This window comes from Streptomyces marokkonensis (genome assembly GCF_039539045.1).
Classification (GTDB): Bacteria; Actinomycetota; Actinomycetes; order Streptomycetales; family Streptomycetaceae; genus Streptomyces; species Streptomyces marokkonensis.
The window spans coordinates 1-53,668 of sequence record NZ_BAABCQ010000033.1; the positions used below are offsets into that span (position 1 = coordinate 1).

Genomic DNA, 53,668 nt, shown 5'->3' on the forward strand with positions numbered 1-53,668 from the left:
CGCGAGACGCAACGTATCGTACCGAGAGGAGAAGGTCATGACCCGAGGTGGAGCCGGAAACATGCTGGGCGTCGGCGGCACCCGCCGGACACTCAGCCGCAACGCCCTGCGCGGCGCCGACCGGAACGGCCGGACCGGCGGCGGACCGAGCCCGCAGACCCAGAAGCGGGAACTGCTGCGAAAGCTCCAGGCACGACAGCAGGAGCAGGACCGGCAGGACCGACCGGACCGGCGGGGAACGGGCATCGCCGGCGAGGCGTCATGAAAGCACCGTGTCAGGGGCGGGCCCGGCTCGTAACCGAGCCGGCCCCTGGTCGTGATCAGCAGGACCGCTGCCACGACGACGGAGCTGACCAGGAAGGTGTGGGCGGCGGACATGACCGGTGCATCGCCGCCGACGACCGTCGCGGTCACGATGAGCACCGCGGGCACCGCGGCGATCACCGCGACGTACCACCGCCAGTCGACGCGCCAGCTCGCCCGGTGTGCGGGGGCGACGTGCGACTCCGGAGCGGATCCGGTGCCGGTCTGTGCGTGCGTGCTCACCGCGATGTCCTTTCGGGGTGGCTGAACCGATGTGCCGAACCGATGGACTGAACCCACGTGTTCAGCACACCAGTCGCGCCCCCGGGAAACATTGCCGCGCACGCCCCGACCCGGAGTACAGCAGGCTGTACTCCGCAGACCGGTCCTGGTCAGCGCAGGTCAGCGGGGCTGCGCCCGCGCGTTCTCCAGGTAGTGCAGGACGGCTGCCACGCGCCGGTCGACCTGGTCGGCCGGCGACAGGTCGAGCTTGGCGAAGATGCTGCGGATGTGCTTGTGGACCGCGCCGTCGGTGACGACGAGGCGTCCGGCGATCGCGTTGTTGCCCAGGCCCTCGGCCATCAGGGCGAGCACCTCGCGCTCACGGCGGCTGAGACGCTCCAGGCGGGTGTCCTGGTGGGTGCGGGTGAACAACTGGGCGACGACCTCGGGGTCGATGGCGGTGCCCCCGGCCGCGACCCTGCGCAGCGCGAGCATGAACTCCTCGACCCGCCCGACGCGTTCCTTGAGCAGATAGCCGATGCCGCCCACCCCGCCGGTGAGCAGGTCGGTGGCGAAGGACTGCTCGACGTACGCGGACAGCACCAGGACGGCCAACGCGGGGCGGCGGCGCCGGGCCTCGACGGCCGCGCGGACGCCCTCGTCGGTGTGGGTGGGCGGCATGCGTACGTCCAGGATGGCCACGTCGGGCTCGTGCTCGTCGATGGCGTCGAGCACCGACTCGCCGGTGTCCGCGGTGGCCACCACGTCCAGGCCCTCCGCGCGCAGCAGCAGGGCGAGCCCCTCGCGCAGCAACGGGTCGTCCTCGGCGATCACGATCCGCAGGGCGCGGCTCGCGCCGCCGGTCGTGCCACGGTCCATTTCATGTTCCACGGGGGAGGTCCACTTCCAGGGTCGTCGGTCCGCCGGGCGGGCTGGTCAGGCGCAGGGTGCCGTCATGGGCCGCGACACGCCGCCGGATCCCGGTAAGCCCCGAACCCCCGCCCTCGTCCGCACCACCCCGGCCGTCGTCCTCGACCACCAGCCGCAACCGCCCACCACGCCCCCGCACCCACACCGAAACCCGCCCCGCACCACTGTGCCTCGCGACGTTCGTCAACGCCTCCGCCACCACGAAATACGCCGTCGCCTCCACCGACGCCGCACACCGCTCGGGCACGTCCGCCTCCACCCGGCACGGCACCCCGCAGTCCGCCGCCAGCCCCGACAACGCCCCCGCAAGCCCACGATCCGCCAGCACCGGCGGCAGAATCCCCCGCGCCACCGCACGCAACTCCCCCAACGCCTCCTCCGCCGCCGACTGCGCCCGCTCCAGCAACGCGTCCGCACCCACCGGATCACGCACCGCCATCCGCCGCGCCGCACCCAGCAACACCGTCACCGACACCAACCGGTTCTGCGCACCGTCGTGCAACGACCGCTCGATCCGCCGCAACTCCGTCGCGTGCGCGTCCAACGCCGCCGCCCGCGTCGCCGTCAACTCCGCCACCCGCAACGACAGATCCGTACCCGGCCCCGCCACCAGCAACCGCCGCCCCGGGCCCGCCTGCAACCCCGCCATACCCGGCCCCAACCCCAGGACGATCGCGATCCAGCCCACGCCCAGCAGCACCACCGCGACGGCGTCCGGCCAGGACTGCGCGGTACCGATGCCCACGGATGTGGCCGTCGGCTCCCCGGGCCCGAGCTGCCACCACAGGGGGAAGGTGATGTCGCGGACGGCGAAGAGCGGGAGCAGGAGACCGAGCAGCCCCAGCAGAAGACCGAGGGTGGCGTGCCGGGCCAGCCAGCGCAGCTCACGCCGGGTGGTCCCGTCGGCCAGGGCGACCCGCAGCCGGGTGGGCGGCGGGTCGGGGGCGACGATCTCGGGCCCCCAGTGGCCGAGCCGCTTCCGTTCCGTCGCGGCGAGGGCGTGCAGCGCCCGCAGCGCGGCCGGGGCCATGAGCAGGCCGACGCCGACCAGGCAGGCCAGGGCGATGAGGGTGAACGCGCAGAGGAGGAACAGGGCGAGGACCGCCGTGCCGAGACCACCGGTGAGCTGCCGTACCGCCGCGAGAGCGGCGGAGAGGGTGGCGGACACGGTGGCGGAGACAGAGGGGGTGCCGGAGACGGTCGGGGTGACTGAGGCTGCTGCGGTGCCTGAGTCGGCTGAGTCGGCTGAGTCGGCTGAGGAGAATGGGCCGGCGGAGAGAGACGCGGTGGCTGAGGCCGCCGGGACAGGGGGGAGAGAGGTGGAGGTGGTGTCCCCACGTCCGTGGAGCCGGTCGTCGGCCGTGCTGTCCCGCGGTGTCGCCATCCGTACCGTGCCTCCTCAGTCAACGACCTTACTGGGTAGGAGGATTGGCCTCCGACGAGGGCCAGGAATCGCCCCATTCCGCGTCTCGGGCGGCCTTGTACAGGTCGCCGTGGCGCTTGGTGACCGTCCGGCGGCGAAGCTGCTCGTGCGGGCTGGACGGCGAGGTCTCGCACAGGTCGAGCAGGACCTGTCCCTTGCGGATCTGCGGACGCCGGACCACCCGGGAGGGGGCCGGGGCGACCGGCAGCCGAGTGGCGGCGACGTAGCTGAACTTCTCGTCCTCGTAGGCGAGGGAGCCACCCTTGACCTGGCGGTGCAGGGAGGAACGGCTGACCCGCGCGGCGAAGTGGCACCAGTCCTTGCCGGGCACGATGGGGCAGGCGGCGCTGTGCGGGCAGGGGGCGGCGACCTGGAACCCGGCGGCGATCAGCCGGTCGCGGGCCTCGATGACGCGGGCGTAACCGTCGGGGGTGCCAGCCTCCACGATCACGACGGCCCGTGCGGCGGTGGCGGCGGCGTCGACGAGCGCGGCGCGGTCGGGGCCGGTCAGCTCGTTGAGGACGTAGGAAACGGTGACGAGATCAGTGCTCTCGATGGTGAGCGCCGCTCCGATACGAGAGCGCTGCCAGCGTACGTCGCGCAGGGCGGGGTGGGCGGCGGCGATCTCCCGGCCGAGGGCGAGCGCGGGCTCGGCCCAGTCGAGCACGGTCACCGGACGCGCGCCGTCCCAGGTGGCACCCGCGGCCCAGGTCGCCGCGCCGGTCCCGCCGCCGACGTCGACATGGCTCCCGGGCACCCACCCGGGCACGGCGTCCGCGAAAGCCGCCAGCGCCGACCGGACCGCGGCGAAGGTCGCCGGCATGCGGTACGCGGCGTAGGCGACGACGTCGGCGCGGTCGCGCAGGATCGGGGCGTCGGTCGGGGTGGCCCCGCGGTAGTTGGCGATCAGCCGTTCCACGGCCCGGGCGGCCTGCCGGGGCGGCAGCCCCTCGACCAGGTCGGCGAGGGCGGCACGCAGGGCGTCGGCGGGGTTGGCGGGGTCGTTCACCCGGTGATTCTACGGGTCGGGCCGGGTGGGCCGGCGGGGTGAGGGGTGGGGTACGGGGTGGGGTGCCTCGGGCGCCCCGGCTCAGTTGTCCCGCACCGCCCGTACCGCCCGCGCCACCCGCGTCCCCAGCGCCGCGCGGGGCCCGCTGTCCGAGGCACGGCGACGGGGATGGACCCTGTTGGCGAGGAGGACCGCGAAGGTGTCCGTCGCCCGGTCGAGGACCAGCATCGTGCCCGTGAAGCCGGTGTGCCCGGCCGCTCCGCGCCCCGCCAGCTCGCCCATGAACCACGGCTGGTCGAGGGCGAACCCGAGCCCCGGCTCGGTCAGGAGCAGTTCCACGAAGTCGGGGCCGAGGATGCGCGCGGGCCCGTACGAGCCGCCCGCGAGCAGCGTCCGGCAGAAGACGGCGAGGTCCCGGCCCGTGGAGAACAGCCCCGCGTGACCGGCCACCCCGCCCAGCGCCCACGCGTTCTCGTCGTGCACGACACCCCGCAGCATTCCCCGGTCCGCCTTGGCCCACGGCCGCCGCTGGTCCTCCGTCGCCGCCGCGCCCGGGCACGGTCCGAAGTGTGTCGCCGTCATGCCCAGCGGCCGGGTGATCCCGTCGTGGACGAGGACGTCGAGACCGCGGCCGGTGACGCGTTCCAGGACGTGCTGGAGGAGCAGCATGTTCAGGTCCGAGTAGCAGTACGTGCCGGGCACCCCCACCGGGGGCTCCCCGCGCAGCCGGCGCAGCCGGTCCTCGTCGTCGGCACAGTCGTACAGCGGGAGTTCGGGCCGCAGCCCGGAAGTGTGGGTGAGCAGCTGCCGTACGGTGACGCGGTGTGCGGCGGCCGCCCGGAAGTCCGGCAGGTAGGCGCCGACCTCGGCGTCGATACCGAGGGTGCCCCGTTCGATCTGCTGCACGGCGGCGACCGCCGTGAACACCTTGGTGAGGGACGCCAGGTCGAAGGGCGTGCCGACGGTCGTCTCAACCCGGCTACGGGCGGGCAGTTCCACGCCCGCGTCGGTGCGCGGGTCGTAGGACGCGTAGCGCACGGCCCAGCCCGCCGCCTCCTCGACGGCGAGCACGGGTCCGCGGCCGACGGCCACGACGGCGCCCGCCGCCCAGGGACGCTCGCCGGTGGTGAGGTCGTGCACCTCCTCGACGACACGGCGGAGCTGTTCGGGGTCGAGCCCGGCCCGTTCCGGCGTGTCGCTGCGCAGTCTCGGGGTGCTCAGCTCTCTTCCCCCTCCCCGGCCGCACGTCCTGCCGTACGTCCTGCCGTACGTCCTGTGGCAGGACGGCACATCCCCACCAGGAAGGCGAGGGCGATCAGCGCCGCCACCAGCTGGACGACGGCCATCGGCAGGGCGGTGTCCTCCCCCGCGATCCCGACGAGCGGGGAGGCGATGGCGCCGATGAGGAAGGAGGACGTGCCGAGCAGCGCGGACGCGGAGCCCGCGGACTTCTTGACCCGCATCAGGGCGAGCGCCTGGGTGTTGGGCATGCTGATGCCCATCGCGGACATCAGCACGAACAGCGCGACAGCGACCGGCACGAGGCCGACCTCGCCGAACACGCCCAGGGTCATCAGCAGCAGGGCCGTCGCGGCGGCGATGACGATCAGCAGGCCGAGGCCCAGCACCCGGTCCAGCCGGACCCGTCCGACCAGGATCTTGCCGTTGATCTGTCCGACGACGATCAGACCGATCGAGTTGAGGCCGAACAGCAGGCTGAACATCTGCGGGGAGGCGCCGTAGATCTCCTGGATGACGAACGGGGACGCCGAGACGTAGGCGAACAGCGCGGCGAAGGTGAAGCCGCCCGCGAGCATGTACCCGGTGAAGGCGCGGTCGGCGAGCAGGCCGCGCATCGCGCGGACGGTGTCGCCGACGCCACCGGCGTGCCGTTCTGCGGCCGGCAGCGTCTCGGGCAGTTTGACCCAGACGGTCACGCCCAGCACCACCCCGACCACGGTGAGCACGACGAACACGCCCCGCCAGTCCGTGATGCGCAGTACCTGCCCGCCGATGAGTGGCGCGACGACCGGGGCGACGCCGGAGATCAGCATGAGGGTGGAGAAGAAGCGGGCCATGGCCATGCCGTCGTAGAGGTCACGGACGACGGCCCGGGCGATGACTATCGCGGCAGCGCCCGCGAGTCCCTGAGCCAGCCGGAAGGCGATGAGGAGTTCGACGGTGGGGGCGATCGCGCACAGGACGGTGGCGACGACGTAGGCGGCGAGGCCGGCCAGGAGCGGGCGGCGGCGGCCCCACTTGTCGCTCATCGGCCCTACGACGAGCTGGCCGAGTGCCATACCGGCCAGGCATGCGGTGAGCGTGAGCTGGACGGTCGCTGCGGGCGCGCCCAGGGACCGGGTGACCTCCGGGAGTGCGGGGAGGTACATGTCCAGTGCGAGCGGCGGCGTGGCGGTCAGGCTGCCGAGGATGAGGGTGACGAGCAGGCCGGTGCGGCGGGTGGCGCGCAGCGAGCGTGCGGCCGGTCCCGTTTCCGGTCCGGCCGCGCGGGGCGTGTGCGGTTGTGGGGTGGTCGGTGGCGCGGTGTTCGGTTGTGTGGTGATCGGTTGTGTAGTGGTCGGTTGCGGCGTGCGCCGTATGGACGGCCCGCGCTCGGGCATGTGCCCCTCCCTGTTCGACAGATCCGGCACCTATGCTCTCAGCTCGTACGGACTTGAACGAACAGACTCGAACGAACCTAAGCGAGGGTGGGACACGGTGTCAGCGGTGAGCGGGCAGAAGGTGCGCTGGGGAATTCTGGCGACCGGCGGTATGGCGGCGAGGTTCACGGCGGATCTGGTCGACCTGCCGGACGCGGAGGTCGTGGCGGTGGCCTCGCGGACCGAGGCGTCGGCGAAGGAGTTCGCGGAGCGGTTCGGGATACCGCGGGCGTACGGCGACTGGGAGACCCTGGCGCGGGACGAGGACGTCGACGTGGTGTACGTCGCGACTCCGCACTCGGCGCACCGGACGGCCGCCGGCCTGTGCCTGGAGGCGGGGCGGAACGTGCTGTGCGAGAAGCCGTTCACGCTGAACGCGCGCGAGGCGGAGGAACTGGTCGCGCTCGCCCGCCGGAGCGGCAGCTTCCTGATGGAAGCGATGTGGATGTACTGCAACCCGATGGTGCGGCGGCTGAAGACACTGGTCGACGACGGCGCGATCGGCGAGGTCCGCAGTCTGCAGGCGGACTTCGGCCTGGCGGGGCCCTTCCCTCCCGCGCACCGGCTGCGGGACCCGGCGCAGGGCGGCGGCGCGCTGCTCGACCTGGGCGTGTACCCGGTGTCGTTCGCCCAGCTGCTGCTCGGTGAGCCGTCGGACGTCGCGGCGCGAGCAGTGCTCTCGGAGGAGGGCGTCGATCTCCAGACAGGTGCACTGCTCTCCTACGAGAGCGGCGCTCTCGCTTCGGTGCACTGCTCCATCACCGGCGGGACGCCCAACTCCGCCTCGATCACGGGCTCCCAGGGCCGTATCGACGTTCCGGACGGCTTCTTCTTCCCGGACCGCTTCGTACTGCACCGGGACGGCCAGGAGCCGGAGGAGTTCCGCGCCGACCCGGCCGACGGGCACCGGGACAGCCTCCAGCACGAGGCCAGGGAGGTGATGCGCGCCCTGCGCGCCGGTGAGACCGAGTCGCCGCTGGTCCCGCTCGACGGCACCCTGGCCGTGATGCGGACACTGGACGCGATCCGGGACCGCGTCGGCGTCCGGTACCCGGGAGAGACGGGCGCGCACCCGGAAGAGACGGGAGCGCCGGTCGTCACACCGGCTTGATCCCTGCTCCCCCACCCCCACCTCACCCCCACCTGCGCCCGTGGCGCACGCGCGGGTCGCCGGTGGAGGACCACGAGATCCTCGACACCGGCGACCTGCGCATCACACGTACGCTGCCGCCTCATGAGCAACGCGAAAGCAGCCGGCGAGGAACCCACCGGCAAGGAACAGACCGGTAAGGAACAGACCGGCGGGGACGCGAGCAGCGCGCGGCGCGTCGCCGTCGTCACGGGCGCCGGTTCCGGCATCGGCCGGGCGGTGGCCGTCGAACTGCTGGCAGCGGGCTGGTCGGTGGCTCTCGCCGGCCGACGCCCCGAGACGCTGGAGCAGACGGCGGCCCTGGCACCCGCGGGCAGCGCGACGGCACTCACCGTCCGCGCCGACGTGTCACGACCGGGGGACGTGGAAGCCCTGTTCGCCGCCGTATGCGACCACTTCGGACGACTGGACCTGCTGTTCAACAACGCCGGGACGTTCGGCCCGGGAGGCGTGCCGGTCGAGGAACTGTCCTACGAGGCGTGGCGGCACGTGGTGGACACCAACCTCAACGGTGCGTTCCTGTGCGCACAGGCGGCGTACCGGCAGATGAAGGAGCAGGACCCGCAGGGCGGCCGGATCATCAACAACGGCTCGATCTCGGCGCACACGCCGCGCCCCCACTCGGTGGCCTACACGGCGACGAAGCACGCGCTGACGGGCCTGACGAAGTCACTCTCGCTGGACGGCCGGCCCCACAACATCGCGGTCGGCCAGATCGACATCGGCAACGCGGCCACCGACATGACGGCCGGCATGCAGACCGGTGCGCTCCAGGCCAACGGGGAGACGGCGACCGAGCCGGTGATGGACGTCGCCGACGTGGCGCGCACGGTGCGGCACATGGCGGAGCTGCCACCCGAGGCGAACGTGCAGTTCGCGACGGTCATGGCGACGGCGATGCCGTACGTGGGTCGGGGCTGAGGGCACCACACCGATTCACACAACCGGAATTCTCCGGTCCACTGTGTTGCGGCCGGTGACGGACGTATGCTCAACGCTCCTTCACAGGAGCTTCACACTTGGAGCGTCGGCCTTCGTTGGCTCCGCAGGCCATTCCGAGGGGGAGGCGGCAGCCGTTCCACCACACCGGGTGGGGGTGGATCCCGCGTGAGACCGCGGAATACGCACCGGTGGGCGGAACGGCTGCCGCGTGAACCACCGCCTGTCTCAGCGTCCCAGGATGCGGTCGACGGCCGCCATCTGCTCACCGCTGAGCGGCCCCCGCGCCAGCGCGCCCGCGTTCTCCTCGGCCTGCGCGACGGAACGGAACCCGGGGATCGGCACGGTGCGCGGGCTACGCGCCCACAGCCAGGCCAGGGCGCCCTGTGCGGGCGTACGGCCGTCCGCGGTGAGGACGTCCCGGAGCGCCTCGACCCGCGCCAGCCACCGCGGGTCCGCACCGGTCCCGTCCCCGAACCCCGACAGCCAGGCGGGCGGCCTGTTGCGGATGTCCCCGGCCTCGAGAACCCGTCGGCCCGTGTGCCCGCCGCCGAGCAGCCCCATGGCGAGTGGGCTGCGGTTGACGCTCGCCAGCCCCGCGGCCTCGCACAGGGCGATCATCCCGGGCGCGTCCTGGAGCACGTTGGCCCGGTGCTGCACGGCCGCACAGTGCTCGCCGGACGCGAACACGGCGGCGCGCTCGGGATCGTCCGTACTCCAGGCGTAGGCACGCACGAGTCCCTCCCGTACGAATTCCTCGCAGACGTCGCGCAGTTCCGCCGCGCGCACTGGATCGGCGTCGGCGAGGTGCAGTTGGTAGAGGTCGACGTGGTCGGTGCCCAGGCGCTCCAGCGACGCGGTGAGCGCCTTGCGGGCGTACGCCGGTGAGTCGTCGGCGCCGGTGAGGGTACGGGTGTCCGCGTCGAAGACGTTGCCCCACTTGGTGGCGATGACCACGTCGTCCCGCCGCCGGCCGAGGGCGCGGCCCAGCAGGCGTTCGCTGTGGCCGGTGCCGTAGACGTCGGCGGTGTCGAAGAAGGTGACTCCGAGGTCGAGGGCGCGCCGGATCGCCCGTACGGACTCCTCGTCGTCGACTCGGCCCCAGCCGAGCGGCTGCCCGTCGGCGTCCTGCCACTCCCCGCCGATCGCCCAGCAGCCGAACCCGAGCGCGCTGACCTCGATGCCGCTGCGGCCGAGGGTTCTGGTGGTCCCGTTCGTTTCCATGCCGGAGACACTAGGAATTGAAGCGCACACGAAGGCAAGGGCTGAAACGACGGACCAGAACGGACCGGGACCAGCACGGACCAGGACCGGCGCGGAGCCCGGGGTGCCACCTCGAAGGGTGACCCGGGGTGTGACCCGGGGGCTACGCCTGCCCGGTCTCGAACCGCGCGATCCGCCCGTCCTCGCCCACCGTGAAGCTCCACCGCGTACGCATCTCGCCCCAGGTGTCGTTGCTGTAGCGGGCGATGAGGGCGCGACCGCCGTTCGACTCGTTGTCGACCTCCATGTGGCCGTGGGAGGAGAAGATCTCCTGGTCGATCCACTGGGCGAGGTTCCGGTCGTCCCCGTCGTCGGCCATGGTGGCGTCCGGCGCGAGCAGCGCGAGGAAGGCCTCGCGGTCGTGGGCGTTGACAGCGGCGACGAAGGCGCGGACGGCCGGGTCGCTGAGTCGCGTGGTCTGAATGGTCATGCCGGCCAGCGTCACACCGCCCCCGGACCTCCGCCACCCGGCCCGCCAGGCGCACGCCACCCGAACGGCGCCCGCGGCGGGCCCGCGCGACGCGGGCGGGCGACGGTGGGAAGGTGAGCCGCCGCTGTCTGCGAGGGAGTCGACGTGAACTGTTATGACCGGCGTGATCTGGGGCTGCTGCTGCTCCGACTGGGTACCGGCGGCGTCCTGGCCGCACACGGCGCGCAGAAGCTGCTCGGCTGGTTCGGCGGCGGCGGGATCGAGGGCACCGGCCAGGCCATGGAGGCCATGGGCTACGCGCCGGGCCGGGCCAGTGCCACCGCGGCGGGCCTCGCGGAGGCCGGCGGCGGGGCGCTGCTGGCGCTGGGCCTTGCCACCCCGGCCGCGGGTGCGGCGGCGGCCGGGGCGATGGCGGGCGCCGCGGCGGTGCACGCGCCCAACGGCTTCTTCGCCCAGGCCGGCGGCTACGAGTACGCGGCGTCGCTCGGTCTGACGGCCGTCGGCCTCGCGGTCACGGGCCCGGGCCGCCTTTCCCTGGACCACGCGCTCGGCCACACCGTCAACCGGAACTGGATGGTCCCGGTGGCGTTCGCGGTGACGGCCGCGGCCACGACGGTGATCGTGGGGGCGCGCAACAAGCGGGTACGGAAGGCGGCGGAGGGCGAGCAGGAACCGCTGTTCGACTGACGCGACGATCAGGTACCGCGTCCCCGGCCGACCGTGGCAGGCTGCCGCGCATGAACGACGACCATCACGCAAGCGCACCCGCCGACCTCTGGGCCACCGTCGACGCCCTGTGGAAGTGGCTGGAGGCGGACCAGCCCGTAGGCGGCAGGGAGGGCCTCCTGCTGCGCATGCTGAAGCTGTCCGAGGAGGTCGGCGAGGTCTCCGAGGCGGTGATCGGCGCGACCGGCCAGAACCCGCGCAAGGGCGTCACCCACACGTGGGACGACGTCGAGGCGGAGTTGTGCGACGTGGTGATCACGGCACTGGTGGTCCTGCGGACGCTGACCCCGGAGACGCGGGAGGTGTTCGAGCGGCATCTGGAGCGGGTGGCGAGGCGATCACTGGGCACGCCGGACGCCGATGCGTGACAACGTGATGACGTGACGGGGCCCGGGAGTCGTATCCAGCTCCCGGGCCCCTGGGGATGCCACCCAATTGCGCACGCCGGCGGCGTTTAAGAGGACGGATCAGTCATCATGCCGTCGTGTTCTTCCTTTGAACTACCGCACCAGGTGAGAGGTGCAGGCGAGAGTCGAACTCGCATCCGACGGCGTTCGTCCGTCCCCGGTCGATCCGGCGATCGGCGGCAATGCTGAAGCTGGAGCGAGAGTCTGAGATTGACGGCCCGGGTGATCGTCACCCGCGCCGCTTCAGGCTGAACTTCAGTTTCAACTTGCGCTCGTCGCGCGAACCGGTCCTCAATTCCGGCCCGCGCTGCCGCGCACCCCCGCGCTCGCACGCGGGGGCATTCGTGGAGGCTACCCGTGTCCGGGCGGCCTGTGCTTCAGCCGAACAGGTAGCCGAACACCGCGTCGCCGACCCGCTGGTCGGTGACCTCGGCACCGTTGGCCTCCTCGCGGGCGAACTTCACGGCCTGCTGGAGCTTCTCGACCCGCTCCAGGAGTTCGTTCACCCGCCGCGCCGGAAGCGCTCCGGAGAACTTCACGGTCGTCCAGTACCCGATGGGCACGTCCTCGTAGTACACCTCGACCTGCGCCGGGTGCTTGTCGGTCGCCTCGGCCTTGACGTGGTTGCGCGGGACCTTCTTCGTCCGGATGGTGCGGACCGGGTCGGTCTTCCACCAGTCCGTGGACGGGTCCTGGGACCAGGACTCGGCGGCGTCGAGCGTGGGAAGCTTCTTGACGAAGGTGTGCAGGTCGGTGAGCTGCTTCTCCAGGAAGAGCAGGTAGCTGACCGGTACGTCCGCGACGACCGTCCGCCCGTCGACCGTGACGTCCGCGCGGGCCGCGCAGTTCGCCCAGTCCTTCGTCGCCGTCACGTCGAACAACCGCGTCAGCGACGCCGCCATCTCACGCAGCACGTCCTCGCCCTGCACCTGCACCCGCGTGGACTCGGGCGGCAACTGCTCGCCCTCCTCGTCCTTCGGCTGGTACGTACGCGAGATCCCGGCCAGCAGCGCCGGCTTCTGCACCTTCTGGTGCGCCGCGGTGATGTCCTGGAGCGACTTGCTCTTGACGCCCTTTTCGACAGCGATGATCTGGTTCAGCTTCGCCATGTCGGTCCCCCTTCGAACGGACATGAACGTATCCCGGCTCCTCGGGGGCGCGCACGTGCTTTTCGGGGTTGGCCGGCACTCGTGTGGCACGGCGGCCGGGACCGCCGTGCCACACGACGTGCGTGCTCGGGGCCCGGGTCAGCCCGCGCTGCAGGAGACCGTGGGCCAGGTCCAGTTGCCGTTGGCCTGGATGGTGGCGCCCCAGTTGTCGCCGCCGCCGTTCGACTTGGCGGTCAGCGTCTGCGCGCTGGGGTAACTGGCGTTGACGTTCCAGGTGGACAGGACCTTCGCCGGGGACGGCACGTTCATCGTCACCGTCCAGTCACTCGACCCGCTGACCGCGACGTCGAGGTTGTACCGGTCGCCCCACCGCTGCCCGGCGGAAAGCGTGGCGGTGCAGCCACCGCCCCCGCCACCCCCACCGCCACCGCCGCCGCCCCCGCCGCCGTCGGGGGCGACCGCTCGGCCGGTCTGCGGGGAGATCATGCCGGAGCACAGGCCCTTGCTCTCCAGGGTCCGCGCGATGCGCGGAATGGCCGCGAGCGTGTTGGCGGGCCAGTCGTGCATGAGGATGACCTGGCCGTCTCCCAGCCGGGAGGCGGCCTGCACGATCGCGTCCGTACTGGCGTTGTTCCAGTCCTGCGAGTCGACGTCCCAGATCACCTCGGTCAGCCCGTACTTGGCCTCGACCGCCCGCAACGTCGCGTCGGTCTCGCCGTACGGCGGGCGGAACAGCTTCGGCGTACCGCCGCCCGCGCTCGCGATGGCCTGCTGGGTCCGGGAGATCTCCGAGTCCATCTGCGACTGGCTCAGCCGGGTCATGTGCGGGTGGGTGTAGCTGTGGTTGGCGACCCACATGCCCGCGTCGACCTGTGCCCGGACCAGGGACGGGTTCTGGGCCGCGTACTGGCCCTGGTTGAACATCGTGGCCCGCAGCCCGTTCTGCCGGAGCGCGTCGAGCAGGGCCCGGGTGTTGCCGGAGGGGCCGTCGTCGAAGGTGAGTCCGACGTATCCGTTGCAGGCGGCTGCCTGGGCCGGACCGGCGTCGGCGGCGACGGTGCCCGCGGCTGCCAGCGTGGCGACGGCCACCCCGGTGACCAGGGAACGCAGGCGCTGACGGCGTGTAATGCGCATACGAGTGAGTCCTCCCCTCTGCTCGTGTCCGGGGTCAGCCCGCGCTGCAGGAGACCGAGGGCCAGGTCCAGTTGCCGTTGGCCTGGATGGTGGCACCCCAGTTGTTGCCACTGCCGTTCGACTTGGCGGTCAGCGTCTGCGCGCTGGGATAACTCGCGTTGACGTTCCAGGTCGACAGGACCTTCGCCGGGGACGGCACGTTCATCGTCACCGTCCAGTCACTCGACCCGCTGACCGCGACGTCGAGGTTGTACCGGTCGCCCCACCGCTGCCCGGCGGAGAGCGTGGCGGTGCACCCGCCGCCCCCGCCGTTGTCGCCACCGCCGCCACCGCCGCCACCGCCGCCACCCGTACCGCCGACGGTGATGTTCGAGCTGCCGCTGCTCTGGTAGCCCTCGGTGGCCATGATCATGTAGTAGCTGAAGTTGCCCATCGGCATCCCGGCCCGCGCCCACGCGTCGAAGTGGTTGCCGGTGGTGATGGTGCCCCCGGTCCGCCTGGACTGCCGCACGCTCCAGTACTGGTCGAAGGTACGGGTGCCTTCCACGGAGGGCGCGTTGTGGCGGGTCGTCTTGTAGATGTCGTAGGTGCCGCCGTCGGAGGTCACGGTGCCCTTGTACTCGCCCGTGGGCCGGTAGGTTCCCCAGTTGTCGACGATGTAGTACTCGACGAGCGGGTTCGACGTCCACCCGTAGAGGGTCAGGTACGCGTTGCCGGACGGGTTGAAGGTGCCCGAGTACTGCACGGTCCTGCGTCCGCCGTTGCTCCAGCCCTTGCCGGCGACGAAGTTGCCGGTGTTGCGCCACGAGGTGCTGTACTGACCGCCGGAGCCCATGTCCATGGAGACGGTGCCCTGGCTGTCGGTCCAGAACGAGTAGTAGTAGCCGTTGTTGGTGCCCTCCTGGTTGGTCGTGACGACCGTGCCGGCGTGGGCGGTACCCGGCAGCATCATCGCGGCCAGTGCGGCCAGCGCGAAGGCCCACGCGCTCCTGACGAGCAGCGTGACGGGGCCGCTTCTGCGACGCCCGGGTTGGACGAGCACGTTCATGGGGGGTGCTTCCTCTCCGTGAGGGTCGTGAGGGGTCGTTGAGGGTGCGACAACGGCGCCAGTGTTGGCCTGCACTCGTCAAGCGTCAACACTTTCGGTGGAAGTTTCGAAACCTTCGGCATCCCGCCGAGGCTCACTCGTCGAACGTAAGAGCTGTTCAGTCCGGCCGTACGGACCGAAGTGACCACGCAAGACGATTCCGTCCTCGACCGTGATCAGAAATCGCCATGCGACCTGTCGAAACTTTCGACACCTACCGGCCCTCTGGACAACGACGAGCCGGACCCAACATCCTCGGGAAGGCAGAGCGCCAGAGAGCCGCACACCGTTTCCCGCACCGGAAGGTGTCGCCCGTGAAGTTCAGCTACGCGATGCTCCCCGACTACCCACTGACCGAGTCCCTGAAGTCCATCCAGCTCGCCGACGAGCTGGGCTTCCACGCCTGTTACGCCGCCGACGAGACCTGGCACAAGGACCTGTGGCTCCTCTTCGCGGCGGCCGCCGGCCGCACGAGCCGCATCCGTCTCGGTCCGAGCGTCTCCCCGGTCACGCTGCGCGAGCCGACCCTGATCGCACAGGCCCTCGCCACGCTCGACGAACTTTCCGACGGCCGCGCCGAAGGCGTCCTGTCCAGCGGCAACTTCGGCCTCCTCGCCCAGTACCGCATCGACTGGGCCTGCACCAGGCCACTGTCACGGGTCAAGGAAGCCCTGCACGTGATGCGCACCTTCCTCGACGAGGGCGCGATCACGCACGACGGCGAGTTCTTCTCCTACGACGGCCTGTTCACGTTCGCCCGCCCCGTGCAGGAACGGCTGCCGCTGAAGCTCGGCGCGATGCGCGGGCCCAAGTCCTTCGAGGCCGCCGGCGAGTTGTCCGACGGCTGCCACCACGCCCTGAGTTACACCCGCGAGGCCTACGACTACGCCGTACACCACATCCGGGCGGGCGCGGAGCGCGCCGGCAAGGACTGGCGGTCCCTGGACATCGGAGCCTGGGTGGTCTTCGCGACCGGCCCCGACTCGGCGGCGGCCAAGGAGGCGGCCCGCAGCATGGTCGGCATCTACGCCTCCTCGATGCCCGAGGAACAACTGCTCCGCAACGGCGTGGACCCGGCAGAGCTGAAGCCGGTCATCGACGCGATCGGCGCCGGCGACCTGGCCCGCGGCATCGAGCTGACGACCCCGGAGATCGCCGAGCGCCTCTCCGTCGCGGGCACCCCCGAGGAGTGCCTGGCGAAGATCGAGCGGGACATCGCTCCCAGCGGTGTGAACCACATGATCTGCGCGATCACCGACCGCGCCCTGGTGAAGACGTTCACGGGTCGCGACCTCCCGGAGGCGGCGGACGTGGACACGCAGCTGCGGCTCATCGCCGAGCGGGTGATGCCGGCGCTCGGGTGAGGGGCGGAGAAGGGCTGTCGTCCCAGATCGTCCGCAGGCGCAGGAAGGGTTCCGCGAAGTCGTCCCGCCCCCAGCATCTCCTCGGCGTCCTCCCAGGTGGTGGCGTACGCGTCGGAGTCCGCGTCATCCAGGTCCCCGATCGCCCGTGACGTGAAGAGTCGGTGGGCGACAGGTCCAGGCTCCAGGCTCCGGGAGTTCATGACGCTGAAGATGCGGTGGGCGCCGACGAGGTCCGGGGGACCACGACCAGGAACGTCCGCTCGGCGAGCCTCCGGGCCGGCGCCGGCCGACTCTCTCCTCCGGCAGCGCGGGCAGACTGCGGTGCAGGGCGGTCGCGTCGCACGGCCTTCTGCGCGTCGGTCCGCAAGCCTTCCGGCTCGAGCGCCGGCAGCGTCTCCACAACGCCCGCGCTCTGCGCCTGCTTCTCGAAGAAGTCGACGTCGCGGCTCCGCAGGGTGAGCCGCGGCCTCGGGGGAAGCCTGCGGATCTCGGCTGCCGGCTCCGTCATGAGGCCGTCGAGATCGCCACGCAGGTCCGTGTCGTCCGTGTTCGAGCCGCGGGTCTTGCGAAGACGATCTCCACCGGGTCACGGATCTGTGCCGGCCGGTGATGTTGGCGGGAGGTGCCGACCCGGGCCGGGCACGATGTCCGCTCCCGGTGCCGCGCGGGGCCGGTGTGCCGGGGGCGCACCGGGCCCGGGCCCCGAATTCCCGGGCCGGACGGCGCCGAGTGAGAGGCGCGGCAGGGTGCGGGAGCCGACCGCCTTCCTCGGGACGGTCCGCGGCGTACCGGGGTTTTGTGTAACAGCAGTGTCCGGAGCGGTGGTGGCGTGGAACGGGTCGTGGGGCGGACGTGTCTTGGTGATCAGAAACGCTCGCTCGTACCGACGGGGTCCGACAGGGACCGGGCGGCCGACACGATCCACAGAGACTGAGGAAGTAACGATGCGCGTTCGCAAGCTCACCTTCGCCGCCCTGGCCGTCGCCGCGGGGCTCTCGCTCACGGCCTGCAACGGCGACGACGGCGCGGCACAGAGCGACGGGGCGTCCTCCTCCGCCGCCTCCTCCTCCACCTCGGACACCGCCTCGGGTTCCGCCGGTTCGGAGCAGGGCTCCGAGCAGGAAGGATCCGAGCAGGGCGGTTCGGAGCAGGGCGGGGGTACGGACGCCGCCGGGGGCGGTACCGACACGGGCGCCGCGGGCGGCAAGTGCCGTACCGACGAACTGGAGATCAGCGCGTCGGACGCCACCATCGGCGGTGACGAGGAAGGCTCGGTCGCGGTCACGTTCAAGAACGGTGGCGGCCGCGACTGTGCCTTGAACGGGTACGCGGGCGTCGACCTGAAGACCAGCGCGGGGGATCTGTCCGCCGAGCGCAGTGACCAGGCGTCCGACCCCATGACGCTCAAGGACGGTGAGTCGGTGTCCTTCGGCATCTTCTACCCGCTCAACGACTCGGGCGGCTCCGGCGTCAGGATCACCGACCTCGTGGTGACCCCGCCGAACGAGACGAAGTCGGTCACCCTCGCGTGGCCGGGCGCCGGCACCCTGCCCGTCACCGACGGCACCGGCTCCCCCGTCACGGTCGGCCCGATGGGCAGCGCGGGCCAGGGCGGGGCGAGCTGACCCGTTGGCCCGGATTTCCGCCGCCGGAAGGGACGGCTTGGCCCATCGAGACGGTGGTGCCGGACCTGATGATCAACGTCTCGGCGACGCTGTGTTCGGACACTAGGATCCCGCCATGGCGGAACCCGTGAGTCCTCAACAGGACAGTGTCAGTGGCATATCCCTTTCGCTGTTGAGACGGCCGTACGCATGCCGGCGACGGCGGCTCCTCATCAGCGCGGGAGCCGCTCTGGGAGTGGTCGCCACAGTGCTCTTCGTCGCTTCCGGTCCCGAGCCCGGTGATCACGCACCGACGGTGGTGTGCTCCGACACGGGCAACACCAGCCTGACCGCCGACGTGGACGCGGACGGGCGCCTGGACGAGTTGCGCGACCCCGACCGCTCGGGAAAGGTCTCCGTCCTCTTCAGCCGGGCCGACGACCGCGTCGAGGTCGGTGTCGGCGAGGCGATCGGCGTATGGCAGAAGGCCCGCGGCCTGGTGACGCCGGACCTGGAGACCCGGGGCACGTTCGGCGACTTCGACGGCGACGGCTACCTCGATCTGGCGTTGTTCCACAGCCAGGACGACATCGGGGACAGTCCCCGCCCCAACCTGCTCGTGCATGAGGTGCGTTACGGACCGCTCGCCCGGGACCTGAGCGGCAGCCGGAGCGGCACCATCCGCGTTCAGAGCCCGCTCTTCGTCGCCGCGGTGCGTGCGACCGACGAGAACCGGGACGGGCGCGCCGAGCTGCACGTCTTCCAGTCCGTCGGAGACGGGGGCTACAAGCATTACGTCGGCCGCCAGAAGGACGGCGGCGTGACCCTGAGCGGGGACGACACCGACTACTACGGCAGTGGCGACTGGGACAAACTCCAGCCGGGGTGGAGCGACTTCGGCTCTTGTGTATACACCACCCCCGAGGGCACGCCATCGGTTCGGAAATCACCTTGGATGTCACGCCCACATCAGTAGTGAGGCGAGAGTGACGGCTGCCCGGGCAGCGCTCGGCGCAGGTGGCGGCAGACGAGTCGGGCTGTACGCCGGGTTCTGTTCCGGTGGGTCCTCGCGGGCCCGCCGGCGACGGCCATCCATCTAGGACCGGCGTTGCCACCGGTCTCGTGCGGTCTACCCGCGAACTCGGGCGGGCAGCCCTCGAACGTCCGCGCAGAGACACCGGGGTGTCTCCTTTTGACCTTGCTCCGGGTGGGGTTTACCTAGCTGCCCAGGTCGCCCTGGGCACTGGTGGTCTCTTACACCACCGTTTCACCCTTACCGGAGACCGAAGCCTCCGGCGGTCTGCTTTCTGTGGCACTGTCCCGCGGGTCACCCCGGGTGGCCGTTAGCCATCACCCTGCCCTGTGGAGCCCGGACGTTCCTCGGGAAGTCCCGCAAGGGACTCCACGCGGCCGCCCGCCCGGCTCGTCTGCCGTGTGGACCATGGTACCGGGCGTGGCGGGGACGTACGGACGGCCTCGGAGGAAGCCGGGCTCGTCGCGCTTGACCCTGTCGCAACGTCAACGTCTTCACTGAGGTCATGCGAATCGGAGAGCTCGCCGACGCTGTCGGCGTCACCACGCGGACCGTGCGGCACTACCACCATCAGGGCCTGCTGCCCGAGCCGGAGCGGCTGGCCAACGGTTATCGGACGTACACCCTGCGGCACGTCGTCGTGCTCGCCCGGATCCGGCGGCTGACCGAGCTGGGGCTCGGGCTGGCGGAGGTGCGGGACGTGCTTGCGGACGAGGCCGGAAAGGATCTGGCCGAGGTACTGGAAGAACTGGACGTGGATCTGGCGCGGCAGGAGGCGGCGATCCGGGAGCGCCGGGCGCGGTTGCGGGCGCTGCTGGAGACGGAGGGCGCGCTGCCGCCCGAGGGGCCGGTGTCGGCGGAGCTGGCCGAGCTGTTCGCCGGTATGGGGGACGTCTCCGGCTCTCCCATGGCCGTACGGGACCGGGAGATGCTGGCGCTGCTGGAGAGCACGGTGGCGCCGGAGGAGCGGGAGGGGCTGCTGGCCGCGCTGCGCGACGGTCTGGGCTCGCCGGAGGCGGTGGCGCGGGCCCACCGTGCCTACGCGCTGCTCGACGAGCTGGCCGACGCCGGCGCCGACGATCCGCGGGTGGCTCGGGCGGCGCGGGTGCTCGCCGGCTGCCTGCCCGAGGGACTGCTGCCCGAGGAGGGCGTCGTACTGGACCCCGGCTCCGGCTCCGGCTCCGGCTCCGGCCCTGGCTCCGGCTCCGGCTCCGGTTTCCTGGGGGCCCTGTACGCCGACTTCGCGCCGGGGCAGGCGGAGGCGATCCGGCAGGCCATGGAAATCGCGTCGAGGGGGCGGCGGTCATGAGGGGCTCGTCCTTCGTCACACTCCCGCACCTCATGGTCCGGCACGAGCTGCGGCTGCTGGCCGGTCTGTGGCTGTGGGCGGCGCGGCGGACCGACGGGGCGACGGCCGGTGGGGCCGTGTTCGGGTACGCGCGGGGGCAGGGCGCGATGATGGCCGGGTTCGGGTTCGTGTGCGTGGTCGAGACGGTGATGCTGTCCTTGCTGCTGCGCGACTGGCCCACCGTGCACCTCGTGGTGCTGGTGCTGGACGTGTACACCATCGTCTTCGTCGCCGGGCTGCACGCCGCTTCCGTGGTCCGCCCGCACGTCCTGGACCCGGATGCCGGCACCCTGCGCGTACGACAGGCCGTGCACGTCGACGTACGGATACCGCTGGAGCGGATCGCCTCCGTGCGGCGCGAGCTGCGGACGACGCACGAGCGGGGGGCGGACGGTGAGCTCGATCTCGTCGTGGGTGCGCAGACCTCCGTCACGATCGAGCTCGCCGAGCCCGTCGCCCACGTCACCTTCCTCGGCCGGCGGCGCGAGGTGCGCGTCGTGCGCTTTCACGCCGACGACGCCGGTGGTCTCGTACGGGCCGTCGAGCGGGCGCGGGACGGGTACGCCGTACCCTGACCAGGAGCCTCCTGGGGTGATGGAGCCCGGGAGCGCGGAGTGAAGGAGTGTCTGTGCTTGTCCTGCTGCCCCCGTCGGAGGGCAAGGCCGCGTCCGGTCGGGGCGCCCCGCTGAAGACCGGGTCGCTGTCCCTGCCGGGGCTCACCCTCGCCCGGGAGACCGTCCTCGGCGAACTGGTCGAGCTGTGCGCCGGTGACGAGGAGAAGGCGCGCGAGGTGCTCGGGCTGAGCGAGGGGCTGCGCGGCGAGGTCGCCAAGAACACGGAGCTGCGGACGGCGGGGGCGCGTCCGGCCGGGGAGATCTACACCGGCGTGCTGTACGACGCCCTGGACCTGGCCTCGCTGGACGCGGCGGCCAGGAAGCGGGCCGCCCGTTCGCTGCTCGTGTTCTCCGGGCTGTGGGGTGCGGTGCGGGTGACCGACCGGATTCCCTCCTACCGGTGCTCGATGGGCGTGAGGCTTCCCGGGCTCGGGGCGTTGGGCGCGTACTGGCGGGCGCCGATGGCCGAGGTGCTGCCCGAGGTGGCCGGGGACCGTCTGGTGCTGGACCTGCGCTCGTCGGCGTACGCGGCGGCGTGGAAGCCGAAGGGTGAGCTCGCCGGGCGGACGGCGACCGTGCGGGTGCTGCACGCGCCGACCCGGAAGGTGGTCAGCCACTTCAACAAGGCGACCAAGGGACGGATCGTACGGAGCCTGTTGGCGTCCGCGAGCGCGCCCGAGGGGCCTGCGGAGCTGGTGGAGGCGCTGCGGGACCTGGGGTACGAGGTGGAGGCCCAGGCGCCCGCGAAGGCGGGGAAGCCGTGGTCGCTGGACGTGCTGGTGGCGGAGGTCCACTGAGCCGCCGACCTTCCGGTCGTTGCGTATGTCGCAACGGTTATTGCACAGGGCGCTTGTCGGCGGCACGATGAGGGCATGACCTCTCCCCTGCCCTCCTCCCCCCACGCCTCGACGCCGTCGGTGCTGGATCTCGCGCCCGTCGTGCCCGTCGTGGTCGTCGACGACCTCGCCGACGCCGTGCCGCTCGCCCGGGCACTCGTCGCCGGCGGGCTGCCCGCGATCGAGGTGACGCTGCGGACGCCGGTCGCCCTCGACGCGATCCGCGCCATCGCCGGTGAGGTGCCGGGCGCGGTGGTCGGCGCGGGCACCGTCATCACGCCGGAGCAGGTCGGGGAGGTCGTGGCGGCCGGGGCGCGGTTCCTGGTCAGCCCGGGGTGGACGGACGGGCTGCTGGCGGCGATGCGGGCGTCCGGGGTGCCGTTCCTGCCGGGGGTGTCGACCACCTCGGAGGTGGTGGCGCTGCTGGAGCACGGGGTGCGGGAGATGAAGTTCTTCCCGGCCGAGGCCGCGGGCGGCACCGCCTACCTCAAGGCACTCGCCGCTCCGCTGCCGCAGGCCCGCTTCTGCCCCACCGGCGGCATCACCCCGGCCTCCGCGCCGGAGTACCTGGCGCTGCCCAACGTCGGCTGCGTCGGGGGCAGCTGGATGCTCCCGAAGGACGCGGTGGCCGGCCGTGACTGGGGGCGCGTGGAGGCGCTGGCCCGGGAGGCGGCTGGGCTCAGCGCAGGTGGGACGTGTCGTTGAACAGCCGGACGCTGGCGCCGCCGTCCGCGTAGTACGCCACCGCCGACAGCGAGGCCGCCGACAGTTCCATGCGGAACAGCGACTCGGGCGGGGCGCCCAGGGCGAGCCGTACGAACGTCTTGATCGGCGTCACGTGGGAGACCAGCAGCACCGTGCGGCCCGCGTACGCCGCGGCCAGCCGGTCGCGGGTGGCGGCGACCCGGGCGCCGGTGGCCGCGAAGCTCTCGCCGCCGCCGGTCGGCTCGGCGTCCGGGGAGGAGAGCCAGGCGTCCATGTCCTCGGGATACCGCTCGCGCACCTCGCCGAAGGTGAGCCCCTCCCAGGCGCCGAAGTCGGTCTCCCGCAGGCCCTCGTCGACCATCACCTCCAGGCCGAGGCGGGCGGCGACGATGCCCGCCGTCTCGCGCGTGCGGGCCAGCGGGGAGGCCACGACCGCCTGGATCGTGCCGCGCCGGGCGAGGCTCTCGGCGACCTTCCCGGCCTGTTCCCGGCCCACGGAGGACAGGGACGGATCGCTGCCGCCGCTTCCGGAGAACCGCTTCTGCGGGGTGAGGGGCGTCTCGCCGTGCCGGAGCAGGACGAAGGTGGCGGGGGCGCCCATGTCGGGGGGTCCCCAGCCGGGTGAGGCCACGGTCTTCGCGGCCCGCACGTCGTCGTCGTCGGCGGCGGCAGCAGGGTGAGGGACGCCGGTGGTCTCGGCGTCCGTCCGGGCCGTCTGAGCGATACGTTCGCCCACGGCGGCGCCGACACCGGCACCGGCACCGGCACCGGCACCGGCACCGGGATCGGCATCCCCCGCCTCCACGGCCCCCGCCGCCGCGCCCGCGTCCAGTTCCGCCGTCGACGTGGACGCGGACCACTGCTCGCCGCGGGCCCCCGCGTCCATCGCCTCGTTGGCCAGACGGTCGGCGTGCTTGTTGCTCGCGCGGGGGATCCACTCGTACGTCACCCGCCCCGGCGGGAAGACGCGTGCCGCCTGGGCCGCCAGCGGCTTCATGTCGGGGTGCTTGATCTTCCAGCGGCCCGACATCTGCTCGACGACGAGCTTGGAGTCCATCCGGACGTGGACGGTCGCGTCCGGGTCCAGCTCCCGCGCCGCGCGCAGACCGGCCAGCAGGCCCCGGTACTCGGCCACGTTGTTCGTGACGACGCCGAGGTACTCGGCGGCCTCGGTCAGGGTCTGCCCGGTCGCCGCGTCCAGGACGACGGCCCCGTAGCCCGCGGGCCCCGGGTTGCCCCGCGACCCGCCGTCGGCCTCGACGACGAACTTCCGCGCCGGGACCGCCGCCGGACCTGTCACCGTGCCCACCCCCTGGCCCGCCTGTCGACCCGACACGGGATCTGCCACCGAAACGGCTCCCCTACAGCCCGGAGTCGGCCGTGCGCACCAGGATGCGGCGGCAGTTCTCGCAGCGTACGACCGTGTCGGGCGCCGCCGAGCGGATCTCGCTCAGCTCGGTGATCGCCAGCTCCTGGCGGCATCCCTGGCAGCCGCGCTGGTACAGCTTGGCCGCACCGACGCCGCCCTGCTGCTCGCGCAGCTTCTCGTAGAGCTTCAGCAGGTCCGCGGGGACCGAGCCCGCGATGACCTCGCGCTCCTTGGTCACCGAGGCCGCCTCGCCGTCCAGCTCCTCGACGGCGGCGTCCCGGCGCGCGGCGGCGTCGTCGGCCTTGCCCTGCACCGCGCCGACCCGCTCGGTCAGCTCGGCGACCCGCTCCTGCGCGGACTCGCGGCGCTCCATCACCTCCAGGACGACGTCCTCGAGGTCGCCCTGCCGCTTGGCAAGGGAAATGATCTCGCTCTGGAGGTTCTCCAGGTCCTTGGGGGAGGTGACGGCGCCGGAGTCCAGGCGCTGCTGGTCGCGGGTGGCGCGCTGGCGCACCTGGTCCACGTCCTGCTCGGCCTTGGTCTGCTCGCGGGCGCAGTCGCTCTCCTCGGTCTGCGCGGCGACGAGCAGGTCGCGCAGCTGCGTGAGGTCCTTGGTCAGCGAGTCGATCTCGGCGTGCTCGGGCAGGGACCTGCGCTTGTGCGCGAGCTGCTGGAGCCGCACGTCCAGGCCCTGGACGTCGAGGAGTCGGATCTGGTCGGCGGGCGCGGCTTTCAGTTGGGGGCTCCCATTGTGTTGGAGGTCGGGGCGGACGCCGCGTGGGCGGTCCAGGGGTCGGTGACCGTCTTGGAGACGTGGACCCTGAGGTCCCAGCCGTGCCGGTCGGAGATCTCGTCGAGCTGGGCCGCGCCCAGCTCGCACCAGGGCCACTCGGTGGCCCAGTGCGCCGCGTCGAGCAGCGCGAGGGGACTGTGGGCGCGATCAGCGGTGAACTCGGACACCGGGTGGTGGCGCAGGTCCGCGGTGAGGAAGGCGTCGACACCGGCTGCCCGGACGTGGCCGAAGAGGCTGTCGCCGGAGCCGCCGCTGACGGCGACCGTGCGGACGGTGGCCTCGGAGTCGCCGGCGACGCGGATGCCCTGCGCGGTGGCGGGCAGCCGCTCGGCGGCACGGGCGGCGAACTCCCGCACGGTCAGCGGGTGCTCCAGCTCGCACACGCGGCCGAGACCGCGGCGCCCCTCGGGGTCGGTCGGGTCCGGCACCAGGGGACGTACGACGCGCAGGTCGAGCGCGCCGGCCAGCGCGTCGGAGACGCCCGGGTCGGCGGTGTCGGCGTTGGTGTGGGCGACGTGCAGGGCGATGTCGTTCTTGATGAGCGTGTGCACCACGCGGCCCTTGAAGGTGGAGGCCGCGACCGTCGTCGTCCCCCGCAGATACAGCGGGTGATGGGTGACGAGCAGGTCGGCGCCCAGCTTCACCGCCTCGTCGACGGTCTCCTGGACCGGGTCGACGGCGAACAGGACCCGCGAGACCTCCTGGTCGGGGTCGCCCACGACGGTGCCGACCGCGTCCCAGGACTCGGCCCGCTCGGCGGGCCACAGGTTCTCCAGCGCGGCGATTACTTCTGACAGACGGGGCACGGATGCAAGGCTACCTGGAGGTTCTGCGCCGCTGTACCCACAGCACGCCCCCCGCGACCGCACCACTCCCGCGCAGCACACACCGCACCCTTCCCTCAGGCGAATCGTTCCTGTGCCACACGTATGTGTGATGCGGACTGTCGCCGGTCCCCCGCCCGTGCGTACGAAACTAGCTTCGTCGCTGGAGGTGACCGAACGATGACGGTCTGTGCAATCGAGCCTTCGGCGGACCCCGGGAACGGCGGCCCCCGGCGGGCGGCCTGCAGCATCACCGCGGAGGGCGCCTACGCCGCGCGCCTCGCCCTGCGCGGAGACTCCTGGTACCCGGAGCGCTGGACCCTGGACGGCCCCGAACCGTACGCGGTGCCGCTGCCCGGCCATCAGCCGGAGGAGCCCGGCACCGACGTGCAGCCGATGAGTGACGGACGGGTCCTGGTCCACCGCGTCGCGGCCGGGCGGCACGTCTTCTCGCTGCTGTATCCGACCGGGCCCGGCACCGGCGAGCTGTCGCTCGGCGCGGTCGAGTGCCCGTCGGACACCACCGCGCTGCGGCTGCTGCCGCCGGTTCCCGGTGGCGAGCGGGCGTACGCCCTCGCGGTCGGCCCGCGTGCGTCGGTGCTGTGGCAGGTCGCGGGCGGCCTCTTCGGTCCTCTGCGGGTCGCCGAGATCCCCGGCCGCTGCTCGGGCGGGGTCTGGCTGGACCGCACGGGCCGGATACTCGCCGTGGACCGGGAGACCGGCGGGCGCACCAAGGCGGTCGTGGTGGATCTGGAGCGGGCCGGCGAGGTGTCGCCGCTGTTGCAGATCGCCGCGGACAGCGACGACCGGATACTGCTGGCCGACCCGGACAGCGGGCTGGTGCTGATCCGCTCCGACGCGCCCTCGCCGGGGCACGAACGACTCGGCTGGGGCGTCCTGGGCAGCACGCTGCCGGTGCGCTTTCCTGAGTGCCTGCGGCTGCCGGACTGCGTCGTCACACCGTTCGCGATCCAGCCGGGCCAGGCGCTCACGCCGGAGCGCTGCGCGGTGGCGCTGCGCCTGGACGGCGCGTTCGGCAGCTGGGTCGGCGTATGGCGGCCCGACGAACGGCAGGTGCGTCACCTTCCGGCCCCCGAGGGATGGCTGCCGGGGGCCGGGCTGTGGACCGCGGACGGGGAGCTGCGCCTGCCGTGCGCCACACCACAGTCGCCGTGCGGTGTGGCGCGGCTGACCGCACGCGCGGCGGGCGACGGGCCGCGGACGGGGGATCTGGGCGGTCCAATGGGCGCGGGGGGCGCCAGGGACCCTGGCAGCCCGGGGGACGCGGGCGGTTCAGGGGGCGCGGGCGGCCCGGGGGGCGCGGGACTCGTGATGGACGCGGAACTCGCGATGGGTGCGAGGGGTGCGAGGGGTGCGGGGGGCGCGATGGATGCCACGCCTGCGCGGGACGCTGAAGGCGCGCGCGATGCGGAGTACACGGCTCCGGACAACCCTGACGGAAGGGGCGAAGCGGGCGCCGAGGCGTCCGCTTCACCCCGCCCCGTACCGCTGCAACAGGCCCCGCTGGCACAGCTTGTAACGAAGTAGTGCCGGTTGGCGTGGTCGCCTGGATTCGGGCCGAGGTGTGCCGGTTACACTCGCCCGGCTGTAGGAAAGATCATGTTGACGGGGTGAATTCCTTCCGATGAACGACGCCAGCACGACCCAGCCGATACAGGCCGCCGGTGCCGACGTTCTCGAGACCGACACCGGCCACGGCCGGCACCGAGGTCCGGTCTCCAGTCAGGACGACGCGGCGACTCCACGGGGCCGCCACCGCAAACCGGCCGAAGAGGCCGACACGGCGGCCTGACGGCACGTCAGAGGCAAAGAGTACGAAGCAGGAACAAGAAGCGAGCAAGCAAGCGGCTCCGGCCCCGTCCGTCACTCCGACGGACGGGGCCGTTGCCGTGGGCCGTCGTCGTCACCCTTACCGGAATCCGTACCGGACGACGGTGTCGGCGAGGACCGGCGCGTCGTCCCGGTCCACGGCGCTCACGGCCACCCGCACCGCGCCACCGGCCACCCGCACCGCGCCACCGGCCGCCGGCACCGCGCCACCGGCCGCCGGCACCGCGCCGCCGGACGTCCACGCCGCGCCGCCGGACGTCGGCTCTTCGGAGCGCCACATGCGCACCCGCAGTGTCTCCCCCGGATACACGACCCCGGCGAACCGCGCGCGGTACTCGCGCACCCTGGTCACGTCACCCTCCAGCAGCGAGTCGACGACCGACTTGAGCGTGCCGCCGTAGGTGCACAGCCCGTGCAGGACGGGCCGTTCGAAGCCGGCGCGCGCGGCGAACTCCGGGTCGGCGTGCAGGGGGTTCCAGTCGCCGGAGAGCCGGTAGAGCAGGGCCTGGTCCTCGCGTACGGATCGCTCGGCCACGTGGTCCGGCGCCGCGGCCGGCGGCGGCACCGTGCGCCCGGACGGTCCCCGCTCACCGCCCCAGCCGCCTTCTCCGCGTACGAAGACCTCGGCCTCGTCGGTCCACAGCGGCCCGCCCTCGTCGGTGACCTCGGTGCGCAGGACGAGGACGGCCGCCGTGCCCTTGTCGTACGCGGCGACGACGCGCGAGGCCGCGCTCGCCCGGCCCCGCACCGGAACGGGCCGGTGCAGTCGCAGGCACTGCCCGCCGTGCAGGACGTGGGCGAGGTCGACGTCCACCCCGGGCACGGACAGCGCGCCGATCACACCGGGCGGACCGCCGCCGGCGACGGTGGCGAAGCTCGGCAGGACGTGCAGCCGGGACTCCAGGGTGTAGCGCAGCTCGCGTGGGTCGGTGGCGGGCAGTCCGGCGCCGATGCCTAGGTGGTAGAGCTGGACGTCCTTGTGGTCCCAGGCGATCTCGCGGACACGGGGTCCGGCGGCGAGCGCCTCGGCTGCGTCGATGGGCATGGCTCTCCCCCGGTACCGGCATCACGGACTGCCTCGTCACGACCGTACGGGACGCCGGTCACCCATGACATTTGTCCTGCCGTTCTCCGGAGAACCGCATCTGCCGCCCGCCCCCGCCGACTCCGTAGCGTCGCCCGTATGCCACCCAAGGCACCGACCACACACCCACACCACACCCCGGGGAGTCGACGGCCATGACCCGCACACAAGCACGGCGAACGGGCACGATCTCGTGCCACCCGAACGCTTGGCGGCCGGCGCGGCGGTCCACGCGACGGTCCGCAACCACCTCTCCGCGGCCATCGGCAAGACCGCCACCCGCAACCGCGCGGAGGCGCTCCGCGAGGCCCGGCACCAGGGCTGGCTCTGAGCCGGACGGAGCGGGCGGAAGCCGGTCCGCGCGGCGTCGTTCCGACGGGGCCGGGGCCCGGATCCCGATGCGCCCGGCGTCCGAGCCGACGTCATCCCCGCGCCCCGCGCTTCGCCCGCTCCCCCGGCGGCAGCCACACCCGCATCAGCACCGCCCCGGCGACCAGCACCACCGCCGCCGTGCGGAAGACCAGCGCGTACCCCTCCGTCAGCGCCACCGGCCCGGCGTCCTCTCCCCCGGCGCGGGCCGCCGCGATCGTCGACATCACGGCGAGTCCCAGCGAACCGCCCATCGTCCGCGAGGTGTTGACCAGCCCGGAGACCAGTCCCGCGTCATCGGACGCCGCTCCGGAGATGGCCAGCGACGCCAGCGGAGTCGCCGCCAGGCCCGCGCCCAGCATCATCAGCACCCCGGGGATCATGATCGCGGTGATGTAGCCCCCGTCCGCGGTCATCGTCGACTGCCAGCCGAAGCCGACCGCGGCCACGAGCGTGCCCAGCACGGCCACGTTCCGGGCCCCGATCACCCGCATGAACCGCGGTGCCGCCTTGGACGCGAGGACGACCGCCAGTGAGCTGGGCACCAGGGCGGAACCGGCCTCCAGCGGTGAGTAGCCCAGTACGTTCTGCGCGTACAGGGTCATGAAGAACCACATCGCGAACATCGACGAGCCGGACACCAGCATCGCCACGTTCGCCGACGCCACCGACCGCAGCCGCAGCAGTCCCAGCGGCATCAGCGGCGCCGCCGTCCGCGCCTCGACGAGGAGGAACAGGGCCAGCAGCGCGAGCCCGGAGAGCAACGGCACCAGCGTGGCGGCCGCCGTCCACCCCTCGGACTCGGTCTGCGAGATGCCGTAGGCCAGGGTGGCCAGGCCGGCGGTGACCAGCAGCGCGCCCGGCAGATCGAGGCGCCGTCGCTCGCCCGCCCGGCCCTCGGTCAGCCACCACGCGGCGCCGGCCAGCACCACCGCGCCCACCGGCACGTTGATCAGCAGCACCCAGCGCCACGACAGCCCGTCCACCAGGACGCCGCCGACCAGGCCGCCCGCGGCGCCGCCTCCCGCGCCCACGGCGGTCCAGGTCGCGATCGCCCGGGCCCGTGCCGGCCCCTCCGGCACCGCCGCGGTCAGGATCGTGAGCGTCGAGGGGGCGAGTACCGCCGCTCCCAGTCCCTGCGCGGCCCGTGCGGCCAGCAACTGCCAGCCCTCCTGGGCGAATCCGCCGCCCAGCGAGGCCAGCGTGAACAGTCCGAGCCCGACCAGGAACATCCGCTTGCGCCCGTACAGGTCCCCGGCCCGGCCGCCCAGCAGCATGAACCCCGCGAAGGCGATGGCGTAGGCGTTGACCACCCACTGCAGCCCCTGCGCGCTCAGTCGGAGGTCGGTCCGCATCGACGGCAGGGCGACGTTGACGACGGACACGTCGAGCACGACCAGGAACTGTCCGGCGCACGCGAGCGCCACGACCAGCCAGGTGGGTGGTGTGCCGCGGGGGGATATTCGGGCGGTGTCGGTACCGGTGGCTTCGAGCATGGGTGTCATGGTCTCAACCCGGGTGCGCCCCTTGCACCGGGATTTGGTTTCCGGTCCGTCCGGTCCGGTCCGGTCCGATCCCGTCCCGGGGCGGCCCCGGGCCCGCGGACGTGGACACTCCCCAAAGAGAAGGTCAAGAATTCGTTAGGGACTCGAAGTAACGGAATAGTTGCCCTGACGTACGAGGTTCAGCCTGCACACATACCGCGTCCGCACCTTCCGCGGCGGGCGGTTCACGCATGGCAACGCACCGCACAGCACCACAACGCACCGCAACGCATTCGCCGCTCACACCGGCCTGGAGGCCTCACTCAATGTCCGACACGACGACCGACGAGCCCGCACGGAAAGCGAGCGGGGCCACCGTCCCGGTGCTCGCCTTCGCGGGCATCGTCGTCGCGGTGATGCAGACGCTGCTCGTCCCGGTCTTCAAGGACCTGCCCCGACTTCTGGACACGGCACCCGGCAACGCCACCTGGGTCATGACCTCCACACTGCTCTCCGGAGCCGTGGCCACGCCGATCATGGGCCGGCTCGGCGACCTCTTCGGCAAGCGCCGCATGCTGATCGCCAGCCTGTCGGTGATGGTGGTGGGCGCGCTGGTCAGCGCGTTCACCGACGCCCTGCTCCCCATGATCGTCGGCCGTACCCTCCAGGGCTTCGCGATGGGCGCGATACCTCTCGGCATCGGCCTGATGCGCGACATGCTGCCCCGCGAGCGGCTCGGCTCGGCGATGGCGCTGATGAGTTCCTCGATCGGCGTCGGCGGCGGCCTGGCGCTGCCCGCCGCGGCCCTGGTCGCGCAGCACACCGACTGGCACGCCCTGTTCTACGGCGCCGCCGGCCTCGGTGTCCTCGCCATCGCCCTGACCCTCGCCGTCGTACCGGAGTCCCCGCTGCGCGCCAAGGGCTCCTTCGACCTGCCGGGGGCGCTGGGTCTGGCCGCCGGCCTGGTCCTCTTCCTCCTGCCGATCACGAAGGGCAGCGACTGGGGCTGGTCCTCGCCCACCACGCTCGGTCTGTTCGCCGCCGCCGTCGTGGTCCTGCTGCTGTGGGGCCTGATGGAGCTGCGCGTCGCGGCCCCACTGGTCGACCTGCGCACCACGGCCCGCCGCGAGGTCCTGCTCACCAACCTCGCCTCGATCATGGTCGGCGTCGCCTTCTACGTCGTCTCCCTGGTCCTGCCGCAGCTCCTCCAGCTGCCCTCCGAGACCGGCTACGGCCTCGGACAGTCGATGGTCGTCGCGGGTCTGTGCGTGGCCCCGCTCGGTCTGACGATGATGTTCACGGCACCGGTGTACGCCCGCCTGTCCGCCCGCTACGGCCCCCGGACGACCCTGCTCCTCGGCCTGCTGATCATCGCGATCGGCTACGGCGGCGGCCTCGGCCTGATGAGCGCCGCCTGGCAGACCGTCGTCACCTCGATGCTGCTCGGCGCCGGCATCGGCCTCGCCTACTCCTCGCTGCCCGCGCTGATCATCGGCGCGGTCCCGGCCTCGGAGACGGGCGCGGCCAACGGCCTCAACACCCTGATGCGGTCCATCGGTACGTCGGTGTCGAGTGCCGTCATCGGCATGGTGCTCGCCAGCACCGCGGACGACGTCGGCGGGGTCGCCGTCCCCACCATGCAGGGCTTCCGTGTCTCCTTCCTGATCGCGACCGGCGCGGTCGCCGTCGGCCTGGCACTGGCCTTCTTCCTCCCCCGCCACCGCCCGCCCACGGCCACCCGGCTGCGCGCGAGCAGCGAGGAGGACGCGAACCTGGCCCGCGCCGAGCGGGCACTGGCCGGCGGGCTCCCGTCCGACGCGGAGCCGGCCGGCTTCCGCGGCCGGGTGCTGACCGCCGACGGCGTCCCCGTCGCCCGCGCCAAGGTCACGCTGATCGACCGGCACGGCCGCCAGGCGGGGGCGACGCTCTCCGCCGGTGACGGGAGCTACGCCCTCGCCGTCCCCGCCGAGGGCCCGTACGTCCTGGCCGCCCGCGCCACGGGCCACGGCCCGCTCGCCCACTCGGCGACCCACACCGGCACGCGCCCGGTCGACCTGGACCTGTCCCTGCCGGGCGAGACGGTCTCCGCCTGACCCACCCGCCCCCTCCGGGCTGCCGCACCCCCGTCGCGGCGCGCGGCCGGGGGTGCGGCAGCATAAGGCGCCGTACGCCCGCCTCACCGAAAGGGACCCTCATGCCCGCGGCACCCACCCCCGACACCCTGGCCGCCTTCGAGGCCGCGAAGGGGTTCATGCCCGCGCACGAGGGCCTCGCCCTGTACGCGGCGGCAGTGGAGGCCGGCGGGCTCGGGCTGCCGTTGCTGGAGGTCGGCACGTACTGCGGGCGCTCCACGGTCCTGCTCGCCGACGCGGCCCGCCGGGCCGGGGTGACCGCGCTCACCGTCGACCACCACCGGGGCAGCGAGGAGCAGCAGCCGGGCTGGGAGTACCACGACCCGGACACCGTCGACCCGGAACTGGACGTGATGGACACCCTGCCCACCTTCCGCCGCACCCTCAACCGGGCCGGCCTGGAGGAGCACGTCGTGGCCCTCGTCGGCCGCTCCCCCCAGGTGGCGGCGGTCTGGAACGGCCCCCTCGGACTCGTCTTCGTCGACGGCGGCCACACCGACGAGCACGCGAACGCCGACTACGAGGGCTGGGCGCCGCACGTGGCCGACGGCGGGCTCCTGGTCATCCACGACGTCTTCCCGGACCCGGCCGACGAGTTCACCGGTCAGGCCCCGTACCGCGTCTACCTCAGGGCTCTCGCGTCCGGGGCGTTCACCGAGGTCTCCGTGACCGACTCGCTGCGCGTGCTGCGGCGAACGGGCGCGGGGATCTGAGGGCTCGGTCTAGAGTCGCTGCGTGTCGTACACAGGCCCGGACTTCGATCCACCCCAGCCCCGCCGTTCCCCGCTGCGCCGCCCGCTGACCGTGGCGATCGCCGCGCTCGTGCCCGGGGCGCTGCTCGGGTGGGGGGTGTACGCGGCGGTCGGCGGCCCGGACGACGGGGGCGGCAGCGGGGGCGGTGCGGACCGCGCGGCCGGTGTGGGTACGTCGTCACCGGCGCCGCCCTCCAGTGGTCCCGCGTCACCCACCGACGACGCCAGGACGCCCACGGACACCTCCAGGCCCACGGACACCTCCCCGTCGGCGACAGCGGCCAAGCCCTCCCCCTCGAACTCGAAGTCCGCGCCCGCCGCGGCGTCCGGCCCCCTCAGGGGCAAGGTCGTCGTCATCGACCCGGGCCACAACCCGGGCAACTTCCAGCACGCCTCCGAGATCAACCGCAAGGTGAACGTCGGCACGCACTGGAAGGAGTGCGACACCACGGGCACGGCCACCAACGCCGGCTGGCCCGAGGCGAAGTTCACCCTCGACGTGGCGCACCGGCTGCGCACGCTCCTGGAGAAGCAGGGCGCCACGGTGCGGCTGACGCAGGACGACGACCGCCCGTACGGGCCCTGCGTGGACGAGCGGGCCCGGATCGGCAACGAGGCGAAGGCGGACGCCGCGATCTCGATCCACGCCGACGGGTCGGGGGCCGGCAACCGCGGCTTCCACGTCATCCTGCCCGGCTCGGTGCGGGACGGCGACGCCGACACCCGCGCCATCGTCGCCCCCTCCGCCGAGCTCGGCCAGCGCATCGCGGGCAACTTCGTCCGCGCCACGGGCAGCGCGCCCTCCAACTACGTCGGTGGCGGCACCGGTCTCGTCACGCGCACGGACCTGGGCGGTCTCAATCTGTCAACGGTTCCCAAGGTGTTCATCGAGTGCGGCAACATGCGTGACAGCAAGGACGCGGCACTGCTGACCAGCGGTGCCTGGCGGCAGAAGGCGGCGCAAGGGATGTCTGAGGGAATCGTGAGTTTCCTGCGCGGGTAGTGGTCAGCGCGCTCATCCCTGCGGACAGCTCCGACGTACGGACGATAGTGTCGTCCGTACGATGAGGGGCCACCCCCGCGCTTCACTCCGGAACCTGACGGCGACATGGTGACAGCGACGCCTCTACCGACGACGAGACGACCTACGAAGGACCTGAAGTGAATATCCGCTCCCTCACTCGAGGCGACGGCGTGGTGATCGGAGCAGCGGTGTTGCTGTTCATCGCGTCGTTCCTCGACATCTACTCGATCGACGGTGCCCCGGACGACGCCGACATTCCCAGCCTGTGGGGCAGTGGGGCGGTCGTGCTCGGTGTCGTACTCGCGGGCATCATCGGTACCGCGCTCGTCATCGTGGCCCGCGCGCTGCCGCAGCCCAAGAAGGTGGCGGGGCTCGAACTCGGCCAGTTCGGCGTCGCGTTCACCGTCTTCGCCGCCTGGTCCGCGCTCGGCAACATCTTCGACCCGGCGGGCGCCTTCGACGGCGAAGGCGCCTTCACCAACGAGATCGGCGCCGGCACGGGCCTGATCCTCGCCCTCGTCGCCACCCTGATCATGGCCGCCGCCGCCGTCGCGACCCCCCTGGTCCCGGCCCTCAAGGGCTCCCTGATCCCGGCCGCCCGTCCGGCGGCGCCGCAGCCCTACGGCGGTCAGCCGCAGGGTGGTTACGGCTACCCGGGCGCGCAGCAGCAGCCGTACGGCGGCCAGCCGGGCCAGCCCGGTCCGGGCCAGCCGGGCCCCGGTCAGCCGGGTCAGTCCTTCGGCGGACCGCAGCCGGGGCAGCCGCAGCCGGGTCAGCCGCAGCCGCAGGCCCCGCAGGCCCCGCAGGCGGCCCAGCCGCAGCAGGCGCAGGCGCAGCCGGCCCCGGCCGGGGACTTCTCGCCGTTCTGGTTCGCCGTGCCGGTGCCGCGTCCGCTGTTCGCGGAGGACGGCTCGCCCACGCCGATCGCCGAACTGGCACCGGGCACCTGGTACCTGGCCGTCGAGCAGCGTGGCGCGAACCTGGTCGCCCAGACGCAGGACGGCCGCCGCGGTGTGCTGCAGGACACCTCGGGCATCCAGCGCGGCTGACCGCACCCGCCCACCCGCTCGGCCGTCCACCCGTTCCACGTCAACGGCCCCTCGCTCACCGGTACTTCCGGGCGAGGGGCCGTCGTCGTACGTAACGGCCGTACGTCCCGGCCGTAGGTTTCGAACCTGGGGCCTTCCGAGAGCAGAACGCGTTCGACGAGGCGTGGGCACGCGGGGTCGCGGACGCTACGGACCGGCCGCGGCCGTCCGCCTGTTCGCCGGCCACCGCGTCCGGCTCAGTGCCCACGAAGGCGGTCGGCGAAGGCGGTCGGCGAAGGCGGTCGGCGATGACCCGGACGGACGGTCAGACGCAGCAGTCCGGGTCCAGTCCCCTCGGCAGGCGGTCGCCGGAGAAGACCTGGCAGGTGGCCTCGTGACCGCCGAGCGCGGCGACGGCGAGGAGCAGGGAGCCGGCCGTCCAGGTGGTCAGCTCCCGCGGCCAGATCGCCTTGTCCTCGAAGACGTAGCCCGTCCAGTACAGGCCGCTGTCCGCGTCCCGCAGGTGCTGGATCGACTGCAGGACGGTCAGGGCGTGGTCGGACTCGCCCACCGCCCACAGGGCGAGCGCGAGTTCGGCCGACTCGCCGCCGGTCACCCACGGGTTGGGGACCACACAGCGTACGCCGAGGTCCGGGACCACGAAGCGGTCCCAGCTCTCCGCGATGCGGGACCTGGCCTCCGTGCCGGTCAGCGCGCCGCCCAGCACCGGGTAGTACCAGTCCATCGAGTAGCGGCCCTTGTCCAGGAAGCGCTCCGGGTGGCGTCGGATGGCGTGCCGCAGCGCGCCCGCCGCCAACTCCCAGCCGGGCTGCGGCTCCTCACGCTCCTCGGCGATGGCGAGCGCGCAGCGCAGTGCGTGGTGGACGGAGGAGCTTCCGGTCAGCAGCGCGTCCGTGGTGCCGGTGCCGTCGTCGTCCCGCCGCCAGCCGATCTGGCCGCCCGGCTGCTGGAGGCGCAGCACGAACTCGACCGCCGCGTGTACGACGGGCCACATCCGGTCCAGGAACATGTCGTCGCCGGTGGAGAGGTGATGGTGCAGGACCCCGACGGCGACGTAGGCGACGAAGTTGGTCTCCCTGCCGCGGTCGGTGACATCGGCGAAGTCCCCGTCGGCGTAGGCCGCGTACCAGGAACCGTCGGGGTTCTGGTGGCGGGCCAGCCACTCGTACGCCCGCTCGGCGGCCTCGTGCTCGCCGGCCGCGTCGAGGGCCATCGCCGCCTCCACGTGGTCCCACGGGTCGAGGTGGTGCCCGCGGAACCACGGGATCGCGCCGTCCTTCCGCTGCTCGGCGAGGATGCCGCGGACGGTGGCGGCGGCCTCGTCGTCGGTGAGGACGCCGGGCAGGATCAGGTGTTCCGTGCGGGGCGTGCGAGGACTCCGGGGCGACGTCACGCGGCGTCCACCGACGGGAGGTGCGGCTTGGTCGCGTACGCCACGAAGCTCTTGCCGATCAGCGGGTTCAGCGCCTGCTCGGCGACCCTCGTCGCCAGTGGCTTCTTCATGATGTCCCAGACCAGTAGCTTGTGGTACGCCCGCACCGGCAGCGCCTTGTCGTTGTCGACGCCGAACGCGCACTTCAGCCACCAGTACGGCGAGTGCAGCGCGTGCGCGTGGTGGCTGCCGTAGGGCCTGAGGCCGGCCTCGCGGATACGGGCGAGGAGCTGGTCGGCCTTGTAGATGCGGATGTGGCCGCCCTCGACCTCGTGGTAGGCGTCGGACAGGGTCCAGCAGACCTTCTCGGGGCCGTAGCGCGGCACGGTGACGGCGATGCGTCCGCCCGGCCTGAGGACGCGGACCATCTCCGCGAGGACGCCCTTGTCGTCGTGGATGTGCTCCATCACCTCGGAGATGATGACGACGTCGAAGGACTCGTCCGGGAAGGGCAGGGCCAGCGCGTCGCCCTCCATCGCGGTGGCGGTGGCTCCGGCCGGGGCCTCACCCGCCTCCTTCATCGCCGCGAACCACTTGGCGACCTCACGGATTTCCTCCGCGTTCTGGTCCAGCGCCACGACCTGGGCGCCGCGCCGGTAGCACTCGAACGCGTGCCGGCCGGCGCCGCAGCCGAGGTCCAGGACGCGGTCGCCCGGGGCGAGCGGGAACCGGGAGAAGTCGACGGTCAGCACGTGGCCCTGCTTTCGGGGTAGACACCGGTGTCACTGGTCGCGCTCGCCGGGGTCGCGAGGACGGCCTTCGGGGTGGTCGCGGAGGGGCCGACGGCCTCGCGGTAGCGGGCGGCCGTGCCTTCGGCGGCCCGCGCCCAGGTGAAGTGCCGCAGCACGCGCTCGCGTCCGGCCGCGCCGAGCCGGGCCCGCAGTTCGCGGTCGCCGAGCAGCCGGTTCAGCCCGGCGGCCAGCGCCCCCGCGTCGCCCGGCGGTACGGCGAGGCAGGTCTCCCCGTCGGGTCCGGCGACCTCCGGAACGGCGCCGCCGGTCGTGGCGAGCAGCGCGGTGCCCGTCGCCATGGCCTCGGCGGCCGGCAGCGAGAACCCCTCGTACAGCGACGGCACGCACGCGACCTCGGCCGAACGTACAAGGTCGACCAGTTCGGCGTCCGAGATGCCCTTGACGAACTCGACGGCGCCTTCGAGGCCGTATCGCTCGATCGCCTGGGCGACGGGCCCCTCGGCGGGCCGCTTGCCGACGACGACGAGGTGGGCCCGCGGGTGCTCCGTGCGCGCCTTGGCCAGCGCCTCGACGAGGAAGACCAGGCCCTTGAGCGGCACGTCCGCGCTGGACGTCGTCACGATCCGGCCCGGTACCCGCGGCACCGACGGGTCGGGCGAGAACAGGTCGGTGTCGGCGCCGATGTGGACGACGTGGACGCGGTCGTCCCGTACGCCGAGGTGGTCGACGATCTCCTGGCGGGAGGTGCCGGAGACGGTGAGTACGGAGGGCAGGCGGCGCGCGACCCGCTTCTGCATGCGGGTGAAGGCGTACCAGCGGCGCACGGAGCAGCGGCGCTTCCAGCCTTCGGCGGCGTCCAGTTCGAGCTGCCGGTCGACGGTGATGGGGTGGTGGATGGTGGTGACGAGGGGCGCGCCCACGTCGCCCAGCAGGCCGTAGCCGAGGGTCTGGTTGTCGTGGACGACGTCGAAGTCGCCGCGGCGGGCACGCAGATGACGGCGGGCGCGCAGCGAGAACGTCAGGGGTTCGGGGAAACCGCCGGTCCACATCGTGCCGACCTCCAGCGCGTCGACCCAGTCGCGGTACTCGCCGCGCTTCGGGGTGCGGAAGGGGTCGGGCTGGCGGTAGAGGTCGAGGCTGGGCAGCTCGGTGAGGGACAACCGGTCCGCCAGGCCCTCGTCGAGCACGGGGTACGGCTGGGCGCCGATGACCTCGACCCGGTGGCCGAGGCGGGCCAGTTCGCGTGAGAGGTGGCGGACGTAGACGCCCTGTCCGCCGCAGAACGGGTTCCCCTTGTAGGTGAGGAGTGCGATGCGGAGCGGCCGCAAGCCGTCGGCGGCTGGCTCCGGACGGGGACCCGTCTGACTGGCCTCGGCGGTCACCCTGGGGCCCCCTTCTCACTGCGCTGTCCCGCGACACTATGCCGGGACGTTAATCTAGAACAAGTTTCAGACTTGATCGTTCAGAGGGTCCGAATCTACCGGCAGGTAGGGGTGCTGTGACGAGTGGATCAGGTGATTCACGCCACGGCGCGACACCCTGCCGGGCACTGTGCCGGACCGGAACGTCGGGGGGAAGGTGACCAAGGTGGACAACCCGGCAGCGAACGCGTCCGGCCGGTCACCCCGCCCCGCCGCCCCGCCCCTCACCGAGCGGCAGCGGGAGCGCCGCCGCCGCATCCTGCACGCGACCGCGCGGCTGGCCTGCCGGGGCGGCTTCGAGGCGGTGCAGATGCGCGAGGTCGCGGAGTCGTCGCAGGTCGCCCTGGGCACGCTGTACCGCTACTTCCCGTCCAAGGTCCATCTGCTGGTGGCGACCATGCACGACCAGCTGGAGCAGTTGCACGGCACCCTGCGCAAGAGCCCGCCGGCCGGTGAGACGGCGGCGGACCGGGTGGCGCAGACCCTGATGCGGGCCTTCGGCGCGCTCCAGCGCGAACCCCGGCTGGCCGAGGCCATGGCCCGTGCCCTGACCTTCGCCGACCGCAGCGTCTCCCCGGAGGTCGACCAGGTCTCCCGCCAGACCACGGCGATCATCCTGGACGCGATGGGCGGCCTGGAGAACCCGACCCCCGAGCAGCTCTCCGCGGTCCGCGTCATCGAGCACACCTGGCTCTCGACCTTGATCACCTGGCTCTCCGGCCGCGCCTCCCTCGCCCAGGTGAGGGTGGACATCGGGACGGTGTGCCGGCTGATCGACCTCACGGACGCCGGGGTACGAGTGCAGACGCCCCGGCCCGGTCCCGTCGGCTCCGGGTAAGGTGGCCGCGTCGTCATCACGCCGTACGGGGGGAAGCCGGTGCAATTCCGGCGCTGACCCGCAACCGTGAGCCGTCCGTGGAGCCCCTTCGAGGTCGTCCGCGGACGGTGAGCCGGACTGCCCCGCACGGACGTGACCGGCTCACGTGCCCGGCACCCGCCGGCGCACGGGCACCGTCGAGGCATACGGGGCCGAGCCGCCGGGGGTGCCCCGTGCTGTCCGGTCCCGCACAGGGAAAGGCACCCGCCGCTCATGAACGTCCGCCGTCGTGGCAGCGCCGCGGCCCTCGCCGTCATAGCCGTGCTCGGCGCCGCCGCCGCGCCCGCGGCCGCCGCCGACCCGTCGCCGTCCGCCTCCGCATCCGCTCCGTCCCAGCCGTCCCAGCCGTCCACGCCGTCCACGCCGTCCACGCTGTTCGGCACCACGGACCCCCAGTACGACGGCGTCTGGCGCCAGTCCCTCGCCCTGCTCGCGCAGGACACGGCGGGCGTGCTCCCCTCGTCGGGGGCCGTGGACTGGCTCACCGGGCAACAGTGCGCCAACGGCGCCTTCGCCCCGTACCGCGCCGACACCGCCAAGGCGTGCGACGCGAAGACCATGGTCGACACCAACAGCACGGCGGCCGCCGTCCAGGCGCTGTGGGCCGTCGGCGGACACGGCGATGCCGTCGAGGACGCCCTCGCCTGGCTGAAGTCCGTGCAGAACAAGGACGGCGGCTGGGGCTACTCCCCCGGCGGTGCCAGCGACGCCAACTCCACCTCCGTCGTCATCGGCGCCCTGACCGCCACGGGCACCGACCCCGAGCGGGTCGAGAAGGACGGCAGGTCCCCGTACGACGCCCTACTCGCGTCCGCCCTGTCCTGCGCCGAGGACGGCGGCGCCTTCGGGTACCCGGACCAGGACGGCAAGCTGCTCGCCAACGCGGACGCGACGGCCGCCGGTGTCCTCGGCGCCCTCGGCAAGGGCCTGGTCACCGAGGCCGGCGAGAAGACCGACACCGCCGCCACCTGTGCCGACGCGGACCAGCCCACCCGCGAGCAGGCCGCCGCGAACGGCGCCGCCCACCTCGCCCGGGCCCTCGCCGAGGACGGTCACCTGAAGTCCGCCCTCGGCGGCTCCGCCGACCAGCCCGACTACGGCAACACCGCCGACGCGGTCGTCGCCCTCGCCGCACAGGGCGGCGTGGAGAAGGCCGCCGAGCCGCTGGCGTGGCTGAAGAAGAACGCCGCGAAGTGGGCCGAGCAGAGCGGCCCGGCCGCCTACGCCCAGCTGATCTTCGCCGCCCACGCCACGGGCACCGACCCGCGCGCCTTCGGCGGCACGGACCTGGTGGAGAAGCTGAACGCGACGGGACCGGCTCCGCGAGGTGTGACGGACACCGCCACCATCAGCGCCCAGGACGCTGAGCAGGACGAGAAGAAGGACGACTCCGGCTTCGGCGTCCGGTGGATCGTCGGCGGCTGCCTCGTCGTCGCCATCGCCGTCGCCGTCGGCCTCGTCCTGCGCGCCCGCACCAAGAAGCAGCAGCCGTGACCCGCCGCGCCGTTCTCCTCGTCCTGGCCGCGTTCCTGCTGATCGGGAGCGCGGGCCAGGCGCAGGCCGCCGGTTACCGCTACTGGTCCTTCTGGGACCGCGACGGCGACGGCTGGGTCTACGCCACCCAGGGACCGTCCCTCGCCCGCCCCTCCGACGGCGACGTCCAGGGCTTCCGCTTCGCGGTGAGCGAGAACTCGGGCGACGCGGCCCAGCCGCGCGGTACGGCGGACTTCGCGACGATCTGCGCGAAGACGCCGGCCGAGGACGGCAGCAAGCGCGTCGCCCTGGTCCTCGACTTCGGCACGGCGTCCGACGCGCCGGCCGGCGAGACTCCGCCGGCCCCGCGCACGGCCTGTGCCCAGGTCTCCTCCGACGCCACGACGGCCGACGCCCTGGCCGCCGTGGCGGACCCGCTCCGCTACGACACCAACGCCCTGCTGTGCGGCATCGCCGGGTACCCGAAGTCGGGGTGCGGCGAGCAGGTTTCGCAGAACGAGGGCTCGCAGAACGAGGGCTCGCAGAACGACACGCAGCAGGACTCGGCGGCCACCGCAGCCCCGGACGAGAAGGACGCGTCGGACGACAACGGCCCGTCGGTCGGCCTCTACGCGGGCATCGCCCTCGTCGCAGCCCTGGCCGGAGCGGCGACCTGGCAGGCAAGGCGGCGCAGGAATGCCACCGACTGACCCTGCGGGTAATCGCGCCACGCCGCCCCGGCCCGCGGGCAATCGCTCCGCCCAGGCCCAGCCTGCGGGCAGTCGTGCCGCTGGGGCGGCACGGGTGGGCGCAGGCGGCACCCTGACAGCGCCGGCAGGCGCACCCACCCCCCGCCACCACCAAGGCCCCGCCCTCCACCCCGGCGCCTGGTGGCTCTGGGCGCTGGCCCTGGGCACCGCCGCCACCCGCACCACCAACCCCCTCCTCCTCGCCCTCCTCGTCGCCGTCTCCGCCTACGTCGTCATCGCCCGCCGCCCCCACGCCCCCTGGTCCCGCTCCTACGGCGCCTTCGTCAAGCTCGCCCTCGCCGTCCTCGTCATCCGCCTCCTCTTCACCGCGGTCCTCGGCTCCCCCATCCCCGGCACCCACACCCTCGTCACCCTCCCCGAGGTCCCCCTCCCCGACTGGGCACAGGGCATCCGCCTGGGCGGCCGGGTCACCGCCGAGGGCCTCGCCTTCGCCCTGTACGACGCGATGAAGCTGGCCACCCTCCTCATCTGCGTCGGCGCCGCGAACGCCCTCGCCAACCCCGCCCGCCTCCTCAAATCCCTCCCCGGCGCCCTGTACGAGATGGGCGTGGCGGTCGTCGTCGCCCTCACCTTCGCCCCGAACCTCATCGCCGACGTCCAGCGCCTGCGCGCCGCCCGCCGTCTGCGCGGACGCCCCGACAGCGGCGTACGGGGCCTGCTCCAGGTCGGACTCCCGGTACTGGAAGGCGCCCTGGAGCGCTCCGTCGCCCTCGCCGCCGCGATGGACGCCCGCGGCTACGGCCGTACCGCCCGGGTCCCCGCCCCCGTCCGCCGCACCACCGCCGCCCTCACCCTCGGCGGCCTGCTCGGCGTCTGCGCGGGGACGTACGGGCTGCTGACCGCGGCGGGCGGCACGTACGGCGTCCCCGTCCTGCTGACCGGCGTCGCCGCCGCGCTCGCGGGACTGTGGCTCGGTGGTCGCCGGTCGGTCCGCACCCGGTACCGCCCGGACCGCTGGGACGCCCGCGCCTGGCTGGTCACCGCCTCCGGCGTGGCGGTGGCGGCGCTGATGTTCCTCGCCGCCGCCCGCGACCCGGCGGCGCTGCACCCGGGCGTGGTCCCGCTGGTCGCCCCCAGCCTCCCCCTGTGGCCGGCGGCGGCCGTACTGATCGGCCTGCTCCCGGCGTTCGTCACCCCCGCTCCCGCCCCTCTCTCCGTACCCACCTCCGCCTCCGCCCCCGTCCCCGCCCCCGTCAAGGAGCCGTCGTGATCCGCTTCGAGGATGTCTCCGTGACGTACGACGGAGCGGCCGGACCCACCGTCCGGGGCATCGACTTCGAGGTCCCCGAGGGCGAACTCGTCCTGCTCGCCGGCCCGTCCGGCGTCGGCAAGTCGACCGTGCTCGGCGCGGTCAGCGGCCTCGTGCCGCACTTCACCGGCGGCACGCTGAGCGGCCGGGTCACGGTGGCCGGCCGCGACACCCGCACCCACAAGCCGCGCGAACTCGCCGACGTCGTCGGCACGGTCGGCCAGGACCCGCTCTCCCACTTCGTGACGGACACCGTCGAGGACGAGCTGGCCTACGGCATGGAGTCCCTCGGTCTGGCACCGGACGTGATGCGCCGCCGCGTCGAGGAGACCCTCGACCTGCTGGGCCTTTCCGACCTGCGGTCCCGCCCCATCGCCACGCTCTCCGGCGGCCAGCAGCAGCGGGTCGCGATCGGCTCGGTCCTCACCCCGCACCCGGACGTCCTGGTCCTGGACGAGCCGACCTCCGCCCTCGACCCGGCCGCCGCGGAGGAGGTCCTCGCCGTCCTCCAGCGCCTGGTCCACGACCTCGGCACGACGGTCCTGATGGCCGAGCACCGCCTCGAACGCGTCATCCAGTACGCCGACCAGGTCGTCCTGCTCCCGTCCCCGGGCACTGCACCGCTCCTCGGCCCCCCGGCGGACGTGATGGCCGTGTCCCCGGTGTACCCGCCGGTGGTGGGCCTGGGCAGGCTGGCGGACTGGTCGCCGCTGCCGCTGACCATCCGCGACGCCCGCCGCCGCGCGGCCCCGCTGCGGGACCGGCTGTCCGACCGGGAGATCCCGGACCACACGCCACCGCCCGCCACGCTCCCGCCCCTCCCCCCGCTCCGGCCCGCGCCCGCGTCCCGATGGCGCCGCCGCGGGAAGTCCCCGCAGGCCCCCTCCGACCCCACCCCGTACGCCGCCGAGGTCCGCTCCCTCGCCGTCCGCCGGGACCGGATCCAGGCGCTGCGCCACATCGACCTGACCGTCTCCCCCGGCGAGACAGTCGCCCTGATGGGCCGCAACGGCGCCGGAAAGTCCACCCTCCTGTCCGCCCTCGTCGGCCTGGTCGAACCGTCCGCCGGTTCGGTCCGCGCCGGCGACGCCGTACCGCACCGCACGGCCCCGCGCGACCTCGTACGCCGGGTCGGCCTGGTCCCGCAGGAGCCGCGCGACCTGCTGTACGCCGACACCGTCGCCGCCGAGTGCGCCGCCGCCGACCGGGACGCGGAGGCGTCCCCCGGCACCTGCCGCGCCCTGCTCACCGAGCTGCTCCCCGGCGTCACCGACGACACCCACCCCCGCGACCTCTCCGAGGGCCAGCGGCTCACCCTCGCCCTGTCCGTCGTCCTGACCGCCCGCCCTCCCCTCCTCCTCCTGGACGAGCCGACGCGCGGCCTGGACTACGCGGCGAAGGCCCGGCTGGCCGGCCTCCTGCGCGGCCTGGCCGCCGAGGGCCACGCGATCGTGCTGGCCACGCACGACGTCGAACTCGCCGCCGAGCTGGCCCACCGGGTCGTGCTGCTGGCGGAGGGCGAGGTGATCGCCGACGGTCCGGCGGCGGACGTGGTGATGGCCTCCCCGTCCTTCGCCCCGCAGGTCGCGAAGGTGCTGGCCCCGCGGAAGTGGCTGACCGTCGCGCAGGTGCGGGAGGCGCTGGCATGACCGGCGGCGCCCCTCCCCAGCGTCAGGCCCGCGCCGTCCGGCTCGGTCCCCGTTCCGTTGCCGCCCTGCTCCTGGTCAGCGCGGTGGGCGTGGCAGGCTTCGGCTGGCCCTTCCTGGCCCCGCCGGACGCCTCGCTGAACGCCCACGCGCAGGACGCGCCGTGGCTGTTCGCGGGCCTGCTGGTGCTGCTGGTGGCCGTGGTGGCGGCGACGATCTCGGAGTCGGGGCTCGGCCCCAAGGCCGTGGCGATGCTCGGTGTCCTGGCGGCGGTGGGCGCGGCGCTGCGTCCCATCGGCGCGGGCACCGCGGGCCTGGAACCGATGTTCTTCCTCATGGTCCTCAGCGGCCGGGTCCTGGGCCCGGGCTTCGGCTTCGTCCTCGGCTCGGTCACGATGTTCGCGTCAGCGCTGCTGACGGGCGGGGTGGGCCCGTGGATGCCGTTCCAGATGCTGTCGATGGGCTGGTTCACGATGGGGGCGGGCCTGCTGCCCTTCCCGGACCGCCTGCGCGGTCGCACGGAGCTGTTCATGCTGGCCGCGTACGGCTTCCTGGCGGCCTTCGCCTACGGCACGGTGATGAACCTCCAGGGCTGGACCTTCATGAACACGCTCGCCTCGGACATCGCCTTCGACCCGGACGCGTCGATCCCCGAAAACCTGGCCCGCTTCCTCGCCTACTGCCTGGCCACATCCCTCGGCTGGGACGGGGGCCGCGCCGCCGTGACGGTCGTCCTGACCCTCGCGCTGGGCACCCCGGTCCTGAAGGCCCTGCGCCGCGCCACCCGCCGGGCGGCCTTCGAGGCACCGGTCACCTTCGAGAAGACCGACGAGACCGACCGCTCCGCGTGACGGGGCTCCCCTACGAAGCGGGGCCGTCGCCTTCATGTGTTTCGACGGCGCAGAACGCCGAATCCGAGGTGCAACGGCTGTTACTCGCCGCCGAGAATCCGGAGACCGTGGTGGAGACGGAAGTCCTCGTAGTCCTTCAGGTTGAGAGTGGCCAGCGGCAGGTCGTAGGTGAGAGCGCCCGCGGCAACCCACATGTCGTTGGTGGGACGAGGCCGACCACGCTGTATCCCGGCCGCTGACAGCCGCCCCCAGGTGGTGGCGACGGCTTCGTCCCCCGGGAGAACGGGAATACCGGAAAGCCAGTCGGCCAGTTCCTGGCGGCTGCGTGTGCCCCAGTGACGGATCTCCATCCATTTGGTCAGCTCGCCGTAGGTCACGAATGTGATCAGCGGCTTGCGACCGATGAGACGCGTGGCCAGGGGACCGCTGAGCTTGCGCTTGTGCAGCAGTGAGGCGACGTCGGTGTCGAGGATGACGGGTTGCATCCGGGCGGCCTCAGGCGGCGTCGCGGTGACGCTCGGCATGAGTGAAGGCGAGGAACTGCTCCAGCTCCTCGTCCGACTCGAACGTGTCGGCGGCGAGATCACCCAGAGAGCGAATCGGCTGCGTGTTCTTTGCCGCCAGCAGTTCCTCGACGGACAGACGTGGCCTCGGCTCGGGAGAGCTGAAGCCGCCGGGCTCGGGCGTGCTCATCGGGACCTCCAGCAAAAGCACCTACCGGATCTCCGGCCAGCATACGGGCGTACCCGCCTGCTGACATCAGGCTTCGCCGCCACGGATGAACCCTCGAACACGCGTGCCGCAAGATCGTCCGCAGGGCGTGCCCGCCCGCACGGGCGTACGCCGGTCCGATCCTGTCCGGTCCGCCGCCAATCGACGCGTCCGGAGGCTCGGAACCCGAACCGCAGTTCCCGGCGCGTGCGTAGACGATCACCCGCGCGCCCCGCACCCGTACGCGCTCGCAGGGACGGAAGTGGCTCGCCAGGGCCCGCCGCTTGACCGCCTCCTCCACGACAGTGTCGAGCGGCTGACCGGGAAGATCGGTCAGCGCGACGATGCGGTCGTGGGCCAGGATGTTCTGCCGGATCATCTCCGCGGGCAGCTCGACCCCCTGCAGGGTTCCCGACGCGGCGGGGGACTCGGCAAGGGCCAGGTCTTCCAAGCGCCCGTACACAGACGGGTACGACAGGAGCCACTCACGTCGCCGAGCGGGCATGAAGAGCAGTCCGTCGTCCGGGCCGGCGACCCGCCCGACGGCTTGGGCGACGGCGACGACGTCATCCTTCCGGCTCTCCGGCGATCGCACCAGCATGGACCAGGGCACGAGAACCAGGAGCACCACCACGGCGGAGACGAGGACGATCAGCATCCGAGCGACGGGGGCGAGTCCGTCCCGCAACCCTGCCAAGCGGTCCAGTGCCGCCCCCGCCAGCAGGGCCAGTCCCACCATCCCGTACAGAACGTAACGCTCCACGTACCAGGGTCTGACAAGAGAGAACGTCATCAGCACACCCGCCGGGGCAACCAGCATCGGCAGTGCCAGGCAAGCCAGGAGCGTTCCCCGATCACCCCCTCGGACGGTCATTCGAGCAGCCCCCCGCACGAGGAACCGACTGAGCAGGACACCCGCGCTCGACGTCGCCAGGAAGCGCAGCCATGCTGCCAGCCCCGGACGTCCGAGCCAGCCGAGCTGCTGATCCGCCTGTCCGGCGCTCACCACGGCCAGTGGCAACACGGTCACCAGGACCACGGCCGACACGATGCCCCAGCGACGCCACACCCGGCTGGGAACTCGCACCAGCCACAAGGTCAGCCCATGGGCCACCAGGACCAGTACGGCGAACTCGTGCAGCCAGCACGCGAGGCCGAGCGTCAGGGCGTACGCCGCCCACCCTCTGCCACCACCCGCGGTCACACCACGCAGAAAGAAGTACGTGGCCCATACGACGGCCGCCGAAACCAGCGCGTAGGAACGCCCCTCCTGCGCGTAGTGCTGTGTCACCGGCAGCGCTACGAACACGAGTCCAGCGAAGGCACCGGCACGGCGTCCGGCAAGCCCCGCACCGATCGCTCCCACTCCGGCCGCCGCCACCGCTGTCGCCAGGACCGACGGCAGTCGCAAGGCGGCCGGACCGCCGTCCCACAGAGCGAACACGACGTGCATGAGAACGTAGTAGAGGCCGTGCACGGCGTCGATCGTGCCCAGCAGATCCCACAGGTCGCCCAGCGAGCGGTGCGCCACCTGATAGGTGACCGACTCGTCGCGCCACATGCTGTTCTGCCGGTCGATTCCCCACCACCCCGAGCCGAGCGCGACCACCGCGGGCAGTAGTACCGGCACCGCCGCCCCTCGGCGGCCTCCGCACCCCCATGAAACCTGCGGCCGACGGGCCGGTTCAGCATCCTCGTCGGCATGGGCCTGTGCACGGGTCGACTGCGCAATGATGGTCTGCTCCCTGAGAAGTAGTGAATCCGCAGGCGTGGACAGCGGTCAACGCCTCGGATCGAGGGGGCGGGTGGAACCCCTGTGACCAGCAGTCAAATAGCCGGAGGATTGTTGGTCAGCCGCCGCGCAGCCGCCTACCAATCACGTTCCGCATACGGTGAGGACCGGACTGGGAAGCCGAAACGCGAAGGGGGATCAGGTCCGTGGGACGCTCCGAGAAGCCGCTGGATCCGACGGCGGGCCCGGTGCAGCGGTTCGCTCACGATCTACGGGCGCTGCGCAGGGCTGCCAAAAGCCCCACCTACCGGGACATGGCCCGCCGCACCGGCTACTCCGCCCCCACCCTGTCCAGTGCGGCGGCAGGTGAACGGCCGCCGTCCCTGCCGGTCACCCTCGCCTATGTCGCGGCGTGCGGAGGCCACCCGGACGAATGGGAGCGCCGCTGGCGCGAACTGACCGAGCACGTCCCCTCCGGCCCGACACCGTCCCCGGACGATCCCGCGCCCTACCGTGGGCTGGCCCGGTTCGAAACCGCGGACGACGGTCTCTTCTTCGGCCGGGACCACCTCGTCGGCGACTTGCTGGAGATGACTCGCAAGCACCCGTTCGTCGCACTCGTCGGGCCTTCCGGCAGTGGCAAGTCCTCACTGCTGCGCGCCGGTCTGGTACCGGCGTTGCGCCGGCTTCCGGAAGACGACGGCCGGCCTGCCACCATCCGCATCTGCACACCGGGTGAGACCCCCCTCACCACGCATGGCGGGCTTCTGTCCCCGGTGGAGGGCGCCGCGCCGACGGTACTGCTCGTCGACCAGTTCGAAGAAGTCTTCACGCTCTGCCGCGACCCCTCGGAACGCTCCGGGTTCCTCCAGGGTCTCCTGCGCTCCCGCCCGGTCCCCGGCGAGGGCGGCCTACGGGTGGTCGTCACGGTCCGCGCCGACTTCTACGGCCACTGCGCCGACCACCCCGAGCTCGTCGAGGCGCTCAACACGGCGACCCAACTGGTCGGCTCCATGTCTCCGGAGCAGGTCAGGGAGACGATCGTGAAACCGGCCACATCCTCACGCCTGGTCGTGGAAAAAGCCCTTACATCCCAGATCATCGCCGACATGGCTCAGGAGCCCGGTGCCCTGCCCTTGATGTCGCATACCCTGCTGGAGCTCTGGCACCGCCGCCGGGCACGTACGCTGACGCTTCAGGCCTACCGCGCGATCGGCGGTATCCAGGGGGCCGTCGCGCACACCGCCGAAGAGCTGTTCCGTGACATGTCCGAGGCACAGGCCGGGCTCGCCCGCATGATGCTCCTGCGGTTGATCACTCCCGGAGACGGCGCACCGGACACCCGGCGGCCCGTCGACCGGGACGAGCTGGCCCGGTCCCCGGAGGCCGAGGCGGTATTGGAAAGGCTTGTCCGGGCACGGTTGGTCACGGCGGACGACGCCACCATGAACCTGAGTCACGAAGCACTGATCACGGCATGGCCCCGGCTGCACACCTGGGTGGATGCCGATCGCGAACGTCTGCGCCTACAGCGGCGGCTGACGGAGGCAGCCAGAGAATGGGCTCAACTGGACCGGGACTCCGACGCCTTGTACCGGGGTACGCGTCTGGTGGCCGCCCGCGACGCCTTCATCAGGACAGACGGCTCGACCGATGACCTGACGCCCCTGGAGCGGGAGTTCCTCAGGGAGAGCCTCCGCAGGGGGCGCTACACCCGACCTTTCGTGGCTGTGTCGCGGCGATTCGTCCGAAGCCGGTGGTGGCTCGTCTTCCGGCTGGCCACGGCGTGCTCCATGGTGCTCTGGACCGTCTGGTTCCTCAACCGCGAACACCCGTGACCGGGGGTTGGCAGTCTCTCGTCGGCGCTCGTCGATCAGCACAGGAGACGGGAGGCTCAGCCGGAGCCCGTCCGGAACCGGCGCCGGTACTCGGTCGGTGTCGTGTCGAGGCGGCGGCGGAAGGCCCGGACCAGGGTGTCGACGGTGCCGAAGCCGCAGGCGGAGGCGACCCTCTCCAAGGTCGCGTCGGTGGATTCGAGCTGCTGGCGCGCCACCTCCACGCGGGCCGACTCCACGTAGGCGTACGGGGTCGTGCCGAGTTCGGTCTTGAAGATCCGGGTGAGCTGCCGGTCGCTGACGTGCGCGTGTGCGGCGAGGTCGGCGACGGTGAGCGGTTCGGCGATGTTGCGCATGACGTGGTGGCGCAGTTCCTCGACGCGCCGGGTCGTGGAGACCTGCTCCAGCGGAACACTGAACTGACTCTGCCCGCTCGGCCGCTTCAAGTACATCACGAGCTGCCGGGCCACCCGCAGCGCCACCGCCTCGCCGAGGTCGTCGGCGACGAGGGCGAGGGAGAGGTCGAGGCAGGAGCTGATGCCCGCGCCGGTCCACACGTCGCCTTCCCGGATGAAGATCGGGTCGGCGTCCACCTCGACGGCCGGGTGGTCGTCGGCGAGCTGCCGCGCGGTCGACCAGTGGGTGGTGACGCGCTTGCCGTCCAGCAGCCCGGCGGCCGCCAGCACGTGCGCGCCGACGCAGACGGACGTGACCCGCCGGGTCCGGCCGGCGAGCTGCCTCACCCGCTCCACCACGACGGGGTCGGTGAGCGCGCGGACACGGCGCCGGCCGTCGATCTCGACCGCGCCGGGCACGATCAGGGTGTCGACGCTCCGGGCGGACAGGTCGTCGAAGGTGACGTCCGGGAGGACCCGGACCCCGGCGCCGGTGGTGACCGGGTCCATGGTCTCGGCGGCGAGGACCACCTCGTAGCCCGCCGCCTCGGCCGTCTCGCGCCGGGCGAGGGCGAACACCTCCGGCGGTCCGGTGACGTCGAGCAGGTCGACGCCCTCGAAGAGGACGACGACGATCAGCCGGCTCACAGGGTTCATGATCCCTCCCAGCTTCCATGTCGGTATCTGCAGGTTAGACGACATTGCCGACATCAGAGGAGAGCCGTAGCGTCGTAGGAGCGGGCCACCAGCCGCACCCTCCATCCGACGAAGATCAGGGAGTCCCCCATGCCCAGGACCACGCTGCGCCGCCTCAACGGACTCGACGACACCCCCGCCGAGCTCGCCGACTCCACCCTGGTGCTCGTCGACTACCAGAACACCTACACGACCGGCGTGATGGAACTCGACGGCTGGCAGGACGCCCTCGACGCCGGCGCCCGACTGCTGGCCCGCGCCCGCCAGGAAGGCGCCAAGGTCATCCACGTCGTCCACGACGGCGGCGAGGGCACCCCCTACGACAGCCGCGCCGAGATCGGACAGATCCACCCGAGCGTCGCCCCGGTCGACGGCGAACCCGTCGTCGTCAAGAAGGCGCCCGACTCGTTCTTCGGCACGGACCTGGGCGAGCACGTCGACGCGGCCGGCAACAGCGACCTCGTCGTCGTCGGCTTCATGACGCACATGTGCGTGACCTTCACCGCCCAGGGCGCCTTCCTGCGCGGCAACCGCCCCACGGTCGTCGCCGACGCCTGCGCCACCCGCGCCCTGCCGGTCGCCGGCACCGAAGTGGACGCCCACCAGGTGCACCACAGCGCCCTCGCCACCATCACCGACATGTACGGCGTCGTCGTTCCGTCACAGGAGTCCCTGGGCTAGGACGGAGCAGCACCCCCGCACTCGAACCACACGGTCTTGCCGTCCCCGGGGCCAGGACCCACGCCCCACTTGTCGACGACCGCGTCCAGCAGCACCAGCCCCCGGCCGCTCTCCGAGTCGTCACTCACCCGCCCGGCCGCGACGGGGAGCCGGGGGCTGCCGTCCGCCACCTCCACCCGGACACCACCGCCGTCCGCCCGCCGCAGCAACACCAGCGTGCAGCGGCGGTCCGGGACATGCCGTACGACGTTGGCCAGCAGCTCGGTCACGCCGAGCTCCACGCCGTCGGCCAGCTCGTCGAGATCCCATTCGCCCAGATACGAGCGGACGATGCGCCTGACGTGCCCGGCCGAGTGGGCGCCCACCGTGAAGCTCATCCGGTACTGGTTCGCGCAGTGGCCCACGAGGACCGAGGGAAAGTATTCGTTCACGACACGAGCCTGACGTCGGACGACTACCGTGGGCTACCGAACGGATACAACCGGTCCCGTGGTGGACCGAGTTGGTGCGAGAGGGGCTCTCCTCATGACCCACATCAACGTCCTCGACCCGGGCGCTTCACCGCTCGACTACTACGGCTTCGAGCTGCGGCGCCATCGGGAGGCGGCCGGGCTGACGCAGCGGCAGCTCGGCGACATCGTCAACTACACCGGCTCACTGGTCGGTCAGATCGAGACGGCACGCAAGGTGCCGACACCGGAGTTCAGCGAGCGTGTCGACGCGGCGCTGGGGACGGGCGGGCTACTGTCCCGGCTGGTCGACCTGGTGATGCGCAGCCAGCAACCGGCGTGGTTCCAACAGGTGGCCGAGTTGGAGGTGCGCGCGGTCGAGATCTGCACCTTCCAGACGCACATGATCCACGGCCTGCTCCAGACCGACGCCTACGTACGGGCCGTACTCGGCACGCTCGACCCGACCGACCTCGACGACCGCACCGCCGTACGGCTCGCCCGCCAGCGCATCTTCGAGAAGAAGGAACCACCGGTCTTCTGGACGGTCCTCAGCGAGGCCGCGCTGCGCCAGGAGATCGGCGGCCGGACGACCATGCGCGGCCAACTGACCCACCTCCTGTCCTTCCAGGACAACCCCCGGATCAACGTCCAGGTGCTGCCGTTCTCGGCGGGCGCGCACGCGGGGCTTCAAGGCTCATTCAACCTCTATCGCTTCGCGCGGGACCCCGCCATCGTCTACACGGAGGGGTACGGCACCGGTCATCCGACCGCCAACCCGGAGAGCGTCAAGGACTGTTCACTCCGTTACGATCATCTCCGGGCCGCCGCGCTCTCCCTCAAGGACTCGGCGGAGCTGATCCGCCGGGTGATGGAGGAACGCTATGGGGAGCAAGGCGATGCCGACGAGGAACCAGTGGCGTAAGTCCAGCTACAGCGGCGACCAGGGCGGCGACTGCGTGGAGTGCGCGCCGCTCGGCCGGCTGACCTGGCGCACGTCGTCCTACAGCGGCGACCAGGGCGGCGAGTGCGTCGAGGTCGCCGAGCTGCCCCGGCACGCCACCGTCGCCGTCCGCGACTCCAAGAACCCGGCGGGACCGGCCCTCACCCTGGCCCCCGCCGCCTTCACCGCCTTCACCACCTGGGCCTCCACGACCGCCGAGTGATCGCGTCCGGCTCCGGAGACGAGCCCTACGCCGAGCACGACGGGGCGGTACTGCTCCTGCTGCTCCTGGCCGGCCTCGTGGCCGTGCTCTGGCTCACCCTTCGTGGGATCACGGGCCTGGTGCGCGCGAGGAGGACCGGCCCGGGCGGGCAGGTGTTCCTCGCACCGGCGGCCGTACTGGCGTGGGGCGCGACGGTCGGCATGTACACCTGGGGCCTCCTGCACCTGTTCTTCTTCGACGACCACGTCCAGGCCCAGGCGTGCCACCGGGTCCTGGGCGGCGGCGAAGTCAGCGGTTACGTACCGACGTTCCTCCCGCTGCACTTCGGCTGCCGGGCCGGGGACGGGCGGGTGGTCGAGGCCGTCATCCCGTCGTACGTCAATCCGGCGACCGCCCTGCTCGGGATCGGCGCTGTCGCCCTGACCGGGTTCGCCGTCACTCGCCGGACGCGGGAGGCCGTGCCCGGATGACCCGGTGCCCCGGCGACTCTGTGACCCGGTGGCTCTGTGACCCGGCGACCTGCGACCCGGACCGGGTCGAGTGAACGTTTCTGTTCGAATTATCG

Annotated in this window: 52 protein-coding genes, 1 other RNA gene and 1 pseudogene; 31 read left to right on the forward strand and 23 right to left on the reverse strand. The window is 72.4% G+C overall.

Translation table 11 applies throughout. The annotated features are described in order from the left end of the window. The first annotated feature begins 37 nt into the window (after positions 1 to 37). Entirely contained in the window at positions 38 to 265 is a 228-nt protein-coding gene (locus ABEA26_RS11090; protein ID WP_345591491.1) for a DUF6243 family protein, read from the forward strand. Between the two features lie 111 nt (positions 266 to 376). After that, positions 377 to 571 (forward strand): hypothetical protein, encoded by a 195-nt coding sequence (locus ABEA26_RS11095; protein WP_345591494.1) that lies wholly within the window; start codon positions 377 to 379, stop codon positions 569 to 571. A gap of 134 nt (positions 572 to 705) precedes the next feature. Here ABEA26_RS11095 and ABEA26_RS11100 read toward each other — a convergent pair whose 3' ends face one another. From ABEA26_RS11100 to ABEA26_RS11120, 5 genes are all read right to left on the reverse strand, one after another. Continuing rightward, positions 706 to 1,404 (reverse strand): response regulator transcription factor, encoded by a 699-nt coding sequence (locus tag ABEA26_RS11100; RefSeq protein WP_345591496.1) that lies wholly within the window; start codon positions 1,402 to 1,404, stop codon positions 706 to 708. Position 1,405: 1 nt separating this feature from the next. Further along, the gene (locus ABEA26_RS11105; RefSeq protein WP_345591498.1) at positions 1,406 to 2,623 is read right to left on the reverse strand and encodes a sensor histidine kinase; all 1,218 of its coding nucleotides are present in this window, start codon (positions 2,621 to 2,623) and stop codon (positions 1,406 to 1,408) included. A gap of 244 nt (positions 2,624 to 2,867) precedes the next feature. Next, complete coding sequence (locus tag ABEA26_RS11110) at positions 2,868 to 3,887, reverse strand: small ribosomal subunit Rsm22 family protein (protein ID WP_345591500.1); 1,020 nt, start codon at positions 3,885 to 3,887, stop codon at positions 2,868 to 2,870. A gap of 81 nt (positions 3,888 to 3,968) precedes the next feature. Then, positions 3,969 to 5,177 carry a serine hydrolase domain-containing protein gene (locus tag ABEA26_RS11115; RefSeq protein ID WP_345591502.1) on the reverse strand — a complete coding sequence of 403 codons (1,209 nt, stop codon included), beginning with the start codon at positions 5,175 to 5,177 and terminating at the stop codon, positions 3,969 to 3,971. Further along, positions 5,105 to 6,508 carry a multidrug effflux MFS transporter gene (locus ABEA26_RS11120; RefSeq protein ID WP_345591504.1) on the reverse strand — a complete coding sequence of 468 codons (1,404 nt, stop codon included), beginning with the start codon at positions 6,506 to 6,508 and terminating at the stop codon, positions 5,105 to 5,107. Before ABEA26_RS11120 ends, ABEA26_RS11115 begins: the two co-directional genes overlap by 73 nt. 106 nt (positions 6,509 to 6,614) lie before the next feature. Here ABEA26_RS11120 and ABEA26_RS11125 point away from each other — a divergent pair, with 106 nt between their 5' ends. Then, positions 6,615 to 7,658, forward strand: a complete 1,044-nt coding sequence (locus ABEA26_RS11125; RefSeq protein ID WP_345591506.1) for a Gfo/Idh/MocA family protein — start codon at positions 6,615 to 6,617, stop codon at positions 7,656 to 7,658. 123 nt (positions 7,659 to 7,781) lie between these two features. Next, entirely contained in the window at positions 7,782 to 8,618 is an 837-nt protein-coding gene (locus tag ABEA26_RS11130) for an SDR family oxidoreductase (protein ID WP_345591508.1), read from the forward strand. 246 nt (positions 8,619 to 8,864) lie between these two features. Here the strand turns inward: ABEA26_RS11130 and ABEA26_RS11135 are convergent, their stop codons facing one another. Both ABEA26_RS11135 and ABEA26_RS11140 read right to left on the reverse strand, forming a co-directional pair. After that, entirely contained in the window at positions 8,865 to 9,860 is a 996-nt protein-coding gene (locus tag ABEA26_RS11135) for an aldo/keto reductase (RefSeq protein ID WP_345591510.1), read from the reverse strand. A gap of 142 nt (positions 9,861 to 10,002) precedes the next feature. Beyond that, complete coding sequence (locus ABEA26_RS11140) at positions 10,003 to 10,329, reverse strand: nuclear transport factor 2-like protein (protein WP_345591512.1); 327 nt, start codon at positions 10,327 to 10,329, stop codon at positions 10,003 to 10,005. A 144-nt stretch (positions 10,330 to 10,473) separates the two neighbouring features. Here ABEA26_RS11140 and ABEA26_RS11145 point away from each other — a divergent pair, with 144 nt between their 5' ends. Further along, on the forward strand, positions 10,474 to 11,016 hold the full coding sequence (locus ABEA26_RS11145; protein ID WP_345591514.1) for a DoxX family protein: 543 nt from the start codon (positions 10,474 to 10,476) through the stop codon (positions 11,014 to 11,016). Positions 11,017 to 11,066: 50 nt separating this feature from the next. Then, positions 11,067 to 11,423, forward strand: a complete 357-nt coding sequence (locus ABEA26_RS11150; protein WP_345591516.1) for a MazG-like family protein — start codon at positions 11,067 to 11,069, stop codon at positions 11,421 to 11,423. Positions 11,424 to 11,839: 416 nt separating this feature from the next. Here the strand turns inward: ABEA26_RS11150 and ABEA26_RS11155 are convergent, their stop codons facing one another. The 3 genes from ABEA26_RS11155 to ABEA26_RS11165 form a co-directional block, all read right to left on the reverse strand. After that, a complete protein-coding gene (locus ABEA26_RS11155; RefSeq protein ID WP_345591518.1) occupies positions 11,840 to 12,571 on the reverse strand; it encodes a DUF7873 family protein in 732 nt (243 codons plus the stop codon). A 138-nt stretch (positions 12,572 to 12,709) separates the two neighbouring features. Continuing rightward, entirely contained in the window at positions 12,710 to 13,705 is a 996-nt protein-coding gene (locus ABEA26_RS11160; protein WP_345591520.1) for a polysaccharide deacetylase family protein, read from the reverse strand. A 34-nt stretch (positions 13,706 to 13,739) separates the two neighbouring features. Continuing rightward, on the reverse strand, positions 13,740 to 14,753 hold the full coding sequence (locus tag ABEA26_RS11165) for a glycoside hydrolase family 11 protein (protein WP_345591522.1): 1,014 nt from the start codon (positions 14,751 to 14,753) through the stop codon (positions 13,740 to 13,742). Positions 14,754 to 15,106: 353 nt separating this feature from the next. Between ABEA26_RS11165 and ABEA26_RS11170 the strand changes: the two genes are divergently transcribed. The 3 genes from ABEA26_RS11170 (at position 15,107) to ABEA26_RS11180 (ending at position 18,736) form a co-directional block, all read left to right on the forward strand. Further along, positions 15,107 to 16,156: an LLM class flavin-dependent oxidoreductase gene (locus ABEA26_RS11170; protein ID WP_345591524.1), complete on the forward strand. Its 1,050-nt coding sequence runs from the start codon at positions 15,107 to 15,109 to the stop codon at positions 16,154 to 16,156. A gap of 944 nt (positions 16,157 to 17,100) precedes the next feature. Next, complete coding sequence (locus tag ABEA26_RS11175; protein WP_345591526.1) at positions 17,101 to 17,781, forward strand: DUF4232 domain-containing protein; 681 nt, start codon at positions 17,101 to 17,103, stop codon at positions 17,779 to 17,781. 235 nt (positions 17,782 to 18,016) lie between these two features. Then, positions 18,017 to 18,736, forward strand: a complete 720-nt coding sequence (locus tag ABEA26_RS11180; RefSeq protein WP_345591528.1) for a hypothetical protein — start codon at positions 18,017 to 18,019, stop codon at positions 18,734 to 18,736. Between the two features lie 48 nt (positions 18,737 to 18,784). On the opposite strand, the gene rnpB is transcribed toward ABEA26_RS11180, so the two are convergent. After that, an RNA gene (rnpB, locus tag ABEA26_RS11185) (RNase P RNA component class A) lies at positions 18,785 to 19,186 on the reverse strand. Positions 19,187 to 19,298: 112 nt separating this feature from the next. Between rnpB and ABEA26_RS11190 the strand changes: the two genes are divergently transcribed. The 4 genes from ABEA26_RS11190 (at position 19,299) to eda (ending at position 22,296) form a co-directional block, all read left to right on the forward strand. Then, positions 19,299 to 20,102 carry a MerR family transcriptional regulator gene (locus ABEA26_RS11190; RefSeq protein ID WP_345591529.1) on the forward strand — a complete coding sequence of 268 codons (804 nt, stop codon included), beginning with the start codon at positions 19,299 to 19,301 and terminating at the stop codon, positions 20,100 to 20,102. Then, positions 20,099 to 20,716 carry a hypothetical protein gene (locus tag ABEA26_RS11195; RefSeq protein ID WP_345591530.1) on the forward strand — a complete coding sequence of 206 codons (618 nt, stop codon included), beginning with the start codon at positions 20,099 to 20,101 and terminating at the stop codon, positions 20,714 to 20,716. The genes ABEA26_RS11190 and ABEA26_RS11195 overlap by 4 nt, the downstream gene beginning before the upstream one ends. 53 nt (positions 20,717 to 20,769) lie before the next feature. Then, positions 20,770 to 21,552, forward strand: a complete 783-nt coding sequence (gene yaaA, locus ABEA26_RS11200) for a peroxide stress protein YaaA (protein WP_345591584.1) — start codon at positions 20,770 to 20,772, stop codon at positions 21,550 to 21,552. A 75-nt stretch (positions 21,553 to 21,627) separates the two neighbouring features. Continuing rightward, positions 21,628 to 22,296: a bifunctional 4-hydroxy-2-oxoglutarate aldolase/2-dehydro-3-deoxy-phosphogluconate aldolase gene (eda, locus tag ABEA26_RS11205; protein ID WP_345591532.1), complete on the forward strand. Its 669-nt coding sequence runs from the start codon at positions 21,628 to 21,630 to the stop codon at positions 22,294 to 22,296. Here the strand turns inward: eda and ABEA26_RS11210 are convergent. From ABEA26_RS11210 to ABEA26_RS11220, 3 genes are all read right to left on the reverse strand, one after another. Further along, positions 22,271 to 23,596 carry a bifunctional RNase H/acid phosphatase gene (locus ABEA26_RS11210; protein WP_345591586.1) on the reverse strand — a complete coding sequence of 442 codons (1,326 nt, stop codon included), beginning with the start codon at positions 23,594 to 23,596 and terminating at the stop codon, positions 22,271 to 22,273. The genes eda and ABEA26_RS11210 overlap by 26 nt on opposite strands. A 61-nt stretch (positions 23,597 to 23,657) precedes the next feature. After that, positions 23,658 to 24,401, reverse strand: coding sequence for a zinc ribbon domain-containing protein (locus tag ABEA26_RS11215; protein WP_345591588.1), 744 nt, complete (start codon positions 24,399 to 24,401; stop codon positions 23,658 to 23,660). Further along, entirely contained in the window at positions 24,398 to 25,264 is an 867-nt protein-coding gene (locus ABEA26_RS11220) for a Nif3-like dinuclear metal center hexameric protein (protein ID WP_345591534.1), read from the reverse strand. The genes ABEA26_RS11215 and ABEA26_RS11220 overlap by 4 nt, the downstream gene beginning before the upstream one ends. Positions 25,265 to 25,462: 198 nt before the next feature. Here ABEA26_RS11220 and ABEA26_RS11225 point away from each other — a divergent pair, with 198 nt between their 5' ends. Beyond that, complete coding sequence (locus ABEA26_RS11225) at positions 25,463 to 26,830, forward strand: hypothetical protein (protein WP_345591536.1); 1,368 nt, start codon at positions 25,463 to 25,465, stop codon at positions 26,828 to 26,830. A 97-nt stretch (positions 26,831 to 26,927) separates the two neighbouring features. After that, entirely contained in the window at positions 26,928 to 27,095 is a 168-nt protein-coding gene (locus tag ABEA26_RS11230; RefSeq protein WP_345591538.1) for a hypothetical protein, read from the forward strand. Positions 27,096 to 27,212: 117 nt separating this feature from the next. Here the strand turns inward: ABEA26_RS11230 and ABEA26_RS11235 are convergent, their stop codons facing one another. After that, the gene (locus ABEA26_RS11235) at positions 27,213 to 28,178 is read right to left on the reverse strand and encodes a MaoC/PaaZ C-terminal domain-containing protein (protein WP_345591540.1); all 966 of its coding nucleotides are present in this window, start codon (positions 28,176 to 28,178) and stop codon (positions 27,213 to 27,215) included. A gap of 271 nt (positions 28,179 to 28,449) precedes the next feature. On the opposite strand from ABEA26_RS11235, the pseudogene ABEA26_RS11240 reads away from it, so the two are divergent. Continuing rightward, a pseudogene (locus tag ABEA26_RS11240) lies at positions 28,450 to 28,548 on the forward strand (DNA-binding response regulator); the annotation flags it as partial. Positions 28,549 to 28,639: 91 nt separating this feature from the next. On the opposite strand, the gene ABEA26_RS11245 reads toward ABEA26_RS11240, so the two are convergent. Then, positions 28,640 to 30,082: an MFS transporter gene (locus tag ABEA26_RS11245; protein ID WP_345591541.1), complete on the reverse strand. Its 1,443-nt coding sequence runs from the start codon at positions 30,080 to 30,082 to the stop codon at positions 28,640 to 28,642. A 314-nt stretch (positions 30,083 to 30,396) separates the two neighbouring features. Between ABEA26_RS11245 and ABEA26_RS11250 the strand changes: the two genes are divergently transcribed. The 4 genes from ABEA26_RS11250 (at position 30,397) to ABEA26_RS11265 (ending at position 35,027) form a co-directional block, all read left to right on the forward strand. Beyond that, the gene (locus ABEA26_RS11250; protein ID WP_345591543.1) at positions 30,397 to 32,163 is read left to right on the forward strand and encodes an MFS transporter; all 1,767 of its coding nucleotides are present in this window, start codon (positions 30,397 to 30,399) and stop codon (positions 32,161 to 32,163) included. Positions 32,164 to 32,264: 101 nt separating this feature from the next. After that, positions 32,265 to 32,915, forward strand: coding sequence for a class I SAM-dependent methyltransferase (locus tag ABEA26_RS11255; RefSeq protein WP_345591545.1), 651 nt, complete (start codon positions 32,265 to 32,267; stop codon positions 32,913 to 32,915). Positions 32,916 to 32,937: 22 nt separating this feature from the next. Continuing rightward, positions 32,938 to 33,957: an N-acetylmuramoyl-L-alanine amidase gene (locus tag ABEA26_RS11260; protein ID WP_345591547.1), complete on the forward strand. Its 1,020-nt coding sequence runs from the start codon at positions 32,938 to 32,940 to the stop codon at positions 33,955 to 33,957. A gap of 158 nt (positions 33,958 to 34,115) precedes the next feature. Beyond that, positions 34,116 to 35,027 (forward strand): hypothetical protein, encoded by a 912-nt coding sequence (locus ABEA26_RS11265; RefSeq protein WP_345591549.1) that lies wholly within the window; start codon positions 34,116 to 34,118, stop codon positions 35,025 to 35,027. Between the two features lie 304 nt (positions 35,028 to 35,331). On the opposite strand, the gene ABEA26_RS11270 is transcribed toward ABEA26_RS11265, so the two are convergent. From ABEA26_RS11270 to ABEA26_RS11280, 3 genes are read right to left on the reverse strand one after another with little or no spacing between them, the layout of a single operon-like run. After that, positions 35,332 to 36,420 carry a prenyltransferase/squalene oxidase repeat-containing protein gene (locus tag ABEA26_RS11270; protein WP_345591551.1) on the reverse strand — a complete coding sequence of 363 codons (1,089 nt, stop codon included), beginning with the start codon at positions 36,418 to 36,420 and terminating at the stop codon, positions 35,332 to 35,334. Next, positions 36,417 to 37,151, reverse strand: coding sequence for a class I SAM-dependent methyltransferase (locus ABEA26_RS11275; RefSeq protein ID WP_345591553.1), 735 nt, complete (start codon positions 37,149 to 37,151; stop codon positions 36,417 to 36,419). The genes ABEA26_RS11270 and ABEA26_RS11275 overlap by 4 nt, the downstream gene beginning before the upstream one ends. Further along, positions 37,145 to 38,533, reverse strand: coding sequence for a glycosyltransferase family 4 protein (locus ABEA26_RS11280; protein ID WP_345591555.1), 1,389 nt, complete (start codon positions 38,531 to 38,533; stop codon positions 37,145 to 37,147). The genes ABEA26_RS11275 and ABEA26_RS11280 overlap by 7 nt, the downstream gene beginning before the upstream one ends. 205 nt (positions 38,534 to 38,738) lie before the next feature. Between ABEA26_RS11280 and ABEA26_RS11285 the strand changes: the two genes are divergently transcribed. The 6 genes from ABEA26_RS11285 to ABEA26_RS11310 all read left to right on the forward strand — a co-directional run bounded on the left by ABEA26_RS11285 (position 38,739) and on the right by ABEA26_RS11310 (position 45,438). Continuing rightward, complete coding sequence (locus ABEA26_RS11285; RefSeq protein WP_425587817.1) at positions 38,739 to 39,410, forward strand: TetR family transcriptional regulator; 672 nt, start codon at positions 38,739 to 38,741, stop codon at positions 39,408 to 39,410. Positions 39,411 to 39,662: 252 nt separating this feature from the next. Continuing rightward, positions 39,663 to 40,943 (forward strand): SCO2321 family membrane protein, encoded by a 1,281-nt coding sequence (locus ABEA26_RS11290; protein WP_345591559.1) that lies wholly within the window; start codon positions 39,663 to 39,665, stop codon positions 40,941 to 40,943. Then, on the forward strand, positions 40,940 to 41,632 hold the full coding sequence (locus ABEA26_RS11295) for an SCO2322 family protein (protein ID WP_345591561.1): 693 nt from the start codon (positions 40,940 to 40,942) through the stop codon (positions 41,630 to 41,632). The genes ABEA26_RS11290 and ABEA26_RS11295 overlap by 4 nt, the downstream gene beginning before the upstream one ends. Before the next feature lie 94 nt (positions 41,633 to 41,726). Further along, on the forward strand, positions 41,727 to 42,902 hold the full coding sequence (locus ABEA26_RS11300; RefSeq protein WP_345591563.1) for an energy-coupling factor transporter transmembrane component T: 1,176 nt from the start codon (positions 41,727 to 41,729) through the stop codon (positions 42,900 to 42,902). Continuing rightward, the gene (locus ABEA26_RS11305; RefSeq protein WP_345591565.1) at positions 42,899 to 44,590 is read left to right on the forward strand and encodes an ABC transporter ATP-binding protein; all 1,692 of its coding nucleotides are present in this window, start codon (positions 42,899 to 42,901) and stop codon (positions 44,588 to 44,590) included. Before ABEA26_RS11300 ends, ABEA26_RS11305 begins: the two co-directional genes overlap by 4 nt. After that, complete coding sequence (locus ABEA26_RS11310; RefSeq protein WP_345591567.1) at positions 44,587 to 45,438, forward strand: ECF transporter S component; 852 nt, start codon at positions 44,587 to 44,589, stop codon at positions 45,436 to 45,438. The genes ABEA26_RS11305 and ABEA26_RS11310 overlap by 4 nt, the downstream gene beginning before the upstream one ends. 80 nt (positions 45,439 to 45,518) lie before the next feature. Here the strand turns inward: ABEA26_RS11310 and ABEA26_RS11315 are convergent, their stop codons facing one another. Both ABEA26_RS11315 and ABEA26_RS11320 read right to left on the reverse strand, forming a co-directional pair. Next, positions 45,519 to 45,962 carry a type II toxin-antitoxin system VapC family toxin gene (locus ABEA26_RS11315; RefSeq protein WP_345591568.1) on the reverse strand — a complete coding sequence of 148 codons (444 nt, stop codon included), beginning with the start codon at positions 45,960 to 45,962 and terminating at the stop codon, positions 45,519 to 45,521. Positions 45,963 to 46,021: 59 nt separating this feature from the next. Next, entirely contained in the window at positions 46,022 to 47,779 is a 1,758-nt protein-coding gene (locus tag ABEA26_RS11320) for a glycosyltransferase family 39 protein (protein WP_345591569.1), read from the reverse strand. A gap of 308 nt (positions 47,780 to 48,087) precedes the next feature. Between ABEA26_RS11320 and ABEA26_RS11325 the strand changes: the two genes are divergently transcribed. Further along, complete coding sequence (locus ABEA26_RS11325) at positions 48,088 to 49,719, forward strand: nSTAND1 domain-containing NTPase (RefSeq protein WP_345591571.1); 1,632 nt, start codon at positions 48,088 to 48,090, stop codon at positions 49,717 to 49,719. Positions 49,720 to 49,775: 56 nt separating this feature from the next. Here the strand turns inward: ABEA26_RS11325 and ABEA26_RS11330 are convergent, their stop codons facing one another. Then, positions 49,776 to 50,768, reverse strand: a complete 993-nt coding sequence (locus ABEA26_RS11330; RefSeq protein ID WP_345591573.1) for a GlxA family transcriptional regulator — start codon at positions 50,766 to 50,768, stop codon at positions 49,776 to 49,778. A gap of 129 nt (positions 50,769 to 50,897) precedes the next feature. Here ABEA26_RS11330 and ABEA26_RS11335 point away from each other — a divergent pair, with 129 nt between their 5' ends. After that, the gene (locus ABEA26_RS11335; protein ID WP_345591575.1) at positions 50,898 to 51,488 is read left to right on the forward strand and encodes a cysteine hydrolase family protein; all 591 of its coding nucleotides are present in this window, start codon (positions 50,898 to 50,900) and stop codon (positions 51,486 to 51,488) included. Here the strand turns inward: ABEA26_RS11335 and ABEA26_RS11340 are convergent. Beyond that, a complete protein-coding gene (locus ABEA26_RS11340; protein ID WP_345591576.1) occupies positions 51,485 to 51,919 on the reverse strand; it encodes an ATP-binding protein in 435 nt (144 codons plus the stop codon). The genes ABEA26_RS11335 and ABEA26_RS11340 overlap by 4 nt on opposite strands. Before the next feature lie 94 nt (positions 51,920 to 52,013). On the opposite strand from ABEA26_RS11340, the gene ABEA26_RS11345 reads away from it, so the two are divergent. Genes ABEA26_RS11345 through ABEA26_RS11355 form a run of 3 tightly spaced genes read left to right on the forward strand, consistent with a single transcriptional unit; the run spans position 52,014 to position 53,573 of the window. After that, positions 52,014 to 52,862, forward strand: coding sequence for a helix-turn-helix domain-containing protein (locus ABEA26_RS11345; protein WP_345591578.1), 849 nt, complete (start codon positions 52,014 to 52,016; stop codon positions 52,860 to 52,862). After that, positions 52,837 to 53,103: a DUF397 domain-containing protein gene (locus ABEA26_RS11350; RefSeq protein WP_345591580.1), complete on the forward strand. Its 267-nt coding sequence runs from the start codon at positions 52,837 to 52,839 to the stop codon at positions 53,101 to 53,103. Before ABEA26_RS11345 ends, ABEA26_RS11350 begins: the two co-directional genes overlap by 26 nt. Then, positions 53,100 to 53,573 (forward strand): hypothetical protein, encoded by a 474-nt coding sequence (locus ABEA26_RS11355; protein WP_345591582.1) that lies wholly within the window; start codon positions 53,100 to 53,102, stop codon positions 53,571 to 53,573. The genes ABEA26_RS11350 and ABEA26_RS11355 overlap by 4 nt, the downstream gene beginning before the upstream one ends. Positions 53,574 to 53,668: the final 95 nt, after the last annotated feature.

Excerpts from the sequence above, each read along its gene's own strand:
- ABEA26_RS11090 (WP_345591491.1), top strand. The coding sequence starts at position 38 with ATGACCCGAGGTGGAGCCGGAAACATGCTGGGCGTCGGCGGCACCCGC.
- ABEA26_RS11095 (WP_345591494.1), top strand. The coding sequence starts at position 377 with ATGACCGGTGCATCGCCGCCGACGACCGTCGCGGTCACGATGAGCACC.
- ABEA26_RS11100 (WP_345591496.1), bottom strand. The coding sequence starts at position 1,404 with ATGGACCGTGGCACGACCGGCGGCGCGAGCCGCGCCCTGCGGATCGTG.
- ABEA26_RS11120 (WP_345591504.1), bottom strand. The coding sequence starts at position 6,508 with ATGCCCGAGCGCGGGCCGTCCATACGGCGCACGCCGCAACCGACCACT.
- ABEA26_RS11130 (WP_345591508.1), top strand. The coding sequence starts at position 7,782 with ATGAGCAACGCGAAAGCAGCCGGCGAGGAACCCACCGGCAAGGAACAG.
- ABEA26_RS11135 (WP_345591510.1), bottom strand. The coding sequence starts at position 9,860 with ATGGAAACGAACGGGACCACCAGAACCCTCGGCCGCAGCGGCATCGAG.
- ABEA26_RS11140 (WP_345591512.1), bottom strand. The coding sequence starts at position 10,329 with ATGACCATTCAGACCACGCGACTCAGCGACCCGGCCGTCCGCGCCTTC.
- ABEA26_RS11150 (WP_345591516.1), top strand. The coding sequence starts at position 11,067 with ATGAACGACGACCATCACGCAAGCGCACCCGCCGACCTCTGGGCCACC.
- ABEA26_RS11155 (WP_345591518.1), bottom strand. The coding sequence starts at position 12,571 with ATGGCGAAGCTGAACCAGATCATCGCTGTCGAAAAGGGCGTCAAGAGC.
- ABEA26_RS11160 (WP_345591520.1), bottom strand. The coding sequence starts at position 13,705 with ATGCGCATTACACGCCGTCAGCGCCTGCGTTCCCTGGTCACCGGGGTG.
- ABEA26_RS11165 (WP_345591522.1), bottom strand. The coding sequence starts at position 14,753 with ATGAACGTGCTCGTCCAACCCGGGCGTCGCAGAAGCGGCCCCGTCACG.
- ABEA26_RS11175 (WP_345591526.1), top strand. The coding sequence starts at position 17,101 with ATGCGCGTTCGCAAGCTCACCTTCGCCGCCCTGGCCGTCGCCGCGGGG.
- ABEA26_RS11190 (WP_345591529.1), top strand. The coding sequence starts at position 19,299 with ATGCGAATCGGAGAGCTCGCCGACGCTGTCGGCGTCACCACGCGGACC.
- ABEA26_RS11195 (WP_345591530.1), top strand. The coding sequence starts at position 20,099 with ATGAGGGGCTCGTCCTTCGTCACACTCCCGCACCTCATGGTCCGGCAC.
- eda (WP_345591532.1), top strand. The coding sequence starts at position 21,628 with ATGACCTCTCCCCTGCCCTCCTCCCCCCACGCCTCGACGCCGTCGGTG.
- ABEA26_RS11225 (WP_345591536.1), top strand. The coding sequence starts at position 25,463 with ATGACGGTCTGTGCAATCGAGCCTTCGGCGGACCCCGGGAACGGCGGC.
- ABEA26_RS11230 (WP_345591538.1), top strand. The coding sequence starts at position 26,928 with ATGAACGACGCCAGCACGACCCAGCCGATACAGGCCGCCGGTGCCGAC.
- ABEA26_RS11235 (WP_345591540.1), bottom strand. The coding sequence starts at position 28,178 with ATGCCCATCGACGCAGCCGAGGCGCTCGCCGCCGGACCCCGTGTCCGC.
- ABEA26_RS11245 (WP_345591541.1), bottom strand. The coding sequence starts at position 30,082 with ATGCTCGAAGCCACCGGTACCGACACCGCCCGAATATCCCCCCGCGGC.
- ABEA26_RS11250 (WP_345591543.1), top strand. The coding sequence starts at position 30,397 with ATGTCCGACACGACGACCGACGAGCCCGCACGGAAAGCGAGCGGGGCC.
- ABEA26_RS11255 (WP_345591545.1), top strand. The coding sequence starts at position 32,265 with ATGCCCGCGGCACCCACCCCCGACACCCTGGCCGCCTTCGAGGCCGCG.
- ABEA26_RS11290 (WP_345591559.1), top strand. The coding sequence starts at position 39,663 with ATGAACGTCCGCCGTCGTGGCAGCGCCGCGGCCCTCGCCGTCATAGCC.
- ABEA26_RS11310 (WP_345591567.1), top strand. The coding sequence starts at position 44,587 with ATGACCGGCGGCGCCCCTCCCCAGCGTCAGGCCCGCGCCGTCCGGCTC.
- ABEA26_RS11315 (WP_345591568.1), bottom strand. The coding sequence starts at position 45,962 with ATGCCGAGCGTCACCGCGACGCCGCCTGAGGCCGCCCGGATGCAACCC.
- ABEA26_RS11330 (WP_345591573.1), bottom strand. The coding sequence starts at position 50,768 with ATGAACCCTGTGAGCCGGCTGATCGTCGTCGTCCTCTTCGAGGGCGTC.
- ABEA26_RS11335 (WP_345591575.1), top strand. The coding sequence starts at position 50,898 with ATGCCCAGGACCACGCTGCGCCGCCTCAACGGACTCGACGACACCCCC.
- ABEA26_RS11345 (WP_345591578.1), top strand. The coding sequence starts at position 52,014 with ATGACCCACATCAACGTCCTCGACCCGGGCGCTTCACCGCTCGACTAC.
- ABEA26_RS11350 (WP_345591580.1), top strand. The coding sequence starts at position 52,837 with ATGCCGACGAGGAACCAGTGGCGTAAGTCCAGCTACAGCGGCGACCAG.